This is a genomic window from Pantoea sp. XAF26B01_ASV70 (genome assembly GCF_054512635.1).
In genome coordinates this window covers 113,574-171,244 of the sequence record NZ_JBTNCJ010000003.1, presented here as the reverse complement: position 1 = coordinate 171,244, position 57,671 = coordinate 113,574, and the positions used below count along the sequence as shown (strand labels likewise).

The 57,671-nt window shown below is 51.4% G+C and carries 34 protein-coding genes and 5 pseudogenes (1 of these 39 only partly in view); 27 read left to right on the top strand and 12 right to left on the bottom strand.

Going from position 1 to position 57,671, the window contains the following annotated elements; translation table 11 throughout:
* Window positions 1-1,069 carry the 5' portion of an MFS transporter gene (locus tag ACX8ZY_RS23070; protein ID WP_346530186.1) on the bottom strand. It extends 455 nt beyond the left edge of the window, so 1,069 of the gene's 1,524 nt are visible here — the first part of the coding sequence; the start codon lies at window positions 1,067-1,069; the stop codon falls past the left edge of the window.
* Between the two features lie 164 nt (window positions 1,070-1,233).
* Between ACX8ZY_RS23070 and ACX8ZY_RS23065 the strand changes: the two genes are divergently transcribed.
* From ACX8ZY_RS23065 to ACX8ZY_RS23020, 10 genes are all read left to right on the top strand, one after another.
* Window positions 1,234-8,694 carry an amino acid adenylation domain-containing protein gene (locus tag ACX8ZY_RS23065; RefSeq protein WP_346530189.1) on the top strand — a complete coding sequence of 2,487 codons (7,461 nt, stop codon included), beginning with the start codon at window positions 1,234-1,236 and terminating at the stop codon, window positions 8,692-8,694.
* On the top strand, window positions 8,691-9,731 hold the full coding sequence (locus tag ACX8ZY_RS23060) for a hypothetical protein (RefSeq protein ID WP_346530192.1): 1,041 nt from the start codon (window positions 8,691-8,693) through the stop codon (window positions 9,729-9,731). Before ACX8ZY_RS23065 ends, ACX8ZY_RS23060 begins: the two co-directional genes overlap by 4 nt.
* Window positions 9,728-11,950: a bifunctional Gfo/Idh/MocA family oxidoreductase/class I SAM-dependent methyltransferase gene (locus ACX8ZY_RS23055; RefSeq protein ID WP_346530194.1), complete on the top strand. Its 2,223-nt coding sequence runs from the start codon at window positions 9,728-9,730 to the stop codon at window positions 11,948-11,950. Before ACX8ZY_RS23060 ends, ACX8ZY_RS23055 begins: the two co-directional genes overlap by 4 nt.
* Window positions 11,943-12,653, top strand: coding sequence for a VOC family protein (locus ACX8ZY_RS23050; protein WP_346530197.1), 711 nt, complete (start codon window positions 11,943-11,945; stop codon window positions 12,651-12,653). Before ACX8ZY_RS23055 ends, ACX8ZY_RS23050 begins: the two co-directional genes overlap by 8 nt.
* On the top strand, window positions 12,653-14,053 hold the full coding sequence (locus tag ACX8ZY_RS23045; RefSeq protein WP_346530199.1) for an FAD-binding oxidoreductase: 1,401 nt from the start codon (window positions 12,653-12,655) through the stop codon (window positions 14,051-14,053). The genes ACX8ZY_RS23050 and ACX8ZY_RS23045 overlap by 1 nt, the downstream gene beginning before the upstream one ends.
* Complete coding sequence (locus ACX8ZY_RS23040) at window positions 14,050-19,458, top strand: amino acid adenylation domain-containing protein (protein WP_459261390.1); 5,409 nt, start codon at window positions 14,050-14,052, stop codon at window positions 19,456-19,458. The genes ACX8ZY_RS23045 and ACX8ZY_RS23040 overlap by 4 nt, the downstream gene beginning before the upstream one ends.
* The gene (locus ACX8ZY_RS23035) at window positions 19,455-21,221 is read left to right on the top strand and encodes an ABC transporter ATP-binding protein (RefSeq protein ID WP_346530203.1); all 1,767 of its coding nucleotides are present in this window, start codon (window positions 19,455-19,457) and stop codon (window positions 21,219-21,221) included. The genes ACX8ZY_RS23040 and ACX8ZY_RS23035 overlap by 4 nt, the downstream gene beginning before the upstream one ends.
* Window positions 21,221-22,948: an ABC transporter ATP-binding protein gene (locus ACX8ZY_RS23030; protein WP_346530205.1), complete on the top strand. Its 1,728-nt coding sequence runs from the start codon at window positions 21,221-21,223 to the stop codon at window positions 22,946-22,948. The genes ACX8ZY_RS23035 and ACX8ZY_RS23030 overlap by 1 nt, the downstream gene beginning before the upstream one ends.
* Window positions 22,949-23,051: 103 nt before the next feature.
* Window positions 23,052-25,208 (top strand): TonB-dependent siderophore receptor, encoded by a 2,157-nt coding sequence (locus ACX8ZY_RS23025; protein ID WP_346530207.1) that lies wholly within the window; start codon window positions 23,052-23,054, stop codon window positions 25,206-25,208.
* Between the two features lie 551 nt (window positions 25,209-25,759).
* Window positions 25,760-26,680, top strand: coding sequence for an Rpn family recombination-promoting nuclease/putative transposase (locus tag ACX8ZY_RS23020; protein ID WP_346529443.1), 921 nt, complete (start codon window positions 25,760-25,762; stop codon window positions 26,678-26,680).
* Between the two features lie 58 nt (window positions 26,681-26,738).
* On the opposite strand, the gene ACX8ZY_RS23015 is transcribed toward ACX8ZY_RS23020, so the two are convergent.
* Window positions 26,739-27,341, bottom strand: coding sequence for a DUF2913 family protein (locus tag ACX8ZY_RS23015; RefSeq protein WP_459261386.1), 603 nt, complete (start codon window positions 27,339-27,341; stop codon window positions 26,739-26,741).
* 714 nt (window positions 27,342-28,055) lie between these two features.
* Between ACX8ZY_RS23015 and ACX8ZY_RS23010 the strand changes: the two genes are divergently transcribed.
* Complete coding sequence (locus tag ACX8ZY_RS23010; protein ID WP_346530529.1) at window positions 28,056-28,793, top strand: metallophosphoesterase; 738 nt, start codon at window positions 28,056-28,058, stop codon at window positions 28,791-28,793.
* A gap of 109 nt (window positions 28,794-28,902) precedes the next feature.
* Here the strand turns inward: ACX8ZY_RS23010 and ACX8ZY_RS23005 are convergent, their stop codons facing one another.
* The 4 genes from ACX8ZY_RS23005 to repA form a co-directional block, all read right to left on the bottom strand.
* Window positions 28,903-30,030 (bottom strand): MFS transporter, encoded by a 1,128-nt coding sequence (locus tag ACX8ZY_RS23005; protein WP_071998016.1) that lies wholly within the window; start codon window positions 30,028-30,030, stop codon window positions 28,903-28,905.
* A 100-nt stretch (window positions 30,031-30,130) separates the two neighbouring features.
* Complete coding sequence (locus ACX8ZY_RS23000) at window positions 30,131-31,111, bottom strand: asparagine synthetase A (RefSeq protein ID WP_072124020.1); 981 nt, start codon at window positions 31,109-31,111, stop codon at window positions 30,131-30,133.
* A 21-nt stretch (window positions 31,112-31,132) separates the two neighbouring features.
* Window positions 31,133-31,726, bottom strand: coding sequence for a GNAT family N-acetyltransferase (locus ACX8ZY_RS22995; protein ID WP_459261384.1), 594 nt, complete (start codon window positions 31,724-31,726; stop codon window positions 31,133-31,135).
* A 995-nt stretch (window positions 31,727-32,721) separates the two neighbouring features.
* Complete coding sequence (repA, locus tag ACX8ZY_RS22990) at window positions 32,722-33,657, bottom strand: plasmid replication initiator RepA (protein ID WP_346529494.1); 936 nt, start codon at window positions 33,655-33,657, stop codon at window positions 32,722-32,724.
* 656 nt (window positions 33,658-34,313) lie between these two features.
* On the opposite strand from repA, the gene ACX8ZY_RS22985 reads away from it, so the two are divergent.
* Window positions 34,314-35,975 carry a methyl-accepting chemotaxis protein gene (locus ACX8ZY_RS22985; protein ID WP_459261382.1) on the top strand — a complete coding sequence of 554 codons (1,662 nt, stop codon included), beginning with the start codon at window positions 34,314-34,316 and terminating at the stop codon, window positions 35,973-35,975.
* Between the two features lie 725 nt (window positions 35,976-36,700).
* On the opposite strand, the pseudogene ACX8ZY_RS22980 reads toward ACX8ZY_RS22985, so the two are convergent.
* Window positions 36,701-38,575: pseudogene (locus ACX8ZY_RS22980) on the bottom strand (methyl-accepting chemotaxis protein).
* 491 nt (window positions 38,576-39,066) lie between these two features.
* On the opposite strand from ACX8ZY_RS22980, the gene ACX8ZY_RS22975 reads away from it, so the two are divergent.
* From ACX8ZY_RS22975 to ACX8ZY_RS22960, 4 genes and pseudogenes are all read left to right on the top strand, one after another.
* Entirely contained in the window at window positions 39,067-39,537 is a 471-nt protein-coding gene (locus ACX8ZY_RS22975) for an OsmC family protein (protein WP_346529487.1), read from the top strand.
* Between the two features lie 294 nt (window positions 39,538-39,831).
* Window positions 39,832-40,000 (top strand): annotated as a pseudogene (locus ACX8ZY_RS22970) (DUF1281 domain-containing protein); the annotation flags it as partial.
* Between the two features lie 646 nt (window positions 40,001-40,646).
* Window positions 40,647-40,925 (top strand): hypothetical protein, encoded by a 279-nt coding sequence (locus ACX8ZY_RS22965; protein WP_346529485.1) that lies wholly within the window; start codon window positions 40,647-40,649, stop codon window positions 40,923-40,925.
* A 376-nt stretch (window positions 40,926-41,301) separates the two neighbouring features.
* A pseudogene (locus tag ACX8ZY_RS22960) lies at window positions 41,302-41,894 on the top strand (tyrosine-type recombinase/integrase).
* 188 nt (window positions 41,895-42,082) lie between these two features.
* Here the strand turns inward: ACX8ZY_RS22960 and ACX8ZY_RS22955 are convergent.
* From ACX8ZY_RS22955 to ACX8ZY_RS22940, 4 genes are read right to left on the bottom strand one after another with little or no spacing between them, the layout of a single operon-like run.
* The gene (locus ACX8ZY_RS22955; RefSeq protein ID WP_337011021.1) at window positions 42,083-42,325 is read right to left on the bottom strand and encodes a DUF1289 domain-containing protein; all 243 of its coding nucleotides are present in this window, start codon (window positions 42,323-42,325) and stop codon (window positions 42,083-42,085) included.
* Between the two features lie 35 nt (window positions 42,326-42,360).
* On the bottom strand, window positions 42,361-43,116 hold the full coding sequence (locus ACX8ZY_RS22950) for an ABC transporter ATP-binding protein (RefSeq protein ID WP_346529483.1): 756 nt from the start codon (window positions 43,114-43,116) through the stop codon (window positions 42,361-42,363).
* 2 nt (window positions 43,117-43,118) lie between these two features.
* Entirely contained in the window at window positions 43,119-44,147 is a 1,029-nt protein-coding gene (locus tag ACX8ZY_RS22945) for a FecCD family ABC transporter permease (RefSeq protein WP_337011019.1), read from the bottom strand.
* A complete protein-coding gene (locus ACX8ZY_RS22940) occupies window positions 44,144-45,136 on the bottom strand; it encodes an ABC transporter substrate-binding protein (protein WP_346529885.1) in 993 nt (330 codons plus the stop codon). Before ACX8ZY_RS22940 ends, ACX8ZY_RS22945 begins: the two co-directional genes overlap by 4 nt.
* 382 nt (window positions 45,137-45,518) lie before the next feature.
* Here ACX8ZY_RS22940 and ACX8ZY_RS22935 point away from each other — a divergent pair.
* The 11 genes and pseudogenes from ACX8ZY_RS22935 to ACX8ZY_RS22885 all read left to right on the top strand — a co-directional run.
* Window positions 45,519-45,776, top strand: a pseudogene (locus ACX8ZY_RS22935) (integrase core domain-containing protein); the annotation flags it as partial.
* A gap of 198 nt (window positions 45,777-45,974) precedes the next feature.
* On the top strand, window positions 45,975-46,850 hold the full coding sequence (hchA, locus tag ACX8ZY_RS22930) for a glyoxalase III HchA (RefSeq protein ID WP_337011017.1): 876 nt from the start codon (window positions 45,975-45,977) through the stop codon (window positions 46,848-46,850).
* Complete coding sequence (locus ACX8ZY_RS22925) at window positions 46,847-47,206, top strand: hypothetical protein (RefSeq protein WP_346529480.1); 360 nt, start codon at window positions 46,847-46,849, stop codon at window positions 47,204-47,206. The genes hchA and ACX8ZY_RS22925 overlap by 4 nt, the downstream gene beginning before the upstream one ends.
* A 1,636-nt stretch (window positions 47,207-48,842) precedes the next feature.
* Window positions 48,843-49,373, top strand: a complete 531-nt coding sequence (gene fimA / locus ACX8ZY_RS22920; protein WP_346529883.1) for a type 1 fimbrial major subunit FimA — start codon at window positions 48,843-48,845, stop codon at window positions 49,371-49,373.
* A 51-nt stretch (window positions 49,374-49,424) separates the two neighbouring features.
* Window positions 49,425-49,592: a hypothetical protein gene (locus tag ACX8ZY_RS22915; RefSeq protein ID WP_346529477.1), complete on the top strand. Its 168-nt coding sequence runs from the start codon at window positions 49,425-49,427 to the stop codon at window positions 49,590-49,592.
* 471 nt (window positions 49,593-50,063) lie between these two features.
* Window positions 50,064-50,756 (top strand): fimbria/pilus periplasmic chaperone, encoded by a 693-nt coding sequence (locus tag ACX8ZY_RS22910; RefSeq protein WP_459261377.1) that lies wholly within the window; start codon window positions 50,064-50,066, stop codon window positions 50,754-50,756.
* Window positions 50,757-50,853: 97 nt separating this feature from the next.
* Window positions 50,854-53,445, top strand: a complete 2,592-nt coding sequence (locus tag ACX8ZY_RS22905) for a fimbrial biogenesis usher protein (RefSeq protein WP_346529474.1) — start codon at window positions 50,854-50,856, stop codon at window positions 53,443-53,445.
* 21 nt (window positions 53,446-53,466) lie between these two features.
* Window positions 53,467-53,991, top strand: coding sequence for a type 1 fimbrial adaptor subunit FimF (gene fimF, locus ACX8ZY_RS22900; protein WP_337011008.1), 525 nt, complete (start codon window positions 53,467-53,469; stop codon window positions 53,989-53,991).
* A 12-nt stretch (window positions 53,992-54,003) separates the two neighbouring features.
* Window positions 54,004-54,507 (top strand): type 1 fimbrial minor subunit FimG, encoded by a 504-nt coding sequence (gene fimG, locus ACX8ZY_RS22895; RefSeq protein ID WP_337011006.1) that lies wholly within the window; start codon window positions 54,004-54,006, stop codon window positions 54,505-54,507.
* Between the two features lie 17 nt (window positions 54,508-54,524).
* Entirely contained in the window at window positions 54,525-55,472 is a 948-nt protein-coding gene (locus ACX8ZY_RS22890) for a fimbrial protein (RefSeq protein WP_428984794.1), read from the top strand.
* A 512-nt stretch (window positions 55,473-55,984) separates the two neighbouring features.
* A pseudogene (locus ACX8ZY_RS22885) lies at window positions 55,985-56,381 on the top strand (VOC family protein).
* Between the two features lie 194 nt (window positions 56,382-56,575).
* Here ACX8ZY_RS22885 and ACX8ZY_RS22880 read toward each other — a convergent pair.
* A complete protein-coding gene (locus ACX8ZY_RS22880; RefSeq protein WP_337011004.1) occupies window positions 56,576-57,049 on the bottom strand; it encodes a hypothetical protein in 474 nt (157 codons plus the stop codon).
* Window positions 57,050-57,671: the final 622 nt, after the last annotated feature.

Below are 57,671 nucleotides of genomic sequence, written 5' to 3'. Positions count from 1 at the left end.
CATGGCTGCTAATCATAAGACCAGCCGCCACAATAAACATGCCTGCCGCCAGCAAGATACGCACCGGGATCACCCTAGCCAGTGAGCCACTGACGCCGGCGGCGACCACCATTGTCAACGACTGTGCCAGTAAAATCAGACCAATATGCCAGGCGGAATAGTGCAACATCCCGCTCAGCCACAAGGTGATAAACGGTAATAAACCAAAGCTGAAAATCCGACCGGCGAAACTTAACAAAATGGCACCGATAAATGTCGGAAGGGCAAACAGGTTCAGATTCAATAATGCTCGCTTACCGCGTCGTTTCTCAGTCCAGAAAAACAGCAGTGCTGTGACCCCACCCACCACCAGCGCATGAAGCGCATCCTGACCGTCATCGGTTAAATTCAGCGCCCCATAGTTAAGACTAAACAGGCTCACTGTGATCAGCACTGCCCCGAGAATATCCAACGGGAACGCGGGTTTTGCAAACGGTTTTTCAATAACATGGCGTAACGTAAAGAAAATAATCAGTAAGCCAACAGGAACATTAATGGCAAACAACCACGGCCAGCTTGCCCACTGAATAAACAGCCCACCGATTAACGGGCCGGTTGCTGCGGATATTGCGCCGCCTGCGGCAAACAGACCAACCGCGCTGGCACGCACTTGAGGCGACTCACCTTCGCAGGCACTGGCAATCAGCGCCAGCGCCGTACCCAGCACCATCGCCCCTCCAATCCCCTGGATTACACGCGCTACAATCAACACATCAACCGAAGGGGCCAGAGCACAGGCCAAGGAGGCCAGTACAAACAGCCCATTGCCACAAAGGAAAATAGTGCGTCTGCCAAGCCGGTCTGAAATCGCACCTGCCAGCAGAAGTAAGGCGGCAAAGCTCAAGGTATAGCCATTAATTACCCATTGCAGATGCGCAAGGTCAGTGCGCAAATCCATCCCTATCTGCGGCAAGGCAATATTCACCGCCGTGATATCCAACGTCATAATGGCTGCACTGAGTGCCGCAACCCATGTGGTCCACTGGCGATTTTTACTGCTTACCGTATCCGAAAGTATACTTTGTTTCATTAACCTGTGTCCTCATTTCTCCGTTCCATGTGACTAACAATTGATAATGTTTATCATTAACCTTTAACTATTGTTATGTTATAACATATTAAAATCAACCATATTCATTTCAATCAGCGCGTCACTGCCGTTGAAGTGAGGCTTTTTAATACGGGGATACAGAAATGATGTCAGGCGACCTCCACCAGAAAATCTGTGCCGATATTGCACCCTTTATCACTGGCGGAATGCCGGAACCTCTTCCTGATAATGTTGATCTGATTGGTTTGGGGCTTGATTCACTGGCGATAATGAAACTGGCGGCGATGTGGCGACGTCAGGGCTACGATGTCTCTTTCGCCCGTCTTATCGCCCAGCCGCGTTTTGATGCCTGGCTGTCGTTATTCTCTGGACCGACGACAGCGACAGACAAGGATAAAACCCTCTCGGTCAATGCTGAGCAAGAGTCGGAACCCTTTCCACTGGCGCTGATGCAACACGCCTATTGGGTGGGACGTGACAGCAGCCAGCACCTCGGGGGGGTAGCTGCTCATTTCTATCATGAGTTTGATGTCGCACACATCGACAGCGCGCGCCTTGAAAAAGCGGTACGGCAGCTTATTGCGCGTCACGGCATGTTGCGTGTGGCCGTCCTGGATGAAGGACAGCAACAGATCCTGCCGCACTCGGGCTGGAATGGTTTGAAAGAGTATGATCTGCGCCATGAAAAGGCCGAAACCGCCACGCTGCGCCTTGAGGCCATCCGTGCGGCATTGTCACACCGCCAGCTTAACATTCAGCAGGGCGAGGTCTTTGATGTGCGTATGACGCATAAACCCGACGCACTCGGCGGTGGCGCACGTCTGCACATTAATCTCGATATGATCGCCGCGGACGCTATGAGTCTGCGTATATTGTTAGACGATCTCGCCTCTTTCTATCTTGAACCTCAGCAGCCACTGTCGCCTCCTGGCCTCTCCTGGCGACACTATCAACAACTGCGCAATGTGTGGCTTCAGGAACCCACACAGCAGCAACGCTATGAAACGGACAAGCAGTGGTGGCTGGCACGACTAGATGATCTCCCCGGCGCACCGGTTCTGCCCGCGGTGGGGCTGAATGAAGAGACAGCAAAACAGAAGGTGGTACGCCGCCATCGCTGGTTTGATGCCGAAGCACGAATGCAACTTGGAGCGAAAGCCCGTCAGTATCATCTGACGCTGCCGATGATGATTGCAGCCGTATTTGCTGAAGTGCTGAGCCAGTTCAGCGATGAAGAAGATTTTATTCTCAACCTGCCTCTGTTTAACCGTGAACCCTTGCATCCGGATGTCTCGTCGCTGGTGGGGGACTTTACCTCTTCAGTGCTGCTGGCCTGGCATGGCACACAGGGCGGCACCTTCCTGGCGCGTGCGCAACGTCTGCAACAGCAGTTTCGTCAGGATGCGGCGCATGCTCATTTTTCTGGCGTTGAAGTGTTACGTGAAGCATCGCGTTTACGCGGTCAGGCGCAGTTCGCACCGGTCGTCTTTACCAGCGCAATTGGTCTGGGAGAGTTATTTAGCGACCGCGTGCAACAGGCACTGGGACAACCCGGCTGGATTGTTTCCCAGGGGCCGCAAGTCTGGCTGGACGCTCAGATCACCGAGTTAAACCATGGCCTTCTGGTTAACTGGGATGCACGAGAAGCCACTTTTCCGGCTGGCATTCTTGATTTGATGTTCGGTCAGTTTATCAACCTGCTGGATGCGCTGATGGAAAAGGACGAAGTCTGGCAGCAACCCATTGATACCGTGTTACCACCATTGCAACAGACAGTGCGTCAGCAGGCCAATGCCACTGAAGCACCGCTGCCGCAGGAATGTCTGCACAGCGCCTTTTTCCGTATGGCAAAACAGCAGCCGACGGCTCTTGCGCTGGCAAGTGGACAGAAAACGCTCAGCTACGGTGACGTTTCCCGCTATGCGCGTGCGCTGGCAGCCCACCTTTCTGCTCAGGGGGTAAAAACGGGCGATCTGGTCGCTATTGCCTTGCCGAAAGGGCCAGAACAAATCATTGCGGTACTGGGGGTGCTTGCCTGTGGGGCGGCTTGGTTGCCGCTTAATCATCAACAACCAGAAAACCGAATCAAAACAATCTTAAGCACTGCCAGCGTCAAACACGTTATCGACCATCTTCCTGAGCCTGACCAGTTGCCACCACCCGCCACGGTGGTGCAGGGCAATAATCAGCAACTGGCTTATGTGATCTACACCTCTGGCTCGACCGGGACGCCAAAAGGGGTTGAAATCAGCCACCTTGCGGCGAAAAACACCATAGATGATCTCAACCGGCGTTATCCGCTGGGAAACCGGTTGCGCACGCTGGCGGTGTCGGCGCTGAGTTTCGACCTGGCGGTGTACGATATTTTCGCACCGCTGACGGTGGGCGGCGCGGTGATCTGCATTGACGATGAGAGCAGGCGCGATGCACAACGCTGGGTAGCGCTAATACGCCAGCATCAGGTTACCGTGTTGAATGCCGTACCGGCCATTGCCGAAATGATATTTACCAGCGCCGCAGCCGACAGCCTGGTGCTGCCGCTGGAGCTAGTGTTGCTGGGCGGCGACTGGGTGCCGCTCGATCTGCCGCGAAAGCTCCACCGGGTCGCGCCTTTATGTCGCTGTATTGCGCTCGGCGGCACCACCGAAACGGCAATTCACTCGACGGTTCAGGAAATCACGCAGGTGCCCGCCGCGTGGCGTTCGGTGCCTTATGGCTATCCGCTGGGTAATGTGCGCTGCCGCGTGGTAGATAGCCTGGGCCGCGACCGCAGTGACTGGGTGAGCGGCGAACTGTGGATTGGCGGCGCAGGGGTTGCGCTGGGCTATCGCCATGATGCCGAACGCACCGCCGATCGTTTTATTGTGCAACAGGGTGAACGCTGGTATCGCACCGGCGATTTAGCGCGTTACCACCCCGATGGTTCGCTTGAGTTTCTCGGACGACGAGACCATCAGGTGAAAATTCGCGGCTATCGCATCGAATTGGGGGAGATCGAATCCGCCCTGACTGCCCACCCTGATGTGGTACGCGGCGTGGTATTGCTTGACGACGATCGCCGTTTGGCGGCGGTGTTCACGACTCAAAATGGCGCGCTAGAGACTGCATCGCTACGTCAGCATCTGCAACGCTATTTGCCTCAGGAGATGGTGCCTGAACGGCTGGTGGCGCTGCCTGAACTTCCGCTGAGCAGCAACGGCAAGATTGATCGTAACGCGTTGCAGCAATTAGTTGCGGCTCAGTTGCCCCAGCCTGAATCGTCAGAAGGCATTCAGCTTACTGGCGTGGAACGCCAGGTTGCGGCGGTGTGGCAGACGATGTTGGGCAAAGCTGTGCGTCGGCACGACAATTTCTTTACCGTCGGTGGCGATTCATTGCTGGCGACCCGCGCAATAGCAGAATTACGCCGTCAGGGATTCAGCGATGTCACCCTGTCGCAACTCTTTACCCATCCGGAGCTCAGCGCCTTCTGTCAGACCTTGCACAGCAGAAAAGAGGTGAGCGAACCTCAGCTGCTCATCCATGATGCCGCAGGCCGTTACGCTAGCTTCCCGCTCAGCGATGTTCAACAGGCCTACCTGTTTGGTCGTGAGAGTGAATTTGCCCTCGGCGGCATCGGCTGCACCTTCTATCGGGAATTCGAGGTTGAGACTCTGGATGTGGCGAAGCTTGAAAACGCCGTTAATCAACTTGTCGCCCGCCATGACATGTTACGTGCCCGTTTTGTTGATGGGATGCAGCAGGTACAAAAACAGGTGCCGTACTATCATTTGCCATTATTCGCCGATCGAGCCGCAGACAATGTGGCATTACAGCGTGAAGCCTTCGCCTCTTACAGCTTCGATCCGCAACGCTGGCCTCTGTTCAGCGTTAGCATGGCGCAACATTCTGAGGGCAACCGCGTTGCTATCGCGATTGATAACCTGATTCTGGATGCGTTAAGCATTCTGCTCTTTTATCAGGAGCTGGATGCGCTTTATCAGCAGCAAAATTTACCTCATCCCCCAGCAATTCAGTTCCGCGATGCGTTGCTGGCGCGTCAGCCACAAGCGGAAGAACAGAACGAGGCCAGGTCATGGTGGCAGGCGCGACTCGCGCAACTGCCCCTGGCACCGCAGTTACCGCTGGCCTGCTCGCCTGAATCAGTGGGTCGGCCACGCTTTACCCGCCGCGAATACTGGCTGGATGCAGAGCGCTGGCAGCAACTCCAGCAAAAAGCTCGTCAGCAAGGCGTCACTCCCTCAGCAGTGATGCTCAACGCCTTCGCCACGGTTCTACGCCGCTGGAGCCATCAACCCGACTTCACACTGAATTTGACCCTGTTTGATCGCCCGGAAGGCGTCGCCGACATTGCGCGGGTTATGGGGGACTTCACTTCGCTTGTATTGGTGCCGTGTCGCCACAGCGCAGGTGGCTGGCTGGAGGAGGTTCGCCATGTGCAGGCTGATATGTGGGGTGCATTAGATCATCGATCCCTCTCGGCAGTCGAAGTATTACGCGATCTGGCGCGTCTGCATCAGGAACCCGAACTGATCATGCCGGTGGTCTTCACCAGTGCTCTGGGATTAACACAGCAGCATGAGACGGGGCTCTTTGGTCAGGCGGTCTACGGTCTGTCTCAGACGCCGCAGGTCTGGCTGGATCATCAGGTCACAGAGCAGGAAGGCGGCATTTCGCTGGTTTGGGATGCGGTAGAAGCCTTGTTCCCGACGGGGTTACTGGATGCGATGTTCAGCGCCTATCAGCAATTGCTGGATCACCTCTGCCGCCAAAACTGGCAACAGGCGCTTCCCGATCTTTTACCTCCCACGCAACAGCAAGTACGCGAGTCAATCACCCGCGTCGCGCATCAACCTGTGCCCCCGGAGACCTTGCATCACGCCTTTTTCCGCCTGGCAAAACAGTCACCGCAGCGGCTTGCGCTGATCGGAGAGCAGAACGCACAGCCTTACCAATTCACTTACGGAGAGCTAGCGGAGGAAGCGCTGAAACTGGCGCGCTGGCTGCACCTGCAGGGAACGAAGCCAGGCGACCGTATTGCGATATCGCTGCCGAAAGGGCCGCAACAGGTGGTTGCGGTACTGGCTACGCTGGCATGCGGAGCCAGTTGGGTGCCGATTGGCATTGATCAGCCCCCGGCGCGTAAAGCAGCGATTTTGCGGCGCGCCAAGGTGCGGCTGATGCTCGATCAGCCGCACACCCTGTACGGGCCAGAGGCGGTGCAGAAGACACTCGCGGCGTTACCCAATCCCGCAGAGGTTAATGCCCAACAGTTGGCCTATACCATTTTCACCTCTGGCTCCACGGGTGAACCGAAAGGGGTGGAGATGACGCACGCCGCTACTCACAACACCCTGTTGGATATCATACAGCGCCTTGCGTTACAGCCCGACGATCGTGTTCTGGCGCTCTCCGCGTTGGACTTTGATCTCTCGGTCTTCGACCTGTTTGCGCCGCTCAGTTGTGGTGCCGCGCTGGTAATGGTTGATGAAGTTTACCGCCGCGATGCGGCGCACTGGCTGAGCCTGATGCAACAACACCGCGTAACAGTCTGGAACGCCGTACCGGCTCTGCTGGAAATGCTCCTTACCGCTACGCGCGACGTCACGCTGCCTTCGTTGCGTGCGGCACTGGTTTCCGGCGACTGGATCCCGCTATCCCTGCCTGAGCGGTTGCAGCGCAGCGCGCCGGGCTGCCAATTTCTGGCCCTCGGCGGTGCGACTGAAGCGGCAATCTGGTCAAACATTTTTCCGGTCTCGACCGTTGATCCCGAATGGCGCTCAATTCCCTATGGCTACCCACTAAATAATCAATGCTGGCGCGTTGTCAACGCAGCCGATCAGGATTGTCCGGACTGGGTAGAAGGCGAACTGCTTATTGGTGGTGCCGGGCTGGCGCGCGGCTATCTCGGCGATGACGCCATGACCGAAGCCCGTTTTCCGTGGTTTGAGGGAGCGCGCTGGTATCGCACTGGTGATCGGGGACGCTACTGGCCGGACGGTACACTGGAATTTCTGGGGCGACTCGACAGCCAGATGAAACTGCGCGGACACCGCATTGAAGCAGGAGAAGTTGAGCAGGCATTGCAATCGTTAAGCGGTGTCGATAAGGCCGTGGTTTCTCTATGGCATGACGGGATTACACAGCACTTAATGGCCGCGGTTGCGCCACTAACACCGGCGGATGTGAAGCAATCTCAGGCATTCCAGGCCGATGCAGCCGGACGCGCGGCGCTTGAGTACGAATCCGCGATTACAGAACACATTTTCATTGAACTCCTGCAATTGCCCGCTGAAGCAGAAGCCGTCTGGCAGCCTGAGGCAATGCAACCTGATGAAACCGGCAGGCGTATCCTCAAACTGTGGCTGGCATGGCTCAACCAGCGAGGATGGCTGCGACAGGAAAATGCAGCCTGGCTCACGACAGAAAAACTGGCCTCCGCTCGGCATCGTCTGGTATCTGCCACGCCGACGGTGCAGGAAGCAAGAACGCGTTACAACGACTGGCGAGCTATGTTGCGCGGAGAACAGGATAGCACCGCCTTGTTGAATGACCCGTTGTTCAGCCCGGCTAGTTTATCTGCCGCTGACGAAGAGACGCGACGCTGGCTGTCAACTCTGGCGCTGCACATCCAGAATCTTTATCAGCAGCGGGGCCACCCGATACGCATCGTGGAGATGAACGCCGCTGGAGGACAACACAGTGCTGCATTGCTGGCGCGACTACCTCAGGGAAGCGTGCATTACACCTTGCTGGAGCCCTCGCCGCTGGCGCTGGACCAGGCGCGTCGTACGCTGGAGGACAGTGGTCAGCAGGTCGATTTCATGTTCCTCAATGAACTTGCTCTGCCGCAAGCCTTACCCGGCTGTGCGGATATCGTACTGGCCGCTAACGCGCTGCACCGTTTCGTCGACCCACTACATGGCCTGATCGCCGCACGCCAGTTACTGCATTCACAGGGTGAGCTATGGATGATGGAACGTCAGTGCCTGACGCCGCTGGCGATGCTCAGTGCCGGGCTACTGGCTGGGGGCTATGGTGATAGCGGTGTTGCACCACTGTGTACCGGCGAGGTGTGGCAACAGCGCGCACTGAACTGCGGGTTCAAGCTGGTTAAGCGCGAAGGAGGACTGGCCGCCATCCTGACGCTCAAGAGTGAATCAACCTTATCGATGCCTGTAGACTGGTCAGACAAGCTGGCGGAACAACTGCCGAAAGCCATGCTGCCAGAACGTTTGTTGTTACTGACGCATCTGCCGCTGACCGCGAATGGCAAAGTGGATCGCAAGTGTTTGCAGGCCCTATATGACAATCTGCCAAAACAGGCGCAACAACAAGAGACGTTGACAGAAACCGAAGCCCGTCTGGCACAGTTGTGGCGCGCGTTGCTCGGAAGCTCTTCTGCACCAGGGCGTCAGCAGAGCTTCTTTGCGCTGGGAGGAGATAGCCTGTTAGCCACGCGCTTAATTAATGCGATACGCGATGAATTCGCTGTTGAGATGGCACTTCGCAAAATCTTTAACGCGCCCGAACTTGAAACGATGGCGAGCGCGATTGAGACGCTACAGAGTGAATCTGCCGTCATGGAAGGAGGTGCGCTGTGATTGGCATTCTCGGTGGATTTGGTGCAACAGGCCGTGAAGTCACGCGCCTTCTCTGGCTGGCAGGGGAAAGATTAATACGTGCGGGTAGCCGCAATCCGCAACCTTCGCCCTGGGCGCAAAGCTGCTTTGTGGATGTCAACGACCCACATAGTCTGATGAACTTTGCCCGCGGCTGTCGCCTGATCGTCAATTGCGCGGCACCTTCGGTTCGGTTATCGCAACAGGTCGCAAACCGGCTGTATTTGGCCGGAATTCAGTTGGTGGACGCGGGCGGTATTGACTGCCCGGCGCAACTGCCGCAACCAGCGGGGAAACCTGCAAGCAGTGCGTTATTTGCTGCGGGAGCCCTGCCAGGCTTGTCGGGCATTCTGCCTGCCTGGCTGGCGGGAAAAGTCGAACAGGTTTCCTCATTACAGTGCTGGTTTGGCGTGTTTGACCGCTTTACCCCAGGCGGAGCAGAAGACTATCTGGATGGCGTGTTGCGTGCCTCTGACGCAACGGCAACGTTCCAGCGGCGTCAGTCTGACGTCACACTGCCGTTCTTCCCGCGACTGTTACAACTACAGCCCTATGAGGACGAGGAATCGCGCCTTGTTCAGATGCGAACCGGCGTACAGCAGAGCCGCTGCTGCCTGGCGCTGGATGGTAAGCACCTGGCCCGCGCGCTAGAGTCAGCGCGCGCTCTGCCTCAAACGGATGCAATAAACAGCGTCGTGCAGGGCTCTGCGCTGGACGTCGCAGGCCGTCAGCCCTGGGTCACGTTTTTAATCCAGGCCGACGGGATCAGCAACGGAAACCGAATTAGCCAGACACTGCTGCTGAAAGCCGAAAACATTGCCCAGCTGACGGCCGCCTGTGCCGCAACCAGCGCCAGATGGCTACTGCAACAGTCTGCACCGGTGGTCGGGCTGGCAGCGGAATGTATCGACAGTACCACCTTCATGCCACTTTTCACGCGTGAACAGACCGGCATTGATATTGAGCTGTTTGACGTTGGCGTTGAACAACTGCGTGAAATGAGTGGAGGTGCGCTATGAGTCAGATGCCGTTAAAGGTGCTGGTCTGTGGCTCCACCTTCGGCCAGTTCTGGTTGGCTGCGCTAAAACGTTATCCACAGCGATTTACTGTGGTTGGACTTCTGGCAAGCGGCAGCCCCCGCAGCCGGGATTGCGCACAACGCAATAACATTCCGTTATTCACCGATCCTGCTCAACTCCCTGACAATATTGATCTCGCCTGTGTGGTGCTGCGTGCGACGGTGATGGGCGGTATGGGCAGTGAGCTGGCGCATTTTCTGATGGCGAAGGGAATCCACGTCATTCAGGAGCAGCCAATGCATCATGATGAAGTGGTGGCTAACCTGCGCATTGCGAGACAACACGGGGTGCATTATCGGATAGGCAATCTCTATCCCCATCTGCCAGCGGTACAGCAGTTCAGCCAAGCTGCTCAGCACCTGTTACGTCGCCAGACACCGCAGTTTATCGATGCGGCCTGCGCCAGTCAGGTCGCGTTTCCACTGATTTCTATGCTGACAGCGGCGTTGGGCGCGCCACGACCCTGGCATTTTACGGCACAGCCGCTATTGCCGGATGCACCGTTCCAGCTTGTAACAGGTGTAATTGCCGGTATTCCTTTAACGCTGAAAGTGCATAATGAGGTCGATCCCCAAGACCCGGATAACCACTTCCAACTACTGCATCAAATATGCCTTGGCTTTCCCGCAGGTCGTTTGTCGCTGACGGACACCCACGGCCCTGTGATGTGGCAGCCACGTCTGCATATTCCGGATGCGGTAAAACGCGATCATGATTTCAGCAGCCCGCAGTCGGCACATTTGATGGAAGAAACCAGCGCGATACTGGGCGATGTGCAGAGCGAAAGTTGGCGCACGACGCTGGCGGATCGCTGGCCCTGCGCCATTGCTCAAGATCTCCTGGCGATAGCAGAGAGTATCCAGCAGCCAGAAACCGCGCGCTGGAGTCCGCAGTTACTGTTAACCCAGTGCCAGATGTGGCAGGCCCTGACCAAACAGCTGGGCTATCCGCGGTTGAAACCCGATCAACAGTTTCAGCCACTGGCGCGGACGTTATTGCCTGCTACCGTCGGGCAAAGCCGCATTGCCCCCCAGACACAGGCATTTATGCAACGCGCAGAGGCGTTGCTGCACGAAATTAGCGCCAGTGAGGTGAATGACTTCGTTACGCGTATGGATGAGGCCTGTCTGAATGCGATGCTTTACAGCCTGCAACAAGGTGGTGTGCTGCTTCAGTCTGAGCAGGGCAGCGATCTATCCGCGCTTCTGCAACGGTTGCAGGTAGCTGATGCACATCATGCCTTGATTGAGCGTTGGCTTACCCTGTTGGCAGATGCCGGCTGGATCGATAAGCGCGGGGTGCACTATTTTACCCGCCGGGTAATCAGCCAGCCCACGCTGCAACAGAGTTGGCAGGCCGTCCATGCGGTCTGGGATGACCAACTGGGTTCGCCGACCTTTATCGATTATTTGTGGCACAACGCGGAAAAACTGGGAGAGCTGATGCGTGGTGAGCAGCAGGCTTCATTGTTGCTGTTCCCGGAGGGGCGCAACGACATCGCTGATGCGGTTTACCGCCACACGATTACCGCGCGTTACCTGAATACGCTGATTGCCGACTGGATACTCAATCAACTGCGCACGCAGCAAAATCAGCTCAACGTGCTGGAGATTGGTGCTGGCACAGGCGCGACTACCGAGAGAGTCCGCGAATTACTGCATGACGTTTACGGTGACGCGGTTCCGTTAAAGTGGCTGTTTAGCGATCTCTCCCGCTTCTTTCTCGTCAATGCCCAACAGCGCTATGGCCATCTGCCCTGGCTTTCAACCACATTGATTGATATTGACCATCCTATTACGCAACAAGGCGTCGAGAAAGATTCACAAGATCTGCTGGTGATGGCGGGCGTTCTCAACAATGCCCGCAACAGCGAGCAGACGATTCGCTGGCTGGCGCAGGTGCTGCGACCCGGCGGCGTAATGCTGATTACTGAACCCACGCGTGAGCATCTGGAAATCCTCACTTCCCAGGCATTTATGATGCCGCCGCCGCAGGATGATCGGCAGCGCAGCGAACAACGTTTTCTTTCACCTGCGCAGTGGCAGGATCTGTTTCAGCGTGCAGGATTGCACTGTGAATTCTGCCTGCCAGCAGAAGATCATCTGCTGGCACCGCTCGGACAGCGCCTGTTTATCGTGCGGAGGCCCGTTGATGCTTAATTGCAGCCATATTCTCTGCAAAGTCGATAACCTGCGTGACGCGGTGGCACTTCTTGAGCAGGCGGGTTTTAGCGTGCAGTGGGGCGGCAAGCCGGAAAAAGCGCACAATGCGCTGGTGTGGTTTGAACAGGGGCCGTTTCTGGAGTTTTTTGAACTGCCGCGCGCCTTCCGCTGGCTGAGTTATCCTTTTGGCTGGCGCTTTGGTCGCGCCGCTGGAGAGCGCCTGAGGCACTGGGCGCTCGCCCCATCGGGCTGGTGCGATGTGGCGCTGGAGCCGCAACAGTATCAGCCTGCCGATCCGCTCAATCTGGATCGGGTCAGTGAGCATCTCAGGCAGCACACACTTGCCGGTTCGCGCCTTGTGAAAGGTCGCCGTATTTCCGCGAATGGAGAGCAAGTTCATTATCGCTTTATGGCACTGGCCGACCGGCATTTGCCTTTCATCGTATCGCACTACCATCCGCTGCAACGCCCGGCGCAGATCAACCATGCTAACGGTGCGCGGGGCGTAGCATGCGTTAACTTCCTTCTTCCTGCTGAGAGCCATACCTCGCTGCTACGGCTGCTGCCTACAGATGGCTGGCTCAATGCGCTAAGCAGCGATCGGCGTCAGGTCAGTAGCGTTACCCTCACGGGCTGGCAGGCGCTGCCGCAGACTTCTGATTTTATCCACTCCTTATTTACCGTGCCTCAGGAGGCGTGATGAGTGACATCTTTACCGCCTTACAGCAGTCGCTGCAGGGTGAACTTCTGCTGCCGCATCACGCGGAATACGAAAGCGCACGGCGGGTGCGCAATGCCCGCATCAATCACCGACCCGCAGCCATTGTGCGCTGCATGAATGTGCAGGATATCCAACGGGCACTACAGCTAGCTGCACAACAGAATCTGCCCGTGGCGCTGCGCGGCGGCGGGGCGCACGTGGCCGGATACGGCACTTGCCAGGATGGGTTGGTGCTCGACCTGTCGTTAATGAAACAGATTACGGTTGATCCGCTAACACGCCTCGCTCAGGTGGAGCCCGGCGTTACTTGGGGAGAGCTGGACGCGGCGACACAAACTCATGGGCTGGCGGTGCCAGGGCCACGTAATCCCACCATCGGCATCGCCGGCCATACTCTCGGCGGCGGCGTGGGCGATCTGTCGCGTCAGTTCGGGCTGACCAGCGATAACCTGCTGAGTTGCGAACTGGTGAATGTTGCAGGCGACGTGTTTGAGGTTGATGCCACCCGCGATCCTGAGTTGTTCTGGGGTATACGCGGTGGGGGCGGCAATTTTGGCGTGGTATCGCGCTTTACCTTTCAGCTTCATCCGGTGGATAGCGTGGTAGCGGGCGCACTAGCCTGGCCTGCGGGTGATATCCCGCAAGTATTACGGCGGGCGCGAAGCTGGCTGGCACAGGCACCGGATCAGGCCTCCTTGATTGCGCTGGTCTGGACGGCTCCGCCGCTGCCATTCCTGCCGGAATCGCTCCATTTTGAGCGTAGCATCATGCTGATTCCCACCTGGTTTGGCGCGCCGGAAGCAGCAGCGTCGGTGCTTGCGCCGCTCAAAGCAGGTGCGTTGTGCGACACAGTGCAACCGATGTGCTATGTCGATTATCAGCGTTTGCTCCCTTCAGCTCCCAACTACCAGCAACAGCACGTCTACAACCGGGGCGAAATGCTGCGCGAACTGGATGATGCCACGCTGGATGAGCTGCTGGCGTTGTTCGGGCGCTCAGGGCCGAATTTTTCCCTGGTATTTGGCGCACTGGGCGGCGCGATTGCACGCGCCCCCGGCGGGGAAACGGCTTTCGCTCATCGTGATGCCAACTGGTTTGTTGAGGTCTGCGCCCAATGGTATGGCGACGCAGACAACCCCGGCATGCTGGCACCCGCGATTGAAGCCTGGCAGCGGTTACAGGGGGTGAGCAGTGGCCCCTACGTCAATTTATTACCCGATGCAGAACCGCAGTGGGCGCAGGCCGCCTACGGTCGTAACTGGCAACGCCTCAGGGCGCTGAAGCAGCGGCTCGACCCGAAAAACCGTCTTTGTTTTAACGTCAATATTTCGCCTGCGTCGCACGATGCGACGACGCATGGCCCGGAGGATTTCGCATGACCGACCACGCTAACGCTTCTGAACTGATTCAACGCCTGCGCAGCCGTGGCGCGCAACTATGGGAAGAGCAGGGCAAGCTGAACTATCGCGCACCGCAAGGCGTGGTAACACCCGCCGATTTAGCCCTACTCAAGGTACAGAAAGCGCAGGTATTAGCGTTGTTGGCCGCCGAGCAGCAACAGCGCACACTAACCGCGGATGTAGCGTCACTCTATGAGCCTTTTCCGCTCAGTCAGGTGCAGGCGGCCTATCTGGTGGGGCGTAATCACGCCTTTGGTTACGGCGGTGTAGCCTGCCATGTCTACCTTGAGGTCAACTATCCGCCACTGGAACATGAGCGGGTGTGCGCAATCTGGAATGAACTGGTGGCACGCCACGATATGCTGCGCGCGGTATTCGACCAAAGCGGCAGCCAGCGCATTCTCCCCGAGGTGCCTGAGCTGACGATCCCCAAACGTGTCGGTGACGCTGATGGTGCAGAGAGATTGCTGGATGATGTCAAACTGCAGATGGGGCATCGTCAGTATCAGCCCGAAAACTGGCCGCTGTTCAGCCTGAACCTGTCGCAACTGCCTGAGCGCAGCGTGCTGCATCTTTCTATGGATTTTCTGATTGCCGATTGGGCAAGCATCTGGTTGCTGCTGGGTGAGTTTGAAGCGCGTTATCAGCAACCGGACCAGCCGCTGCCCACACTTAACATCACCTTCCGCGATTATCTGCTGGCGGAGCGGGGACAAGAGGAGTCCGCCGCCGCCAGGCGCGACCGTGAATGGTGGCAGGCGCGTATTCCACAGTTACCCGCCGCGCCGCAACTGCCGGTGCTGGATGCGCAGGATGAACCCGCTCACTTCACCCGACGTTTTCTGCAACTTGCGCCGGCACGCTGGCGTGCACTTAAACACCAGGCGGCACAGTGCGGCATCACGCCAACCGCGGCAGTATTAACCGCCTACGCCAGCGTGCTGCAACGCTGGTCAGCCAGCGATCATTTCTGCCTTAACTTGACGGTGCTTAATCGTCAACCGTTGCATGAGCAGGTTGATCGTCTGGTGGGCGACTTCACCTCTGTCAGTCTGTTGGAGATCGACCAACGCCAGCCTGGCCGCTGGGCCGAACGTGCCACGGCCATCAGTCAGCAACTGTATGATGACCTGGACCATCGTCTCTGTTCCGGCGTCGAGGTGATGCGTGATCTGTCGCGTGCGAAAGGGCGCGATTACGCGTTAATGCCGTATGTATTTACCAGCGCCATCGGGCTGGTGCCAGCGGAGTCGGAAAAGGCGGCCATGGGCAAACTGGATGGACGCGGCATCACTCAGACGCCACAAGTCTTTATTGACTGCCAGGCGATGGACAGCGCAGCCGGACTCCAGGTCAACTGGGATGTGCGCGAGGGTGTTTTCCCATCGGGCATGATCGACGATCTTTTCATCTGCTTCGAAAGCCTGCTAACGGAGATGGCAGAAGCCCCTGAGCTATGGCAGCAACCCGCGCAACTTGCCCTGCCACAGTGGCAGCGTGAACAGCGAGATCGAATTAATCATACCGACGCGCCTCTGCCGGAAGGAGGACTTCATCTGCCATTTTTTGCTCAGGTGCAGAAAACGCCTGATGCGCTGGCCGTGGCAGATACGGAACAGCAGCTCACTTATAGACAACTGGCTGATGCTGCATTAAAGATTGCCGGGCATCTGCAACAGTGCGGTGTAATACCCGGTGAGCGCGTTGCGATAACGCTGGAAAAAGGGGTGATGCAGGCGCAGGCGGTATTAGGCGCGATGGCGGCGGGAGCCGTCTGGATACCCCTTGATGTGACGCAACCGGTAGCGCGTCGTCAGCAGATTTTGAACGATGCGGCTGTCCGCTGGGTGCTTACCTCGGAGCGAGTGACAGAAACGGGCGTCTGTGACGAGCAGCGCATTAATATTGATGCACTTAAGCACAGTGAACCACTCGCCATTCCGCACCAGCCTCAGAATTCGGCGGCTGCCTATATTATTTATACCTCAGGATCCACCGGACAACCGAAAGGCGTTGTGATGGGGCACCAGGCGGCGCGAAATACCATTGAAGATACCAACCGTCGCTTTAGCGTCGGCGAAAACGACCGTGTTCTGGCATTGGCACAACTTGGTTTCGACTTAGCCATTTATGACCTGTTTGGCTTATTGAGTGCTGGCGGGGCAATTATCTATCCCGACGCAACGCGCGCCACCGATCCTTCACACTGGATCGATCGTATCGAAACCCAGCGCGTTACCTTGTGGAACAGCGTCCCGGCGCTGATGCAGATGCTGGAGAGCGCATTAACGCACCAACCCTTATCCCATTTAAGACTAGCTCTGCTTTCGGGTGATTGGATCCCACTTTCACTGCCAGAAACGCTGGCGCAGCGTTTGCCGCAGTTGCAACTTATTGCGCTCGGTGGCGCGACCGAAGCCGCTATCTGGTCTGTCTTCCATCGCTGGCAGGGGCGTGACGCCAGTTGGCGTAGCGTGCCTTACGGTTTGCCTCTGGCAAATCAGGGTTTTCGCGTACTGGATGAGAAGAGTGTCGACTGTCCGGTATGGGTGCCGGGTGATCTTTATATCAGCGGCGTGGGGCTGGCACAGGGTTACCTCAACGATGCGCAGAAAACAGCGCAGCATTTTATTACCCATCCGGCGGATGCTGAACGGCTTTACCGCACAGGTGACCGTGCCTGCTATTTGCCCAATGGAGAACTGGAGTTTCTCGGACGAGCGGACCATCAGCTAAAAATCAATGGTCACCGTATTGAGCCTGGTGAGATTGAAACGGCATTGAGCATGCAGTCTGGCGTGGATCAGGCCTGTGTTGTTCCGCACGGCGAGGGTAATCAGCGTCAGTTACTGGCGGTGGTGACCGCAAAACAGCAGCCCGTTATTGACGCCGATTATGGCCGTATCAACGATGATATTGACACGGCTACTGCTGCTCTTACTGCCTCGGTCAGCCAGCCGCAGGTTGAACGTGCGATGGCAGCGCTCGACAGCGCTGTTATTCATCGCCTGCACACAATCCTGCAACACTATGGCCTTTCCGGCGAACTGAACGAAGCAACGTTAAACCGCACCGCTATTCACCCCCGTTTCTTCTGGCTGGTTCGTCGCTGGCAAGCCTTGACGGCAAATGTGGAAAGCCTACCTGAGGTCAACTGGCAGCAGGTAGAAGCGTTGTGGCAGCCGCTACTGGATAGCCGCACCTTCCTTAACTATATCCACACGCATCTTGATAACCTCAGCGGGCTACTGGAAGGGCAAATCGACGCACAAAGCCTGTTGTTTCCGCAGGGAGAGCTGACCAACGTTCAGGCACTGTACCGCGAAAATGTGATGGCGAAGTATCTCAATAAGGCCGTCAGTACACTTATCGGTCAGATTGTGCAACAAAACCAAGGCAACACCCCGTTGCGGATTCTTGAAGTGGGTGCAGGTACAGGCGGCACCACAGAAGATGTGCTGGCAATGCTTGCGGACCGCGACATTAACTATCACTTCACCGATGTAGCGGCATTCTTTTTGCCAGAAGCCAAAGCACGTTTTGGCGACCGGGCGGGAATGCACTTTGGTCTGCTGAATATTGACGATGCGCCGCGTGCGCAAGGCTATCAGCCGGAAAGTTTCGATATCGTGCTGGCGGCGGGTGTGCTGGAAAATGCCCGTGACCAGAAGCTGGCTCTGGAACATATTCGCTTGCTTACGGCACCGCAGGGCTGGGTCATTCTGACTGAGCCGACGCGGGAGTGTCCGTGGATCATGGCAACACAAGCTTTTATGATGACGCCGCCAGAAGACGCCGGACGTCAGCAGACGAGTTATCTTGATGAGCAGGATTGGCAAACGTTGATGCAGTCAGTGAACTGCGATCCTGTTCTTTGCCTGCCGCAACAGGGGCACGTACTGGCACATCAGGGCTTTCATCTATTGGCACAGCAGATCAAACGCGACCGGTATCTGATTCGCCCAGAACAATTACATGACACCCTGAGTCAGACATTGCCGCGCTATATGCTGCCTGCGCAGATTCAGTGCGTGCCGACACTGCCTCTTACAGCAAACGGTAAAACCGATCGTAAGGCTGTCGCTAGTTGGTGGGTTGACACGACAGAAGGCGACAATCGTGTAACCGATCAGCAGGTGCAAGGGGATGCACTGGAGCAGTTGCTCAGCCAGCACTGGGCGGAAGCGCTCGGCGTCAGTCAGGTCGGGCTGGATCAGGATGTTTACAATCTTGGGGCGGACTCGCTGATCATGGCTCGTATGGCGGGCAAGCTGCGTAATGTGCTGGCCGAAGCACCGTGGGAAAAAGGGGATATTCCCTTTGATGCGCTGCTACGTCATATGCTGAACGGCCCGACAGTGCGCGCCTTAGCTCAGGCGATTCGCACTCAGCACACAGCGGTTCAAACTGAGCCAGTGGCAGACGACGTGAGCACACCTGCGCCAGAACAGGGCAGCTCCCCTGACAGTAACGGCATTCTTTTACCGGCTGGCGGCGGTACGCATGGGTCATTACGTGTAGTGTTCCATGCGGGTCTTGGCACCATGGACTGTTTTCGTCCGATGCTGGCCGAACTGGATAATGATCCGCTTGGCCCGGTGGTCGGGATTGTGATTGCCGACACGGCGCAATATTGCGCACTCCCGCCTGAGGAAGCCGTTGAGCGCATGGCAGATGATTATGCCCGCCGCCTGCTTGCCACCGGTCACAATCGCTTTCAGTTGATAGGCTACTGCCTGGGCGGATTGTTTGCCGTGGAAGTGGCGCGCCGTCTGAGTGAGAAGGGGGCAGAGATCGCCGACCTGGTGCTGATCAGCAGTCACCCGGTGCTGTTTAAGGTGGAAGATGATCTGATGATCGAATCCTTATTCATTCCGAATCTTCATATTTCACTGGCCGAGGCCGGATTTGGTGAGATAGAGGGTGACGCGCTGGTGGAAGGCTTTATGCAGGTCATCAGCGCACATCAGGGACGTATTCCTGCCGGCGCGCTGGCACAGCTACCCGGCATCCCAGGTCAGTTTTTCCAGATGCTACAAGCGTTGCCGATTGAAGAACGCTTCGCCCGCTATGTAGCAGGCGTTGAACGGGTGACGGGACAATCGATGCCGGTAGAGATGGCGCTAGGGCTGTTCCGGGTGTTTCGCCAGAGTTTCCATGCGGCGCATTTTACGCCAGATGTTTATGTCGGCGACATCCGCTTCCTGTTACCCAGTCAGGGATCAGGCTTTGCGCCTGGCATGGATGAAAATACCCTGAACTTCTGGCGTGAGGTCTGCCTGGGTGAGTTACAGGTAACGGCAATCAACGGCAATCACTTTAGCTGCATTGAGGCCTCAAACGCGCAGGATGTGGCGCGTCTTGTCAATGAGGGGCTGCAATGAAGCTTCTGGGTGAGTCCGGTAAATTAGTCGCGGACGTACCTGTTGTGGCGCGTGGTCTTAATCAGGCGCTGGTTTGCAGTAGCGTGGCAGGTCTGCTGAATGTCAGCGGGCTTGCCCTTCTGGCTTTGGCCGTTGCGCCGCTCCTGCACACACCTCGCTTACAGGAAATTACGCTACTGGCCCTTGCGGGCAGTGCTGTCGCCCTGCTGCTGGCGTTTATTTTTCGATTACAGGCCGAAACCCGTGCCCATGAAGCCAGTTACCAGCTTGAGGAGACGCTGCGGGGACGCTTGGTTGATCACTTGGGTCGCCTGCCGCTCGGTGCCGTTCAGGGATGGGGCAGCGGACGGCTGCGTAAAATTATTCAGGATGATGTGAAAGCTCTGCATGTTGCGGTCGCAGATGCGGTGCCTTTTATCGGCAGCAGCATGAGCCAACCGGTGGTAGCGCTACTTATTCTGGCGGTGGTGCAGTGGCGACTGGCGTTGGTTTCCTTAATGCTGTTACCGGCCAGCCTTCTCTGTATGAGGTTGATGGCGCGAGTAAATCCAGAACAACAGGCTAACTATAACCAGGCAAGCGAGGCGCTAAATGCGGGTGTAATTGAACTGGTGCAGGGCATGGCCGTGATGCGAACTTTCGATAACGGCAACGCAGGCTGGCAGCGGTTTAATACCCGGCTTAATCAGTTCACTCTGGCGGTCGGAGCCTGGATGGCCATCAGCAAAATGCCCTGGAAACTGAATCGACTGGTGGGCGGCGCATTGCCAACCGCCGCGCTACTGATGATCGCCGGTTATGTTCTCTATCAGGCCGATCAGGTCACGCTGACGCAATGGTTGCTGGCGCTGATGATCGGTACGCTGCCGGTAAAAGCACTGGATCCGTTGGCTTATCTGGCAAATTACCTGAATGATGCGACTGCGGCATCCGGGCGTATCTCCGAGATTCTGGCACAGCCGGTGCTGGCGGAGCCACAGCAGCCACGGCTTCCTCAGGGGCATGCTTTGAGCCTGAACCGGATCAGTTTCCGTTATCCCGGAACGGAGCGGTTCGCGCTACAGGATGTTTCACTGAGGCTGGAACCCGGCACGCACTGCGCCATAGTAGGTGCGTCAGGTTCGGGAAAGTCCACCCTCGCACGCCTGATTCCGCGTTTTTACGATGTCACCGAAGGCACAATAACCTTGGGCGAATGCGATATTCGCCAGATGCGCAGTGACGTGCTGCTGCAACAGATGGCGTTAGTGCTGCAGGAGCCTTTTTTAATCAGCGGTACGCTTGAGGACAATCTGCGTCTGGCGGCACCTGAAGCCAGTGCAGAGACACTGCAACGTGTGATGGAGGCGACGGGAGTAACAGAGATTGTTTCACTGTTACCGCAAGGATTGCAAACGCCTGTCAGCGAGCGCGGTAGCTCACTTTCCGGCGGTCAGCGACAACGTGTCACCCTGGCAAGGGCACTGCTGGCGGACGCACCTGTTGTGGTGATGGATGAAGCCACCTCTTATCTCGATGCACATAATGAGCAGCGTATCCAGCAGACGCTGGCGCAACTGGCACCAGACCGCATTGTGATTACGATTGCGCACCGCTTAAACACTGTGGTGGGTGCCAATGTGATCGTCATGATGCATGAAGGGCGGATTGTCGGCCAGGGACGCCACGACGATTTACTCAGCCACAGCCCTCACTATGCGCGCCTGTGGCAACATCACCAGCAGGCCAGCCAGTGGACGTTACAGCGCGAGGCTACTGCATAATGCGTATTTATCACATGATGATGGCGGTAGCGGGCGACTATGCCACGCCATTTCGTCGCACGCTGCGCTGTGCGTTTTTGGCGGCATTGCTTCAGGCGATGGGCTGGATAATCACGCTGCCATTATTTTCGCTGCTTTTAACTCCTGGCTCGTCACTGATGGGTAAGGCCAGTCACTGGCTGCTGCTGCTCTCCATTCTATTGGTGCTGGAAGGGGTGATTCGCTGGCGTGAAATGGCCTTTGCTTATGATTACTGGCACCGCGTGACGGAAGCACTGCGGATGAAGCTGGCTCAGCGTCTGCGTGCGATACCACTTGAGCAGTTGGCGCGGCGCAAAAGCGGCGATCTCGCCACTATTCTGGGCAACAATGTCGCCTTTGCAGCGACCGTGCTCTCGTCTCTGGCTACTCTGGCGATTCAGCTTGTGGTCGCTCCCTCTATCCTGTTGCTGCTTATTTTTACGCTTGACTGGCGTCTGGGCGCGGTGATGCTGATTGGTTGCCTGTTTGTCGCACCATTAATTATTCGGGTTCGGCTTAACGCCAGTCAGGAATTTCAGCATATAGACGAGGCGGATGCCGCTGCCAGCGCCGCCATTGTGGAGTATATCCAGGGGCAGGCGATGTTACGGGCCAGCGGCCGAACGGGGGAGCAGGCACCCGGTTTACGTGACGCTTTCGCCCGGCAGCACCAGGCACAGCATCAGACCGCCAGTACCGCCGGGCTGGTGGCGCAAGCTCAACTGCGGATTCAGCTCACGCTGGTGGCAAGCGTGGCGCTCGGCATCTGGCTAAGTGCCACTCAGCAATTGCCGCTCGCTTCTCTTTTCTGCTTAGTGATCCTGGCAGCACAGATGCTGGAACCACTGACGCTGGGGCTGTCGATGGTGCGGTTGTTTGAACTGGCTGATGCGGCCATGCAGCGTATCAACGCACTCCTGAACGAACCGCAGCAGGTAACACTGAACCCGCAACAGCAGCCGCAGCATTTTGCAATTGAACTGCAAGATGTCTCCTTTCACTACCAGCAACAGCAGACGCCAGCCGTAAAAAATCTTTCGCTGCATGTCCCGGAAAAATCTCTTACCGCCTTGGTGGGGCCTTCGGGTGGCGGAAAAACTACGCTTACGCGATTGATGAGTCGCTTTGCCGATCCCCAACAGGGCAGCATCACGATTGGGGGCGCGGAGTTACGCCATATCGCACCTGAACAGTTACTGAACCTGATTTCTGTGGTGTTTCAGGATGTCTGGCTGATGGACGATTCCCTGGCGAACAATATCGCGCTGGGCAAACCGGACGCATCGCGCGATGAGATCATCAGTGCCGCACGTAAGGCACATATCCACCATGTCATTGAGCGGTTACCTCTCGGCTACGAAACCCAGGTTGGAGAGGCGGGAAGTGCGCTTTCGGGTGGGGAGCGCCAACGCGTCGCTATTGCGCGCGCCATCCTAAAAGATGCGCCGGTCATCCTGTTGGATGAGCCAACCTCATCGCTGGACAGCGAATCGGAATATCAGGTTCAACGCGCGATTGATGTGTTGATCGCTGACAAGACGGTGGTAATTGTCGCCCATCGCTTATCCACCATTCGGGCTGCCGATCAGATTGCGGTTATCGAGGCCGGACGCTGCGTCGAGCGTGGCGATCATGCCGCCCTGATGGCACTTGAACAGGGACGCTATCGGGCAATGGTCGACGCGCAGCCACATATCGCTGGATGAAACGGTCGCAGGAGCCGTTACATGGATAGTGATTTCAAGGCCCTAATTGATATGTTATAACGTCACATAATAATATTTACACACAAAGGGAGTCGGCAAGGACATGAAAACAAGAGTATTTACGTTACGACCGCTTAAAACGCTGAGCCTGGCAATAATGGCTATTTTGGTCAGTACGCACGCCAGTGCAGAAGAGACACTGAATGTAACTGCGGATAATTCTGATACAAGCGGACTGGTGGCTACCAGCAGCAAGAGTGTGACAAAAATGAATACGCCGCTGGTGGAAACCCCACAGTCTGTCACGGTGATCACCCGTGAACAGATGGACTTGCAAAACGTGCGTTCACTGAATGAAGCCCTGCGTTATACGCCAGGTGTGGCGGCAGAACAGTGGGGCGGCGTAAGCGCGTTTGATCAGTTTTCGATTCGAGGATTCAACTACGGTTCGACCGGGTTTAACGATCAGTTCCTCGACGGATTGCGCATGAACAACGGGATTGTTTATGGCTTTCAACAGGTCGACCCCTTCCTGCTGGAAGACATTACTGTGGTACGCGGTCCGGCATCCGTGCTTTATGGACTGGCAAGCCCCGGCGGTATTGTTGGCATGAACAGCAAATTGCCTACCGCTCAGACCATAAGGCATGTGGAACTTGAAGGCGGTAATCACCAGTATCAGCGTGGATCATTTGATTTTGGCGGAAAAGCCAATGACGACGGTACGATTCTTTACCGTCTGGTCGGAACGGCAACCACGAAAGAAGGTCAGGAAAGGGGCACAGAAATGCGTCGCTGGGCGTTAGCGCCATCAATCACTTTCCAGCCTGATTATTACAACAAACTGACGTTGTATGCGCGGGCACAAAACGATCCAAAAATGGGCGCGCAGACCTCAATACCAGTAGCCGGTACGGCGAAATATAATCCTAATGGCAAATTACCGACGGATGCGTATCCCGGAGAACCGGATCATAACACCTTCTCCCGTAAACAAGCCGCTGTGGGTTACAGCGCAGAGCACTACTTTAATGATGACTGGGGCGTGACTCTCACCGGTCGCTACAACGAGATGACATCAAAGTATGATGCGGTGATCTTCGACGGATTGCAGGATGATATGCGAACTATCAACCGCTCACGCGTTGCGTCTGATGAGCATTTCAACACCATCAATCTCGACAATCAGTTACATGGTCATTTCACTACAGCAGATGTTGATCATCAAATTCTGCTTGGCATGAGCTGGGATCGCTTCACCGGGCATGGCAACTACGCCGCTTCGTATGATGTTCCTACGCTGGATATTTACAACCCGGTCTATGGACAGGGTACCTATGGCACGCCTGTGAATTATCAGGATACGCGTCAGATGAATACCCAGACCGGTTTGTATGCCCAAGATCAATTGAGCTATGGAAAATGGCGCACCACGGTGGGCGTTAGACATGACTGGTCGAGCGTGCGAACCACGGATCTGATGGGTTACAGCGCCGATACCAAACAGCGTGATGAAGCCACCACCTGGCGTGCTGGCGTCAACTATCTGTTTGATAATGGTATTGCACCGTATTTTACCTACGCACAATCATTCCAGCCGACCAACTCGGTTGATGCTAACGGTAAGGCATTTGATCCTTCACGTGGCGGGTTATACGAAGCCGGGGTGAAGTATCAACCCAAAACGCTACCAGCGCTCTTTTCCATTGCGGCGTTTAACCTGACGCAAGATAAAGTGCTGACCACCGATCCCAACAACATCAACTACTCGGTTCAGGGCGGTAAGGTTCGTTCCCGTGGAATCGAGTTGGAAGCGCGCGGCAAGCTGACTGACCAGTTCAGTGTTATTGGCTCCATGACCTGGCAGGATGTGGAATATACCCAAGACAGCAATCGTAATGTGGTAGGCCGAACCCCGCTGCGTATTCCTACCCGCTTCGGTTCACTGTGGGTCAACTGGGAAGCGCCTGAATCCAGCTTTGCTTCTGGCTTTGGTGCAGGGGTAGGTGGGCGCTTCAGCAACGGTACTAAGGGCGGCACGATGGAGAACCAGTTCAGCACTGCGGGCTATGGCGTGATGGATGCTGAAGTGCATTACGATCTTGAACATATTACACCCAGCCTCAAAGGTGGAAAAGTTCAGGTTACCGCACAAAATCTTACTGATCGTCAGTATGTCACCAGCTGCTTTACCGACTCTCAGGGCTGTTTCTACGGCGCAGAGCGTGCGGTCATTGCGAAGCTGAGCTGGGATTTTTAAGTCCTGTTACGCTCACGAGCACCTGTCACTGATGGCAGGTGCTTTTTCCAGAAGGGGAAATACCCACTGAGTAGCGTTCAATTGAGGTAAAGATGTTTACAGATCAAATGGTTTACAATGCATTGCAAACGTGGTGCGATAATGCTTTCGCAGCAGGGAAAACTTAACGTGAAGGAAATGATGTACGGGCTTTTACAGGCAAGGTATTAAGCGAAAACTACGACAATGACAACGGTCAAATGACATTATCAAATGGGATTCTCAAATTTAATGCACATAATGTAATTTATGTTAAATTGTAGCTGATATAGTCACATCTCCCAGCCGTATTGACGCTGTTTTATGATTCCATCACTCATCTGGCTGTGCGAACTGCGACGAAGAATGATTATGCTTCGATTATTAGAGATTGTACGATGAAGCAGTGTATCCGAAAAAATTAAAAATAATCCGAACGGCTACCTGCAGGCATTGCAGAACTCTTCGCCATCAATACAGACGGTTTTCTGCCTGTGGTAACATACAGCGGTTATTTTTCAGAGCCGGGACTGATGAAGAAGAAGAAAAACCGCACACCAACTCCTCACGATGCCACGTTCCGGCAGTTTCTGACCCACCCGGATGTCGCCCGTGATTTCATGGAACTCCACTTGCCCGCAGAGCTGCGTGCTATCTGTGACCTCCGTACGCTAAAGCTGGAATCCGGCTCGTTCGTCGAGGATGACCTGAGGCAGTACTTTAGCGACGTGCTCTATAGTCTGAAAACCACAGCCGGTGAGGGTTATGTCCACGTGCTCATCGAGCACCAGTCTTCACCCGATAAACACATGGCTTTTCGCCTGATGCGTTATGCGGTGGCTGCCATGCAGCGCCACCTTGAGGCGGGCCATAAGAAGTTGCCACTGGTGATACCCGTGCTGTTCTATACGGGTAAACGCAGCCCGTATCCTTACTCCACCCGGTGGCTGAATGAGTTTGAAGATCCGGCGCTGGCAGGCAAACTCTACAGCAGCGCTTTCCCGCTGGTTGACGTTACCGTCATTCCTGATGATGAAATCGCCGGCCATCGCAGCATGGCCGCCCTGACCCTGCTGCAGAAACATATTCATCAGCGGGACCTGGCAGAACTGACTGACCGGCTGGCGCCCATTCTGCTGGCCGGCTATCTGTCTTCATCACAGGTGATATCGCTGGTACACTATATTGTACAGGCAGGCGAAACAGCCGACGCCGAAGGTTTTGTACGCGAACTGGCACAGCGTGTGCCGCAACACGGAGACGCACTTATGACCATCGCACAACAGCTCGAACAGAAAGGCATCCAGAAAGGTATCCAGCTAGGCAGGCAGGAAGGCCGAAATGAAGGCAAGCTGGAAGTTGCCCGTACAATGCTGCAGAACGGTCTTGACCGTAATACCGTCATGAAAATGACCGGACTGACTGAAGACGACCTGGCGCAGATCCGCCACTGACTTATTTAGCGGCCTCTCCGGCCGCACCGCTGATCCGCCAAGTACAAACGCCCAGGGCTCACGGCCCCATCGTTAGTTCATATTTTTCTGCCGTCAGCACATAAAGCCCGGAATGCCCATCAATAGCCATCTGCCATCCGCAGCGATTAAGAAGCGTTTCCAGCCCCTGCACGGATCCGGTTAGTCGCGCCATCACCGGTGCGACCTGCTGGCCGTCATCGTCAAATGCAGCATCCAGGCTGCTTCGGGACAGATAAATTCCGTTTACGCCAGTGTTCAGGACCGCGGCATACCTTCCCGACCACTCCCTGTCGCTGAACAGCCGGTAAGCCCAGCACATATCTTTCGCCATCTCCAGGGCATATGTCAGACGGAACAGGTCATTCTGCTGAGATAGCTCGCCAGTACAGGAGCGCCAGAGATAGTCGAGCTTGCCGGCAAGCTTTGCGGCAACGCCATACTGGCGCCCCTGCGTTAGCAGCCACTCAATGTCGGGAGCCACCTCACGGGAAAAGCGACGCTGCTTCAGGGCGGTTGCCAGCCAGCGTGTCAGAAAGAGATTTTCCTGAGCAGCAGAGCAAACGGTACCGTCCTGACGTGCTAATGCAAGGGCTGCCAGAGCGCACCAGGCCAGATGACCAGATTTATGTGTCAGCGTCACTGTAGTCTGTCCTCCTAATAAATCATGTACGGAAAATTTACTTAATAATTGGTAAAACAATAAATATTGTGCTCTGTATGCCGCTTAGTGGCATGGAGGCGCCAGATGATGTCAGAGCAGGACATTGGTCATACGGCGCCGTACGCCCGGCGTAGCTGGTTACGGACTGATACGTAGCGCGACCAAACCTCATTCTTGTATCTAACATTATGTGGTGATTAGCTACCATCACACGAAGCAGAGTGAGCCAGTCCCCTCCCTGCGGACGATTTAATTATCGATCCCGTCTGACAGCTTATGCCCCCCTTTTTCACTTTTCACGCCAGCACATTTTGTTGAACGGTTACTGGGTGCCCGACTCCGTATATACAAGGCTAACAGGCGTGACGGCCATTGTGAGAGGAGAATTGCGATGTTTCCTGTAGGCATAGACGTAAGTAAAGACACTCCTGATCTCTGCATACTGTATTACGTCATAAAAGAACACATACGGGGAAAAAGGTAAAAAATGACCGCAGCGCGGTAGCCAGTATATTCCGCTGGCTGCTCCTGCAGCACAGCGGACACGGTGACTTTGACCTGGTTATGGAGGCGACGGGTGTTTACCACGAACGCCTTGCTTTGTCGCTGCATGAGGCCGGGTCATACGTTTCGCTGGCCAACCCAGGTCTGATTCTGAAATGACTGCTGGCATCGGCTCTTCGTGAGGTATTCATGCTGATAGCACAGATAACAGATATCCACGCCGCTCCCGATAATGATCATCTTCAGCGCTTCGGGCAGGCGCTGTCGTGGCTTGAACAGGTGGGGCCGGACATAATGGTTCTGAGTGGTGACCTGACGGACGGGGGCTGGAATGAGGGATACGAACAGATAGCTGCGCAGCTGGAAAAACAGGCTTACCCCTCCCTGCTGCTGCCCGGTAATTCAGACGATCGAAGCTATATGCGACAAACGTGGGGTAATGAACGCTGGTTGCCTGACTCACCGGGAGAGTTGCTGCACTTCAGTTATAACGCGGGCCTAATAAGCCTGGCGGGCGTGGACTCAACCGTCAGCGGACAGAGCTATGGATCACTTTCGGGACGTATGAGATGGCTGGAAAAGCAACTTGGCGAGGCTGATGGTGCTCCGGTTCTGCTGTTTCTTCACCATCACATTTTCCCTTCCGGCATACCCACTCTTGATGAAACGATGTGCAGGGGACTGAGTGAGTTTGAAGACCTGATAAGAAGATATCCTGACAGGATACTGGCTGTTTCTTCAGGACATGTCCACCGACCTGTTGCTGGCAACTTTGCGGGGATCCCGGCAAATATCTGTGGTTCGGTCTGTCCAGCCAATCCATTATGGTTCGGTTCAGCAAATGTTCCGCCAGTCAGAGAAAACCCCATGCTGATGACTCACCGGTATGATCAGGGGAAAATCAGCAGTCACCATGTCTGTACCTGATTATTTATCCTCTGAAATAAGAAAGCGTTTTGCCTGACGCTTTCATCTTTGTCTTTATGTTCTTCTGTCTAAAGGGCAGGGAAAAAATTAATTAGGATCTACATAAATCTCACCTGCCACTTCTAAAATATAAGAAAAACAGAGGGGTGATTATTAAAAAAGCAGGGATTATGAATAACCAATCGTACGTTTGTAGTAACAAACCAAAAGGTGCAATCATGACAAACATCACTATCTTATTTACTGTAGCAATAGTAGACAATGTGACAGATCGCAGACTGCTTTCAGTATGTGACACCATCCTGGCATAAGAAATAATTTGAACAAAATTGATATAAAAGAAGATAATACAGAGGAAAAACGCTGACATGTAGATATTGTTAAAATAAAGAGAAGACACTGATGAAATTATAACCAAAAGGAAAAATATAAAATGAAATCTAGCATTAGAAGATGAAGGTAGAGTCTCTGTCACAAAGCCCGTTGCGGACTGTGCAAGCATAATTAAAAAGAAAACGATACCGAGAATTATAGCCTGACCATCTTCCGGTAGATCTTGTCCTGCTATAACCTGCCAGTATTGAATGAGAGACTGGAGGAAGAATGAAGATATAATGACGGTTAATAACGTTAACAATCCTGTACGACCTGCGAAAACCTGCCGGATACTATTACATAGCATGGTGAAGGAAAAAAACTTTGATTTTTCCTCACTTTTAAATTGACGATCGGAAGGTAAGAAGGCTGACATTAAAAAAATCATAAACATTAATAAAGCTGATATAAATATAGAAGACTTCCCTATATAAAAATAAGCAGTCGCTCCTATAAGAGATGTCACTCCCATAAACATAAACTGATATTTATAATATAAGGAAAATATTTTTTGGGAAGAGATATTATTGTTCTCATTTTTACTATGATCATAAAGATAACTATCAAATGTACCACTCATCATTCCCAAAGATAAGGCGTTGAAGAGTTCGGCCAGCATGAAAAACCAAAAATTATCTGCCACTGCCATAGTAAGCAGCCATGCAGAAGAGAAAAGTATACTGACGCTGATTGAAAACTTTCTGCTATAGCGGTCAGAAAAATAAGAAAGGGGTATATCCAAAAAGACGATAATGATTCCCTGAAATGTCTTTAGCAGGCCTACCTGGCTAACGGAAAGACCATTCTGGAGCATATATATAACAGAATATGCACCAATCAACATCCTTACACCGGAGTACATTATGCCAGTGAATCTGACGGCTGCACTGCTTTTAAGCACAATTATTCTCCCTACATAATCAGAAAAACTAACGCTACCATCCGGTAGCGTTATCGTTCATTCAAGGTACAATATTTTCACCATTAACGCGTGGAAGCAACTGGAAATCCTGAATATCATTTTCTCTTGTTACCCACATTAAAAATCTTTCAATCCCCATCCCAAAGCCTGCGGTTCTTACTGGATATTCCTCTTTCATTCTGATGTACCACTCATAATCATCAGGTGCAACCTGATGTTCTTCGAGTGCTTTTCTCACCCCGGCGCCATCACTATGACGTTCACCTGCTCCCACCACCTCGCCAATACCAAATAATAAATCTGCATTCAGTGCAGAATGTGGTTTGTTGGGATCCCTGCATTGATAGAATGGAACACTCAGAATGTCATAGTTAGTTACCCATACAAACCCACCAAAATGTTCTATGAGACGCCGTTCTCCCGCATGAGTTAAATTCCTGAATTCACCTACGTCTTCAATGTAGCTAGTGTAATTATCAGGGGATAGCTGTTTAAGTAGGTCATCAGCTTCATCTAATGTTATTTTTATGAAAGGAGTATTCTTCTCCGCAAGAGAAATTAAATGAGAAATGTCACCTAACTTTTCATTCAATAAGTCACCATGTCGAAGCAATATATGTCTTGCGAGATGAACAAGATAATCTTCAACAAGTACTATCACATCATTTATCGTACCCGGTATTTCAGCTTCACTATGGTAAAACTGAGAGAGGTGGCGTTTATCGTTATCTTCACCACGGAAAGATGGCATAATGTACCATGCACCATTTCCGAATAATCTTGTACCGTATTCAAGCATAAACTGCATTGAGTCGGCGAGATAAACATCCTGCTCAAACATTTTTACTTTAACCGGAAGCGAGTCACTGCCTTTACCCATCGGGCTGGAAATAGATCCAGTTGTAATAGGCAGATGAAGTGTTTTTATTTTTCGCAGATTGTAAAAATCAAAAGTAGCAAAAGATAGTGTATTCTGAAGTTCCGCCAACAATTGATACCATGGCTTACCCAGCACTTTCAGATAATGGTTGCGCGTATCTTTTCAGGTTTGATCTGTTCTGAAACGGCTCGTTTCTTTTACCTTTGGCTCTTTTAGCAATCCATACTGTACTACATCAGTTAGTTCACCATCTTTGTTTTTTGTATAACTACGTGCAACACCTTTAAGTTTGAAACCGAGTTTAGTGAGCAGTTTTTCAGATGCGTGATTATCTGGCTGATGATTCGCAGAGATGCGTTTGAAATTAAGCACATTAAAAGCATGACTTATGACAAGTCCGGCCGCCCGCGTTCCTACTCCAGTTCTCCATACCTTCTGTGACAAAGCGATGCCGAGTTCGGCGCTTTCTCTGAAATTATCGACATGACTTAGGGTCACAGAGCCCACAACCTCTCCTGAATTGCGAAGTTCTAATGCCCAGAGATAGAATTCTTTATTACTGCAATTCTCAACCCATCCACTTACTATTGCATTAGTTTCATTAATATCTTTATGTGCTTTCCAGGTAAGATACTTCGCTACTTCAGGATCAGACGCCCAATTCTCGTAGACCTTGGCTGAATCATTTTTTGTAAACGGTCTTAAGATAATGTCTTTAGAATCAATTAATAAAGTACCTTTGTGGTTGATTCCCATGTAATGACTCCTTCCGTAATCACTCAGTGAGCCTCCGTTATACCAATTATGACATTTTTGCTAAAAGCAGAATAACTGTTAAGAATATGAGATATTTTCAAATACTGGTGTTTGATGATAATCCAATTCAGCTTCTTTTTTTAAAGGCCAGCGAGCAGTGCGCAGCTGGCCTTATGAATGACGCGCTAGCGTCATGGAGGCGCCAGATGATGTCAGAGCAGGGTACAGTGGTCAGACGGCGCCGTACGCCCGGCGCAGCCGGTTACGGGCTGATATATTGCGCTACCCAACCCCTTCCTGCAAAGCCAGACGGCCTTACAGCGATGATATCGTTAATTTAATCCCAAAGCCCCGGTGAGCGGGCTGTACGGCGCAGAGCGACGTACAGCGCGTGATTTCCGGGGTCTTGGTTTTACTGTTCACTATGAACAGTAAAACTTAGAGGATTAGTTACACCATCCATTACAGCCACTCCTGTTCCGGCCCTCTGGGCCGGGGCGGGGCGGCCTGTTAATGGGCACTCGGAGTTTCAGGTCTGCTCCGGTTCTGGCTGAGAGGGGCTGGAAGGTTCAGGCCGGCTCAGATGTGGTTTTATATCGTTAATATGAGTGTTGTAACTAATTGCTTTACCCTGCCCGCCACCGGCGGGAGCTACTTCAGATTCTGAGCGGCGCGGACGCCTGCGGCCGCTGCGAGCGAAGGCCTCATTAATCCACAGCATGGCCGGACTGAAAACCTTATTTTCTTTTTGATTATTTCTTTACTGACCAGAGGTCAGGAATGTCTTGCGGGTAACGTCAGACTCGCTTGCAGCTAAGCCTGACTTTCCGATTGCGGGTAAATGTGGATAAAAAAAATCAGCACATAAAAGTGCTGAGTTCAGGCAGGTCAGAGTGCCGGAAGTTCATGCCCGCAGGCGAAAAACCAGGGTGTTCTGCAGACGACGCAAACGACTTTACCGCCAGTCAAGGCGGTTAAAATCAGGCGGAGAGACGTCAGTGAACGACGTCGGGAGGCGCAGGCTCGTAGCCGAGTCCCAGCTCCAGCTGGTTAAGATGCTGCCACACAAGGCGATCAAAACTGTCGGCATCGAGATTAATCAGTTCGTGGTTCGGCCGCGTGCGGATGAGCCAGCTGGCCATCGTGCTGCGCCGTTCGTCGAGAGGGAGTCTGCCCAGCTTATTACGACGCTTCTCGCGCACTGCTTTCTCACGCCGGCTGAGCAATGTCGCTATGCGCGCTTTTTCATACCAGCGCCGGCGCGCAGCACGAACGGAATCACGCGTGCCAGGTTCGAGAATGCCCTCTTCTTCAGCTTCGATGCGCAGGTTTCGCTGCAGCAGCAGCTTATCCATATTGACACCGCACAGCTGCCAGAAACGTTCCGTAAGAATAATATGACGGGGCATCCAGTACTGTTCGATCGGGTCCCATTCCAGGTCGGGCATTTCAATCAGGCCAAACCGTGCCAGCTCCGGGAACAGACGCGACAGCCGGCAGGGTTCTACCCGGGTTTCAGGGATGACATGGCCATCACTGTCTTTCGGGCTGAGTTCACTGGCCAGCCGGCTGACATTAACAGTCACAACCCAGGTGGCCATGTCGGCTCGCTGAACAAGCAAAGGGAATATTGCATCAATAAGCGCACGCCGTTCCGGCCGGAAGTGACGATCGCGACCTGCAGCTTTACGGTACTGGGTGAAGTAAGGATGGAGCGACGGCCGGAAACGCAGTTTCCATTTACCGCTGGCTTTCTCTTTGACGACCAGACGGCGCATGGCATGGCCAAACTCACCCGGGAGCGGGCGATAGCCGTCAGGTGCGAACCACTGCGGATCAGGACATTTGCAGGTGACATCGTGATCGCCGCGGCGACGTCTGTCATTTTCTGAGGTCGGGCGGTTTAACCCGATTAAAATCTGGTCATTCACCCTGTCCCGTACTTATGGCGGACAGGGGTTGTCTTATGAATAGCATGCGTTATAATCCTTCACAGGCGCAGCGCCTGCTTTTGGACCCCCTGATTTCTGAACCTTCCGCCAAGTTGAGACAGAATTCAGGGGGTTTTTGCATTCAGAGCCCGATGAAACGCGGACTCCATACCCTGGACGTTTTTGCGGATACGTCCTATCCGGTTAGTTCATTCCCGCGCCGCGCATGATCGGCCACAGGTTTACTGCAAACCCTCATCGTCAACCACCACAGTATTCGATAAGGATCTAAAAAGGATCGCCGCCCGGCGAATTCTGAAAAGGATACCCACCTCACCCGCTTAAATCCAGCAAAGTTTGCGCATAATACGAATCGTATAGATAAAAAATAATGACCCTAAGTTCACAGATTGACGGTCTGCTATGTGCCAGAAACGGACATTGCAAACATATGAGCATACTCATAAACAAGCGGCTTGAACCAGAGTAAATACACAAAGTTATCATCTCAGTGAAAATTAAATCATGGTTTTCTCATACACAGTGACAACAGAAATTGCTAACTGTTTTTCACCTGATGCCGATAAGTACTCGCAGTACCGCATTTTCGTACAAGCGGTTCTTTGAGTTTTTCAAAAGATTAGGTGGAAAAAAATATGACGATTACACAGCGGCTGCTTACATTATTTTCTTTACTGGCCGTCTCGCTTATCACTCTGGTGATCGTGGCAGTGCTGGTGCTGACGGGTTTTCAGTCACGCTTCCAGTATATACAAAGTAACGCAACCCCCTCCATTATTGACCTCGGAAAACTGGTGGACGGTAGTAACCAGCTGATTATCTGGATGTACCGTCATCAAAGCGCAACTGACCCGGCCAGGCAGGCCGAATTCGAGAAACAGCTCGAGGACAAGGTAAGTCAGCTGGAGTCCCTCAATCATTATTATCTCGAAAATGATATTTCCAGTGAAGAAGACAGGGAAATGACTGAGGCAGCATTTACCACTATTAACGATTTCCGCAGTAGGCTCCCTGCTTTCCTTCAGGCCTCTCGCTCGCAGAATGACGCCGTAGCGCTTGCGCAAATCCAGGGACAAAACGGCATTGGTTCAGCGGCCCGTGCCCTGATTGCCGGCTATCAGAAACAGCTTAAGCTGAACGTTGATATCGGTGAATCGCTCAACATTCAGAATACCCAAATCTATCAGAATTCTTTGTGGGGTATGATCGGTGGCTCAGCGGTCGTTATTTTTGTGCTGGCCTTTTTCGCCGTCAGAACAATAACCGGCATCCGGGGAAACCTTAATGCCATGCGTTTCACCATGCAACAGGCCAGTTCACGCCTTGACCTTACTCTCCGGGTGGACGACTCGCGTAAGGATGAAATTGGCCTGACGGCAAGGGCATATAACGAGCTGGCAGATAACGTTGCTGCTTCACTAATGTCCGTGAGTACCTCATCTCAGTCCGTGAGCACGGCCTCTGCGCAGATATCTGCCGGAAATGAGGACCTGTCAGCCCGAACCGAGGAGCAGGCGGCCTCACTTGAACAGACGGCGGCCAGCATGTCGGAGCTAAGCGAAACGGTCCGTCAGACTGCAGAAAATACCGGCACAGCAAGCAAGCTCTCGCAGAACGCCCGCAGTCTTTCAGAAGACAGCGCGCAGAAGGTGACCACGATGCTCCGAACCATGTCCGATATCAGAGGCAGCTCGGCAAAAATCACCGATATTATTTCCGTCATCGAGGGCATTGCGTTTCAGACCAATATTCTGGCACTTAATGCAGCGGTTGAAGCAGCGCGGGCCGGCGAGCAGGGCCGCGGATTTGCCGTTGTGGCAGGTGAGGTACGCAATCTTGCCCAGCGTTCATCGTCTTCAGCACGTGAAATAAAAGCTCTCATCGAGTCATCAATGCATTTCGTGGAAGCGGGCGCACAACAGGCGGAAGAGGTCGGAAATAACATGTGGAGCCTGAAGGACGCCATCGGGCAGGTTACAGACCTCGTCAATGAAATAGCGGCCGCCGCTCATGAGCAAATGCTGGGCATCGGTCAGGTGCACCAGGCAGTCAATCAGATGGACGACGTGACACAGCAGAATGCGGCACTAGTTGAAGAAGCTTCAGCAGCCTCAAACTCACTGATGGAGCAGGCCTCCGTCCTGAACCAGCTGGTAGCGGCCTTTGTCGTGGGTTCCAGCCCGGTACCGGCTCTGGAACCGGCGACCGCCAGTACAGCTTTTAAGTCGTCTTTACCCGACGGGCGTGTTGGCAGCAGCAATGCGGAGTCGGAGGAAGAAAACTGGCATAGTTTCTGATGCTGGAAAAATTGCATATACGGCTACAGTCAGAAGGATAGGCATCCTCCACTTCCGCGAACACTATACTCGAATCCGATGCATCCCCCCGCCACCTGACATTAAAAGCAGGTGGCGGCGAACGAATCAAACTTCATACGCAGCCTGATCAGATACCGTCTACCTGCCGGTTCCGTTATAACGCACTTTTTTCACTCGACCTGTCATTGAAAAATCATGGAATATAAAACCCTGGTTTCTCTCTCGCGGACTGAAAGCAATATTATTTCAGCTTTAACACTCTTCGATTTATTCCCCAATCTAACGTCCGATTTTTGCTCAAAGCAGACCTTGCGATCAAGTCAGTCCGCTTTGCGCCAAGAGTATAGGTCGTTAATTTAAAACTGTTTTCATAATTGAGCAGGTCATCAGGCGGCATGTGCAACTGCTTTTCGTATTATTATACTAGGCTCAACGCCACGCGATCGTTTGCCTTAATTAATGGTTCAATTTCAGCTTCTCGCATCTCATCCCCCTTACCCCGGCATTTCTGTTTTGGTCGCTTGTGAATAACAGTTAACATTGCCAATATCCCCGTTACTAGCGTCAACGTGGGCATTGAAGTCGGAGCAGATGCCTGACTGTTGAGCTAACAAATCATTCCTGCATTGCATTTAACTAACAAGTGAGGCATCTGCCGCAGCCTGCTATGATTTCATCTCAAGCATATTAAAGTCCATGTAACGTCAAAATGACTGCCAGTTTTCCACTGAAGAATGCGAGGTAGCTGCAACCGGTTTTTGCAGTTTTCTTATGACCGCCGTTGGCACAGATGACACCAGAACAGATTCTGTTTTGAAGAAAGCCACCGCCTGCTCCAGACGCCCAGCTTCTTCCTGAAGAGATCCGGCCGCTGCAGCTGACTGCTCTACTAGTGCGGCATTTTGTTGAGTGGTGCTGTCCATTTCAGTCATCGCCTGACTGACCTGACTGATCCCGCGGTTTTGCTCATCTGCAGCGGTAGCTATTTCTTTCATAACCTCATTCACCTGAGCCACAGCTTCAATAATGGACTGCATTGTTTTACCTGCATTTTCAACCTGTGCAGCGCCGGTATTAACCTGGCCGACAGACTCCTGAATAAGTCCTTCTATTTCCTTTGCAGCTGTTGCACTGCGCTGTGCCAGATTTCTTACTTCCCCGGCGACGACTGCAAAACCTCTTCCATCTTCGCCTGCCCTAGCTGCTTCAACGGCGGCATTCAGAGCCAGAATATTTGTCTGAAAAGCGATGCCATTTATTACCTGGGTTATTTCAGAAATGCGTGAGGAGCTTTTTCTGATTTGTTCCATAGTATTAACCACCCCACTGACAACCTGACCTCCCAGGGTGGCCTGCGATGACGCTTCCCCGGCAAGCTTGCTGGCACAAATCGCATTCTCGCTGTTAAGTTTTACCGTTGATGTCAGTTGCTCAATACTGGCCGCTGTCTGAACAACTGCGGCAGCCTGCTGTTCTGTACGCGACGATAAATCTTCATTTCTTATCGCTATTTCTGTGGCCGCGCTGTTTACGTTCGATACGCCGTTACGGACGTTGTTGATTATTTCTTCAAGCTTAATCCGCATATTATCAAAAGCCTGCATTAACAGCCCCAGCTCATCTTTGCGATAGCTTACGGTAGTCGGAGTCAAGTCACCCTCAGAGATCCTGCGTGCCATACTAAGTGTTTGCGCCAACGGCCGCTTAATACTCAGGGTTATGCGCTAGGCAAATAAAATGCTTATTATCACGGCCAGTAACGACAAAAATACAATTTTAATCTGCGCTATTTTAATAAAATCAGAAGATATTTTCTTTTGATAATCAAACATTCTTGCCAGGGAGGCGTCAAAATTCTCACCTCTGCCTACCAGCGCTTTTGCCGCCGCATGATGCGCAGACCAGAGCGTTTCAAAGGGAGTGACTGAAGAAGAGACCTTATCAATAAGGTTAAGGACTGATGAGGTGACTTCAGACAACGCAGGGTTTTTAGCCTCTTCAAGCATAACCGCCGTTTTTCTGGCATCGCCAAGGGCAATGTTCAGCGCTGCTCTGCTGCTATTTTCCGGTACTTTGATAAAAGTCAAAAGCTGCAAGTTGACTTCTTTAAGCTGTGACGACAACCGCTCCAGTAAAGAAGAAGTATCAGAGGCCAGCGTTCCGCCTTCAGCAAGATAATCCATGCTTTTTGCAAGACTGAGATACGGAAGTTGCTGCAAAGAAGCAGCCATTCCCATCATGCGCTGCATATAATCAACTAAAATGTTTCTTTGCGTTCCATAACTGTTCATGGCTTCTTCAATACCATTAAGAAACGTTTTCCCCCCTGAATCCCAGTTAAATTGCGCCAGCTTATTGTACTGGTTTTTCAGCTGTTTAAGCGCCTCTGCATTTTTATCAGCATACTGCTGCTCATTGGTGTACTGATACAGAGTGCGATTAAGGCGGGCCGTGCCGAATGTGCTGTTCATCTCGATGGTCAGACTTCGTCTTAACGAGTTATCCTGAATGGTGTCAAGACAGCCAGATGCAACCAGTGCCGTAATGATAAGGGCACCAATTACCACAAAAAAACCCATACCGAGTTTAGTTCCCACCTTCAAATTCATGAAATAACTGTTGAGTCTCAGACGATTCATTTTTTTTATAACCCTATTATTTTAAAACATTTAAATTCTCTGCTGAAGATTTTATCGACTTCTCGCTCATAGTGGTTATCAGCATTAACTGGAAAACATTAAAATAATTTACAAATAACGGGCGGTTTTATTTAGCGGTAGGTTAGTGGGCTCTGGGTTTTTATCAGGGAACATCTGCAGCAGGCGCTGCCTGAGCTTTTGATCGGGATGTCATATTAGGCGCAGTGGGGGTAAGTCAAACGTTTCCTTTTCGCTCGTAGCGGACCTTACCACTCGTGCATGTCTGCTCTGTGCCAGAAGCGGACATGCGCCAGGTTCGATTGTGCTGATTTTTATAAGCCAATATATTGTGGTTTAGTGAACAGCAGAAGCGACCCATACCTCTCATTTTGGGAGAACCAGTTTTTATCATCAATAAGAGAGTCAGGAACATGGAACATCAATATACATCACGCATATTCTGGACCGGTAATCTGGGCACGGGCACATCGGGCTATAAAGCATATGCGAGGACATGGGACATCGCTATAACCGGCAAAAAAATCATCCACTGCTCCAATGATCCGTTACTGGGTGGCGACGCCAGTAAAATGAATCCTGAAGACCTCCTGATATCATCTCTTTCTGCCTGCCACATGCTCTGGTATCTGCATCTGGCCTCAGATGCCGGGATCACTGTTCTGGAATATGAAGATTCACCGATAGCTACAGGTGAAATTTTAAAAGGCGGCGCGGGTCGCTTTGTTTCGGCTGTACTGAGACCTAAAATTACTGTAGCGGATGGTGCTGATCTTGACTCAGCAATAGCTATTCATCATGAAATTCATAAAGTCTGTTTTATTGCAAGATCGGTGAATTTCCCTGTCTTTTATGAGCCTGAATTTGTAATCAGCCATCTGTAAGAAATCAGTTGGCTTCTTTGCACCACAGCATTCAGAGGGGCCGTCAGCAGCAATGTCCGCTTCTCGCTCAAAGCGTACTTTCATCACTAGCAACCACTGCGCTTCTTTTGAAAAAAACGCCCAGGTTGACATCAAACATAACTGCTCACCCGTTCCCCGCCCTACGCGGGACATTCAGTCCGCTCCGGCGGGTGCGACTTCCGGTGTCGCCCGTGCCTGCACTGCTTTACGCCCGGCTATTGTGGCGGCACGGCACAGATGAGGCCGTGCAACCCATTGACTGAGGAGCAAATCATGCCGAATTGGTGTGCGAACAGGCTGCGTGTGACCGGCCTGGCGGAGAACGTGAGTAATGTGCGGGCGCTGATACGGGGCGAGGTACGTCCTGCTTACGCGCGGGCGGAAGGGCATCAAGCTTTTTCTCGCGGGCTGCGCCGGGCTGCTGCGTCCGGTAACCGACGACATTAACGACCTGGAGGAATCGCTTTATGAGTTTCACCTTCGGTTACGGGACATGACAAAACGCCATCTTTACCGCGGCGCGGCGCCGGCGCAGAAAATGGCCGGGATGCTGATCGAGCAGATAGATACAGAACTGTTGTCACTGTACCGGCGCGCAGCTGAGATGCGCGGTTACCTGAAGTAGCAGACGGATTGGTCATTTTATGACCGCCTGCTGTCTGTGCGCTGATACTGCCGCCGCTGCGCTTTTGTCTGCAGGGTCTCTGACCGGATAGGCAGTTCGCTCCAAGCTGGACTGTATGCACGTCCTCCCGTTCAGTCCGACCGCGGCGCCCTTTCCGGTAACTATCATCTTGAGTTCAATCCGGACGGACACGCAAAAACGCCACTGGCAGAAGCCATTGGTAACTGGATTAGCAGAGCGAGATGTGTAGACGATGCTACAGAGTTCTTGAAGTGGTGGCCCAACTGACTTAACTTTCGATCAAACCACCTAGCCATGGGGTTTTTTCGTTTACAAGGCATGAAATTACGCATAGACAAGAGCAATCTCAAGTAAATCATTGCAGTAGTAGGTTCATTTGAAAACACATTTAGATTAAAATACCAGCTGTCGCTAAAAAGCCAATGACAGGTACAGGACTCTTATGAATAGGAAAAACGTCATCCTTGTAGCAACTTGCTTATTTTTCTCACTCCCTGTTTTAGCAAATCTTCCTCTCTCATCTAAATTTTCTTTTGTTGCCCCAGAATTAGCGACTAAAGAATCATCAAAACCAGATTTTGATGGCTCACCACTAAGTAAAACAAGAAAAAAAGGCCAGCCAGAATGGAGAGAAGAACCAAAATATCGCCAATACTCAAAAGTAAAGAAAGACCCCATGACTGGAGAAGTAACCAATGAAACATATGGGGTTGAGTTTTAGTCTTTACCATAACACCTCTTGGCCGCTCCCCCGGAGCGGCCCTCAGCTCTATCATGACGTAAGTGGGGCGTTTCCGGCACCTTTTCTCCGCCCGCGTCGTGAAAAAACGCGCATGATGATTTCTGCTCGTATGCATGACTATGCACGTGGGTGAATAGCGCGGATTTTAGCCTTATTATCCGGCGGAATGCCCAAAAGCATCATTGAACATCGCAAATAACCGTGAACGGATGCGCAGTTTACTGTGCTGACCTGTTCCCGGTTGACTAATACACCGCGATGTTAGCAACATCCATGGCGACCCAATTTCGAACGTCTGCTGATCGCGTATATGGGACATCCATAATTATATCTCCTGATCGAATGGAGATTGAAAATGACAATATCCCCCTGGAACAAAAGCCGTATCAATGGTCAGAAGCGACCTCTTCAGATATCTCATATCTTGGGTATTCGCATCCGACTCAAGCTGGAAGGAAAAGTACGCGACCTGGCTTTGTTTAACATGGCTCTGGACAGTAAACTTCGGGGCTGTGATCTGGTGAAGCTGAAGGTTTCTGATGTAGTCTACGGGCAATCTGTTTCGGACAGAGCGACAGTATTACAGCTAACAACAGGGATCCTGTTCAGTTTGAATTGACTAAAGGAACCAGAGAGGCACTAGCTTCATGGATTAAAATGGCTCAACTACGCAGTGGTGACTATCTTTTCCAGTCCCGCGTCGGCTCTTCACGGCACATCTCAACCAGGCAATATAAACGTATTTTTATGGCTGGATTGACAAGTCAGGGCTCGAGGATTCGCTTTACAGTACGCATTCTATGCGCAGAACTAAACCATATCTGATCTACAAAAAATCTAAGGGTGCTCCAGCTACTGTTGGGTCATAAAAAACGCGAAAGCACAGTTCGTTACCCTGGTATTGAAGTCAATGATGTTTTGGAGATTTCTGAGTCGACTGAAGTCTAACTTGCGAGGGCTACAATAGCAGCCCTGTGCCAGAAGCGAACACTCACGGATTATTATTTCATTGAAAAGTTAATTTTTGAAACCTGTTCTGTCATAAGAACGGCTGCAAGGAACCTACCCTGGCAAAGCGGCCTCATTTATTCGCACACAGAGCGTGCCAGGAAAAGCAGATGAATTTTTAATCCGCTTCAGGCCTTGTGGTAAGGATTTTTAGCCATAAAGGCAGCTCCGTTCCGATGAAAAGAAGATAGTTTTCGCCATTCAAACGATTCCTGCAATGTACGACCACAGCCCTCGCACCAGCCTTTTGTTTTACTGAAGAAACAAATACCAGTACAGGGTGGATTTTGCTGGCATGATTCTTCCTCAGATAAAACTTGATATACAGAACGAGTCTGTCGCTTTCTGACCCTCTGGAATTTTGAAGGCACTCCTTGCCCATTAGTTAAAAGGTTTCGGCTGTTTTTCAGGTATACTGGATATTCATTGTTCCCTGTCGGGTATTATTGATGACAGCATCAACCTGCCATGTAGACTGAATAAGCGACGGAGTCAGCACGTCGGCAGGCTCACCGGCGGCAACAATCTGTCCTTTTTTTAATACCACCAGATACTGACAATATCTCGCCGCCAAATTGAGATCATGTAATGCCACAATCACGGTTACTGGCAGCGCGGTGATGAGTCGCATAAGCTCCAGTTGAAACTGTATATCCAGATGATTTATTGGTTCGTCCAGCAGCAGAATATCCGGTTGTTGAGTAAGCGCACGGGCTATCTGACAGCGCTGACGTTCTCCGCCCGAAAGTCGATGCCAAGGCCTGTGCGCCAGCACATTGAGTTTCATCATCGAGAGCGACTGCTCAACTGCATCCTCATCCGCCTGATGCCATGGCGAGAAGGCACTGCGGTGCGGCGTACGGCCAAGTCGCACAATATCAATCACGCTCATTTCTGCCTCTGACTCTGCATGTTGTGCTACAAAAGCAAGCGAGCGGGAAAGCTGACGCCGACTCAGATTTCGTGTCTGTATCCCGCCAATTTTAACTCCCTCATAAGCGCAAGACTGAACGCCAGCCATAGCCCGAATCAGCGTGGACTTACCTGATCCATTCGGACCCAACAACCCCACTGTTTGCGCACGCTTTGCACTAAAACTGATGTCAGATAAAATGTTACGTGCCTGGAGTGTCACACTCAGCTTTTCAACCACGACATGCATAATCATTTCTCCCGGTTTCGGTACAGAATCAGAACAAAAACAGGTGCGCCGACCAGGGCCGTTACCACACCAATGGGTAAAACCTGATGGCTGATCAGAGTGCGTGATATTAGGTCTGCCAGAATCATGAAATGACCTCCGGCTAGAAACGCGACAGGTATTGTGATGAGGTGCCGGTGACCAGCTATAATGCGAGTGATATGCGGTATAACCAGACCGACAAAGCCCACAGCGCCAATGGCGCTGACAATAACGGCAGTTATTAAAGCCGTAGTCAGCAGTAAGATAGTGCGTACCAGCATTACACGGGTGCCAAGTGTTGCAGAGACGTCAGTACCCACGTTGAACGTATCCAGTGAACGGGCATAGCAGATCACTATCAATAACCCTACTGCCACTACGACAAGGGACAGCATTGCGTCAGTCCAGCGTACACCGCTAAGGCTGCCCAACAACCAGAACATGACGCCGCGTGACTGTTCAGCATTTGCCGCCGTACTGACAATGTATGAGGTCAGTGCATTGAACAGTTGCGTACCGGCAATGCCCGCCAGGATGATGCGTGAGGCGTTTTCGCGCATGCCGCCCGATAGCACTACAATCAGCGAAAAAGCGACACAGGCGCCAGTAAACGCTCCGGCTCCTGTCGTAATCGCGCCGCTTCCAATACCTAGCAGCATGACACAGACGGCTCCGGTTGAGGCACCGGCAGAGATGCCCAGTAAATAAGGATCGGCAAGTGGATTGCGCAACAATGACTGTAAAACCAGCCCGCATAGTGCAAGCCCTCCTCCGCTGCAGGCTGCCATCACCGCACGGCTCATACGGTACTGCCAGATAATTCCGGCCTCTACAGCAGGCACATCAATGCAGGTTATACCTAAACCATTCGTTATTGCTTGAGCCGTAGTGGCAAAACTTACCGGCATATCGCCGACAGACGCAGCCAGCACGATCATGACAGGCAGACTCAGTACGCCAGCAAAAATGATCAGGCCGTTTCGCCAGTAAAGAGCAGCATGCTTTTTCATCTGGCTTGGTCGAACGCATGAATCTGCTGACTAATCAGCTCTGCCGCTTCTACGTTACGTAAGGACGGATTAAGCGACATCGCAGGAACCACTGCAATATGACCCTGTCTGACCGCCGGTATTTCACGGGTGACAGGATCTGTCTCCAGAAACCTTTTTTTGGTTTCCACGTCATCGGCTGGGTAAAGCCGTCTGTCCATGTCAGCAATGACGATAATATCTGGCTGAGCCCTGACGATGTATTCCCATGTCACTGAAGGCCACTCTTCATCTGAATCGATGATGTTAGACAGACCGAGGGTCTGACTGATCCAGCCCGGTGCACCTTTATTGCCAGCTACCCATGGATCTCCTTTGAGGCGGGCGCTTGAAAACCAGTAAACAACTTTAAGCGGTGATGAGCCCTTTATACGATCACGCTTTTGAACGGCTTCGATGCGTTCAGACAGCTTGTGCTTCAGCGCTTCGCCACGTTCAGCAACATCGAAAATACGCGCCATTGCGGTAATCTCATCAAATATACTATCAATGGAGTAAGGTTCGGAACGTGCGCCATCACCGTTCGAAGTCGCAGTGACTGTTTTTGCTTTACAGTCAGCAGGCGATATCCAGGTTTTGATACCGAGCTGTTCAAACTGCTGCCGGGTGCCGACTTCGCCCTGTGGCCCAACGTGCCAGCTATACTGGGCCAGCACCAGCTCAGGGCGCTGAGCCGCAACAGCTTCGAATCCAGGCGCATTTTCAGCCAGACGTTTAAGACTTTTACCCTGCTGTTTTAGCTCTTCAGGCAGAGCACCAAACCAGACGGCTGTCCCTGTAATTTTCTTGTCCAGTCCCAGCACCAGCATAAGTTCTGTTTCATGCTGACCAATGGTTACAACGCGTGAAGGTGCATGACTAAACGTCTCTTTAACTCCACAGTTTTCAACGGTGAATGGATAGTCAGTGGCAGCCAGGCTGACAGGAGGGAATAAAAATATTGTGGACATTAGAAGAAAAGAAGCAGATTTCACAATGGCATCTCACTGATATGTTATAACATAACAATATGCATAATAATAAGGCGTCTGTCAATGTCGAAGGACAGCACAGTATAGGCCGGAACCTGAAAGTTTTTTACATCCGTATTCTCAGCTGCAATTCGCAAAAAAACGTCTGAAAAGTCCGCCCTCAATCATCCCTCAACGGTCTGCAGTTAGGGATTTCCACTACTTTCAAACCTGATGCGGACCGAATCAAAAAAGCTGGTAAGCCATTTATGTATTACTTATGGCTGCTCTGTGCCGGTAGCTGATGTTAGGATTTCGGGCTTATCAATGCGGCAGGTAGCGTTCGATTCCGTTAAAAGTTGTTCTAAAACTTTACTGGCCAGACCCGTGGGCCTTTAAGCATGGCGTCGAGCTTCGGCTTATTCAGCCAGGCAAGCCGATAAAGAACGGGTTTATCGAAAACTTTAATGGTCGATTTCGAGATGAGTGTCTGAATGAGCACTGATTAGTGATATTGTTCACGTGAGAACAATCATTAACAGCTGGCGGCAGGACTATAACGAGTGTCAGCCTCATTCCTCACTGAATTATCTGACGCCAGGGGGAGTTTGCAGCGGGCTGGGGAAATGAGAAAAATTAAGGTAAACAAACCGACATTACTAACTGACTATTGTGCTTAATACTGGGGGCAAATCAGCAGGATTCGATACTTAACATGCTGCGATCGTACTTAAAGAAATCCGCGTGTATGTTCAATTTAATTAATCATGGCGAAAGCTGCAATGATTAATTAAGCTAAAGAAGCAGTGTAAATAGTAAATCAAATAAGAGGGTCATCATGACTAACTTAGTATCTGAAAATCGTAATCCTGTTCCTGATATTGCTGAAGATAATGCGTTCTTTCCATCGCCTTACTCCCTAAGTAAATACACGTCGGCAAAGACGGATTTTAGCGGTGCCTACTATCCCGCTCCCTATAAGGGGGGGAAATGGAAGATATTGATGATTGCGTCTCAAGAGCGCTATCTCATGATGCAAAACGGAAAGTTTTTCTCTACCGGAAACCATCCTGTGGAGATGTTATTACCCATGCATCACATGGATCTTGCCGGATTCGAAATCGACGTTGCAACTCCATCAGGCGATCCGGTAAAACTTGAAATGTGGGCATTCCCGTCTGAAGATGAGGCAGTCAAGGCCACATATAAGAAATATCGCCTTCAACTCAAACAACCTAAAAAACTGACTGACGTTGTACAGAATTTAGATGCGGGCAATTATATTGGCATTTTTATCCCAGGTGGTCATGGAGCACTCAACGATATTCCCTTCAGCGAAGACGTAAAAAAGGCGCTGTTCTGGGCGCATGAAAACGACCGCTATGTAATATCACTATGTCATGGGCCTGCCGGGTTACTTGCTGCAAGCTTGGGTGAGGATAAGGAAAACTTCTTGTATCGCGGTTATAAAATCTGCGTTTTCCCTGACGCACTTGATACCGGCGCAAATATCGATATCGGATATATTCCGGGCCCAATGCCTTGGTTGGTCGGCGAACGCCTTAGCGAGCTAGGCGTCACAATCATCAATAGTGACATAACAGGCAAGGTCCATAAAGATCGTCGTTTATTGACCGGCGACAGTCCTTTGGCTTCCAATAACCTCGGCAAGTTAGCTGCAGAGACATTGCTGGCCCACGTTACCGCTCGGTGAATAGCGCCATCGTCCACGAGGCCTTTTTAGCCGCTCTCGCCATTGGGGAGAGCGGCTCACTATCAGCTATCCGGGATAGGGTTCGCAACTTTGCCAAACCGTACGGTTTTGACCGTTTTGTCCTGTTCTCTGCCTCCGCACCGGCAGAAGAGCCGGTCAAACATATTTATTGGGTAGAAGGCGTCTGGTTCGGTAACGGAGAAAGCGTGGATACCCTAACTTACGTGCGCCGCTGCCCGGTGACCCGGCATATACTCCTGGTCGGTGCTCCCTTTTTCTGGCGCAAAATCAGTTCTGATAAAGGGGAGCTGTATAACGTGGTCCGTATCCCATGCGGGCCGGAAATTTCTGCATGAAACACCCTTTTGCAGGCCCCGGAAATAAAAATATTTTACACGCAGCTGCGGTAACAGCGAAAATTTACCACGTCACTTCTGACCTACCGCCAACACGCATATTATCACCAAAAATATTTTTTTCATGAAACTCCTTACTTTCAATTTTGCCTGGTGTACAACATCAAGATGTTGAATGATAAACAAAATAATGTTATTAACTTAAACATATATATTTCCATATAGAACAATTCAGAAGTTTATCTGACCCAGAAAAAGGTAAGAACTATTCTTTAAAGAAGAGAATCCCCCCAAGCCATAAACCAATGACAGCGCCGAGATCGGTTACATCGAAACTTTTTTCTGTGCTTCGGGGGGTATAGGCAGACAACATTTTCCTGAGTTATATTTTCCGTAACGTCCTTCTTTCCTGCTACAACCATTATGCTCTCGGTTGTTGTTGCAAGACTCTCTCGGTTGTTTTTTCTAAATACATCAGGAATATTTTGAGTCATCAACATATCAGTAGAATGCTCTTTATTCTCCGGCTCTGTTAAGCCAAATTTTACCTCACATTCCACACCCAAAATGTCATTAAGGGCCCTGTAATTCATTATAAGTTTCCTTCTTAAATGAGATTGCTAGAAACTTTTATAATCGATAGTTTGCAAATGCAAAACCAGCCTGTCAAGTGATAATGATAATCAATTGCATTATCATCGAGGCTGATGCATCTCTGGCTAAGTGTGCTGCGGGGAAGTTGCTATTTTTTGGTGGTTTCACCCGACCCTGTCTCTGGGCCGAAAGCTTTCTGCTGTTTGGTTTGCATTATCGTATTGATAGCGCTCGTACAGATGCCTGCCACCGGTGGTGGCAGGCATCTGTACGAAGCTAAACAAGCTCCCGGAAAGAATGGCTGACGCGCTATTATGCTGACCATTCGACCTCTCACCTGCCGGTTAGTCCTGCAGGCGAACCATCAAGATAACGCTTTTCGCCGGCGTCAACGTCCCATGTTGCGTGGGTGGTAAAGGCAAGCAACAATAGCGCAACATTTTTTTGATTTGCCCCCGTTAACACTACAATAAATTCACGTTTTGCCTTTCACCAGACGTCGTAATTACGATATCTCATAGGAGATTCACAGCCATTTCGAACTCAATTTGTTTATTTTTAATTTACAGAATCGATCAACTTTGTAAAAAAAATACGCAATACGCGTTAAAAACCATGAATTGAAATAAAATCCGTTCCAGACTCTCCTCGCTTACAAAATCATTACACTTGTTAATGACAACCAAAATAATATTCTTAAATTATAGATCTCAACAATAAATAAACGATCTTTCATGATTTCAACCAACTCTTGAATAGTCTTTTATGCTGTTTTTATTAGATTTACGATCTTATGTTTTGAATAATACAAAATTGATAGTATATTGATCTGCCACAGGGTCGGGGCAAGATTGATGGCGTTTTTGATCAATTTTGTTATGGTCATTTTTTGAATGTAAAAGGAATGATGTGCAAAATAAAACGGATCACACTGCCAGAAATTTTTTCCCGTCACTCGTGCTTAAAACGTTAACATTTAACATTAGGCGATTTTTAATTACCTTTAACAAACGGAGCGGTTAACATGCGTAATCATCAATTCATTAAAATAATTACACTATGCTCACTTCTTATTACAGGTATTACTTATGCAGCAACGACGACTGTCAATGGTGGTACGATTCATTTTAGGGGCGAGGTTGTTAACGCAGCCTGTTCTGTCGATGCAGCTTCAGTTGATCAGACCGTTCAACTGGGGCAAGTAAAAACGGTCATTCTGAACGAAGCAGGTAAAACCAGCCCTGCTGTGGGCTTCAACATTCAGCTGAATGACTGTGACACATCTGTAGCGTCTAAAGCTGCCATTGCATTCTCAGGCGTGACACTCGGCGCTGATAATCCAACTGCCCTGGCACTGGAAAACTCGGCCTCCGGCGGTGCAAGTAATGTTGGCATACAGGTTCTGGACAGTGCAGGCAAGGCGCAATCTTTTGATGGTGCATCATTCAGCACCCCAGCGACTCTGACCGATGGTACCAACGTACTCCCCTTCCAGGCGCGTTACATTGCCACTGGAACGGCTACCCCAGGTATTGCAAACGCGAACGCCAACTTTAAAGTTCAGTATCAGTGATGCATACCCTACAGGGATGTTTAATCCGTCGCAGGCCTGCTGATATCAGTAATGAATGAGGAAAAAGCGATGCTAAAAATCAAAGAAGGAGCCTTCCCATTTCACATCGATCGTCCGTCCATGCCGGTTAAGTGGAATGTCACCCCGCACGGCGTTCAAATGCGCTTTCAGGGTAAATTGGTTGTCTGTGCCTGCTCAACTGAGGTGGACGACAGGTAAACGAATCCATATTGCTAAATATGTAGTAATCTATTCAGGTTATTAAGTAATGATGCCGATCCCGTTCCATTTTCCTTACCTCTGTATGATTTCAATTCAAACGTCATATATTGCTTAACGGTGTGGCAGATGGCAAAAAACCTGATGTTTTGTCCGTCGGTGAAGGTGAAGGAGTTACGTTCGGGGTCGGGATCATCCTGTACAAAGGATAGGGGAAATCATCCCTGTTAATTCCTACACTCAGTTACGAAAAACACTGACCTGATAAACGCGTCTTCTTAAGCTTTTGGCTAAATATCGCTCTGCCGGGAATAAGGTAATGGGTGGAGCAGCGAATGCATAGCACTGGTTCTCTTTGAGATGTCAGTAAAACTCTTACTTTTAAAGATAAAGCGTCTCTCTCAGATGAGACGGATATGTTAGAGACAATAAAACACCTGTTTTATACTTAAAGAGATTAACGAGATTAAAATGAAGACAATCGGTAACTCCATGGTAAAAACACTGGCTATGGCAGTGATTTTATTTAATGTGCGTGCTGAAGCGGGCGTGGCTCTTGGTGCAACACGCATTGTTTACCCAGCAGAACAGAAACAAGTCACTCTTGGGGTAAGTAACAGTAACGATAAAGACACCTTTCTAATTCATTCCTGGGTCGAGAATGAAGATGGTAAAAAAGAAAGCCTGTTTGTTATTACTCCGCCATTGCTTATCATGCAGGGTAAAAAAGAAAATACGCTGCGCATTATCGATGCCACAAATAAGTCATTGCCCGAGGATAAAGAGAGTATTTTCTGGGTTAACGTCAAAGCCATTCCCTCTCTGGATAAAGAAAAAAAGAAAGAAAACACGCTTCAACTCTCGATAACAAGCCGGATAAAGTTGTTTTATCGCCCCCAAAAACTGAGTATGCCTCCCGATCAAGCTCCGGATAAACTGACATTCACACGCCATGCACATTCACTGGTTATTAATAATCCAACACCCTACTTTTTGACGATTGCAGAACTGAATGCCGGCACACATGCATTAGCTAACGTCATGGTTCCACCACTGGGATATGCGACAGTTAAATTACCTGAGGATGCAGGCAGGAGAATCTCTTATCGAACTATTAATGATTACGGTGCGCTGACCCCATTTATGAAAAAAAACCTGCAATAGTAAATTCAAACTTAATCAAACAATGTGTTTCCACCATGAAATACCGCGTATTTGAGAGGGTGAGTCGTAACTGAATTATGGGGCAGCTACGGATAACATGAAAAATCACCGCATCCGGGGGTGGATTCTGAACCAGACTACGTTTACATCGCTTGTATTTATTCTGGTGTCTTCGACATTTTCCGCGCACTCAGAAAATTACTTCAATCCCAGATTCCTGGCGGATGACCCGATATCAATTGCTGACCTGTCTGGTTTTGAAAAAGGACTTGATGCACCACCGGGAACCTATCGCGTGGACATCTATATGAACGACAGTTACGTGACAACGCGAGATATCACCTTTGATAAAAGCGACGACGGTACCAGGCTGGAACCGTGTCTCACGCGCTCCCAGCTGACTTCACTTGGCGTCAATACCCTGAAAATTCCGGATATTGCCGTAATGAAGAGTGCTGCGTGTGTGCCCTTTACACGGCTTATCACCGATGCCGTAAGCGCATTCGATGTTGGTCGCCAGCGTCTTTCCATCAGCATTCCTCAGGCTTTTATGGGGAACCATGCGAGGGGCTACATCGCCCCTGAGCTTTGGGACAACGGCATCACTGCCGGTTTACTTAATTACAATTATACCGGCAGTGAAATGCGGACTCGTGACGGGGGAACCCGCAATTATTCCTATCTCAATCTGCATGCGGGTCTCAATCTGGGGGCGTGGCGCCTGCGGGATAACACCACCTGGGCATACAGCAGTGGCAGGGGATATAACAAAAATCGCTGGCAACATGTCAACACCTGGCTTGAGCGTGACATTGTTCCCTGGCAAGGAAGGCTGACGATTGGTGACGGGTTTACGACAGGTGACATCTTTGAAAGTATCAACTTTCGCGGCGTGCAGGTTGGCACAGACGATAATATGTTGCCCGATAGTCAACGCGGCTTTGCGCCCATTGTCCGCGGAATAGCACGTGGCACAGCACGCGTATCGGTCAGGCAGAACGGATATGAGATTTATCAAACCACGGTGTCCGCTGGCGCATTTACCATCCGTGACCTTTATGCAGCAGGAAACAGTGGTGATCTTCAGGTTACGGTGAAAGAGGCGGATGGCTCCGTTCAGGTCTTTACCATCCCGTTTTCTTCCGTCCCGCTATTACAGCGTGAAGACCAAGTGAAATACGCGGTGACGGCAGGGAAATTTCGCAGTGGCAATGAACAACAAGACAAGCCCGGTTTTTTCCAGGGAACGGTACTTTGGGGATTACCCGAAGGCTGGACAGTCTATGGCGGAACCCGTGCATCAAACGATTATCGTGCCTTTAACGTCGGGGCAGGCAAAAACTTGGGTTACCTCGGGGCGGTATCTGCAGATATCACGCAGGCGAATGCGGTCCTGCCTGACAGCAGTAAACATCAGGGACAATCTCTGCGCTTTCTCTACAACAAATCGATCAATGAGCTGGGGACCAATTTCCAGCTGGTGGGATACCGTTATTCTACCTGGGGCTCCTATTCTCTGGCTGATACCGCACGGCGAAGAATGAGAGGCTATACCGTAATTAGTGAAGAGGGGACCGTGAATATCAGGCCAAAGCTGACAGATTATTACAATCTGAACTATAGCAAACGCGCCCGCCTTCAGGCGATGGTGTCGCAACAGGTTGGACGAACATCAACAATATATTTAACCGGCAGTCACCAAAGCTACTGGAATACAAGCCGTTCCGAAGAACAACTCCAGATTGGTTATAACAGAACCATTCAGGATATCAGTTGGGGGCTGAGTTACAGCCTGGCCAAAAATGCCTGGTCAGACGAGAAAGACCAGCTGCTTGCTTTCAACATTAATATCCCGTTCAGCCACTGGATGCGCTCAGATACCCGTTCAGTGTTCCGAAATTCCAATGCCAGTTACAACACGTCAACAGACTTCAGGGGACATACGACCAATACGGCCGGCGTTTACGGTACGCTTCTGGAGGAAAACAACCTGAGTTATAGCGTGCAATCGGGCTATACCCGCGGCGGTAATGGCCACGCCCGCGCAACGGGCAACACCGCACTGAATTTCCGTGGCGCTTACGGAAACGCCAACGTCGGTTACAGCCACAGCGGTGACGCTAAGCAGGTCTACTACGGTGTCAGTGGTGGCGTGCTTGCGCATGAAAATGGTGTCACCTTCAGCCAGCCGCTCAATGACACCATGGTGCTTATCAGGGCGCCGGGGGCGAAAAACGTTTCTGTCGAGAATCAGACAGGCGTACGTACGGACTGGCGCGGTTATGCCGTTCTACCCTATGCGATGGATTACCGCGAGAACCGTATATCTCTGGATACCAACTCACTGGCAAATAACGTCGAGCTGGAAGAGCCGATATTGAGTGTGGTTCCGACACGGGGTGCCGTCGTGCGTGCAGACTTCAAGGCCAAAGTAGGGCTGAAGGTTCTTATGACAATGACGAAGAACGGCATGCCTGTCCCGTTTGGCTCTGTAGCCTCTTACGGGGATGGAAAATCAGGCGGCATCGTGGCAGACCGCGGGCTGGTTTACCTTACGGGTCTTGCGCCAAAAGGAAGCATCAACGTGAAGTGGGGCAACGATAAGAATGAGCGCTGCACAGCGACTTACAGTTTGCCGACTGACAGCCAAAACCAGGCTTTAAGCTACGCCTCTGTCATTTGCCGGTAATAAGCAGGAGATGATGACGCAATGAGAAAATACCTTTCAATCATGTCTGCCCTGCCCTTGGTTATGGGGTATGCCCATGCGGTGGACAGTACGATCTCCATCACAGGCTACCTCAAAGACAATACCTGCTCGGTTTCCGTTGATTCTCAGGATTTTACCGTAGATTTGCTGAGCAATGCTGCGACACAATTTTACCGGGTGGGGGCTGTTACGCCCGCCGTACCTTTCAGGATTGTCTTCAATAAATGTGGCAATTCCGTGACGGCGGTGCGAGTGAGATATACAGGGACCTCTGACAGCGACAACGCCACCCTGTTGAAGATAGATGTGGGAACAAATGCGGCAAGTGGCATAGGTGTACAGATTTTAGATCATGACAAGACTTCCATTTCGCTAAATGCCGCTCAGGACTCCCAGAAGTGGATGCCCCTGACCGCGGGCCAGTCCAACACGCTGGGTTTTTATGCACGCCTGATGTCAACGCGCGCGCCTGTGAAGGCAGGGACAGTGACAGCAACGGCAAATTTCACCCTGGAGTTTCAGTAAGGAAGCCTGGAAATGACCAATATCAAAAGATTTTTGCTGACGGGAATGGTGCTTTTTACGACGACCCTCTCCGTGCATGCAACGGATGTGACCATTACGGTCAACGGACGCGTAGTAGCCAAGCCCTGCACCGTATCAACGCCATCGGCGATGGTTGATCTGGGTGATTTGTTTTCGTTCAATTTTGCACAGGCCGGCTCGGGCTCGGCCTGGTATCCCGTTACGCTGAAATTGACCCACTGCCCAACAGGCACCTCAAGGGTTAGGGCAACGTTTACGGGTACAACGGACAGCACGGGATATTACAAAAACCAGGGCGGAGCAACCAATCTTCAATTGGAACTGCAGGACACCAGTGGCAATAACCTTAATAACGGCAAAACCAAAGCGGTTCAGGTTGATGACTCAACACAGTCAGCGAGTCTGCCATTACAGGTCCGCGCCTTATCTGTCAATGGCAACGCCAAACAAGGCAGCATTCAGGCCGTGATTAATGTCACATACACTTACGCCTAATCTGAAGGAGTCACTAAATGACACGGGTTTCAAAACTAAAAATAACGCTGAAGAAAAAGGGAGGGATTGTGCTCCTTGCTTCTGTATACCTGATGACATATTCATCCGGAGCTAACGCATTTACCTGCAAAGTTAGTGCAACCGGACAAACGGTTAGCTCAGGAACAGCTAACGTTTACGTTAATCTGACGCCATCTATTGGCGTGGGGCAAAACCTCATTGTAGACTTATCAAGTAAAATAGAATGCAAGAACGACTCGACATCATCTAATATAGATACCGACTATATAAAACTAACGAATGGTTCAGCATATGGGGGGGCTCTTGATAATTTTAGAGGTACAGTTTATTGGAATGGCAAAACATACGCGATGCCTTTAAATACAAACACAGGAGATGTTGTAATAAATAAAACGCATTACCAAGGATTGCCTTTTAAATTATATCTGACTGCTTTAGGCGCGGCAGGAGGAACGGCTGTAAAATCAGGTGAGCTAATAGCGGTAATGAGAATGTATAAGATAGCGACTTTCGGTGGAGGGTATCCCAGAAACTTCACCTGGAATATTTATGCCAATAACAATGTTATAGTTCCTACAGGAGGTTGCGACGTGTCGTCGCGTAATGTGACAGTGACTCTTCCTGATTACCCCGGCACGGCTACTGTTCCGCTTACTGTGCATTGTGGACAGAACCAACAACTGGCTTATTACCTGACAGGCACGACGGCAGATATGGCAAGCACCATATTTACCAACACGTCATCATCCAATGCTGCAACCGGTATTGGTGTCAAGCTGTCTAACCATAACGGGCCGATTGCCACTCACAAAAATGTTTCTCTCGGAACGATAGGAACAAGTCCTGTTAGCCTTGGACTTTCGGCATCCTATGCTCGCACCAACGGGCATGTAGTTGCAGGAAATGTTCAGTCAATTATTGGCGTGACCTTCGTCTACGAGTGAAATACACAGGAATTTTATGTTACTACAATTAGCAGTGTAATTTTCAATAGAATAAAGTCGCTTAAAATATCATCGCGACGCTTTAATTTAAAAATTAAAATAAATTTAGTCACACTCTTACGCTTCCTGAAGGTGAATAAATGAGGTTTTTATTATTTGTGCTGATTATATCTTTGTCTTCATGCGTATCCTACTCTTCCCCGGAAGAGGTTGAACGCCAGGCAAGAGACTACGAAAAATATCAAAAATCTCAGTCTATTTTAAACAGACGTATAGATTCCCACTGCCCGGGTTTCGGCGTTTGCTCTCGTGATAATGAAAACCCTATATGACTTGTACGCACATATGCGGGGAAGAACACCCGTTTTATTCCCATAAATTTTTTGAGGATTCCTGTTGTAAAAGCTGTTTTCCCAAATAGCGTCCACGTGACAGATACCCTTAAGGTACGTCCGGCTTTAACGGACTTCAAAACAGCAATGTTCGGGTATTCAGTCAATCGGGTTTTACCTATGGAGATCTGTAAGCACATGAAGATAGCCAGACCTGTCAGTGCACTCAGCAAAAGCTGTAAAATGTACTGTAACGGGCTTGGGTTAGAAAAAATCGGTGGTTTTACTGACCACGATGGATTCAGCGGATAGATGTTAGGACTGAACGGCTTATCCTGACACCTTGAGTTTACCCAGTACCATGATCATCCGGTGATACTTTCGCCCTCACATGAAAATCTCCTGGTTCTGTACATTCCTGAAAAAGATAGCTGGCGAATTACCTGTGAAAAGATGGATGATGCTGGCTTTACCAGAGTTAAATCATCCTCCAGACTGGGACCGCAATGGCGTTACCTTCGATGACATAGATGGATACGGGGTTGTTATTCAAAACATGCACTGGGGCGAGCGCTGAGATTATTTTGCGGCCGAGTTGTTATGTTTAAAGTGGCAGAACTACCCTGTCATAATGATTTTGACGTCCGCTTTTCGCTGTGAGTTAAACCGCTCAAAGCGGACTTTGCCTGATGCACATATCCGCTTTGTGCAATAAGCCGTCACCGACCCACTAATGGCTCGCCGAGAACATCCTTTGAAGACTATGTACGTTTAATTACGATTTGAGCGTGTTGCGAAGAAGACAACCGCTGCTCCGATAGCGACGATTAACGTATCTTCAATCATGCCACTCCTGGTCTGCCCCATTCCTGCCATGGCTTTTTTGCGTGCCGCAAGCGTGACATAGGCAAGTGGCACAGCGGCAGAGATCGCAATCGCTGCCCCGGTTTTTTCTTCTCCGCTGGGTGCCAACGCAGCGCCCGCAATTCCTGCACTGGCCACACGTGCTGACAAGCCCAAAAACACGGTACGGTCTGGCGCTGATTTCATCTTGTCGCCAAACAGCTCACCCACCCCCATCGCTAACGCACCGTATTTGAAAAGCGGACGGTCCAGTAGCAGGAGTTTGCCCGATGTGTCGCGTCTGGCAAGGCGTGCTGCAGCGAGGGCCGCCATCGGCGTCATAGAACGGCAGCTGGCGACAAAGCCAATTAAGGCAGAATAAACAAACTCAGTTATTTTCATTAGTTATCTCCCGGATAAATCGAAGTTTATTATTTTTTAAGCTTTATTGGGGTGTAAGCCAGGAACATTCTGTTTAATTAACGCATTTACACGGTCACGTTATTTAAACGCTTTTCCTTTGAGCGCTGGGTTGCATCTTGCAATGCCATAAGGATTTTGCAACCGATGCACGTCTTACTTTGCCAGCAGAATGAAAATGTTGACTGCGGCGCGGCCTCCTGTGCAAATGACCACTGCAATACTCAGTATAGATGAACGGTTTGAGACAGCAGAAATGAGGGAAGCGGGAGACTCAAGAATGCGGACCGCACTTAATTGCCGAACAAAATCTCAGCGATACCCCTCTGGGATTATGGCCGTCAGGACGAGCGGCTACGTGCTTGCTGCATTAAATGGCATGACTGTTCACCAGGAAGAAATCATGCCGAACGTCCACTCTTTGCTCATAGCGAGCATTAGCGTGATGTCAGTCCACTTTGTGCTGTAGGTTCAACGGGTCGACGCAACGCTATCCTTAAAGAAGGGAGGATATTGCCATGAAACAAAGAATGCGCATTGACTACACTCCAGAACAGAAAACGACTATCTGGGCAGTAAAGAGGTGTAATGACTGCAAAATGTG

Coding starts and splice junctions, on each gene's coding strand:
- ACX8ZY_RS22880 (WP_337011004.1), bottom strand. CDS start 57,049: ATGAAAATAACTGAGTTTGTTTATTCTGCCTTAATTGGCTTTGTCGCC.
- ACX8ZY_RS23010 (WP_346530529.1), top strand. CDS start 28,056: ATGCTGATAGCACAGATAACAGATATCCACGCCGCTCCCGATAATGAT.
- ACX8ZY_RS22910 (WP_459261377.1), top strand. CDS start 50,064: ATGAAGACAATCGGTAACTCCATGGTAAAAACACTGGCTATGGCAGTG.
- ACX8ZY_RS22915 (WP_346529477.1), top strand. CDS start 49,425: ATGAATGAGGAAAAAGCGATGCTAAAAATCAAAGAAGGAGCCTTCCCA.
- ACX8ZY_RS23055 (WP_346530194.1), top strand. CDS start 9,728: ATGAGTCAGATGCCGTTAAAGGTGCTGGTCTGTGGCTCCACCTTCGGC.
- ACX8ZY_RS23030 (WP_346530205.1), top strand. CDS start 21,221: ATGCGTATTTATCACATGATGATGGCGGTAGCGGGCGACTATGCCACG.
- ACX8ZY_RS23035 (WP_346530203.1), top strand. CDS start 19,455: ATGAAGCTTCTGGGTGAGTCCGGTAAATTAGTCGCGGACGTACCTGTT.
- ACX8ZY_RS23050 (WP_346530197.1), top strand. CDS start 11,943: ATGCTTAATTGCAGCCATATTCTCTGCAAAGTCGATAACCTGCGTGAC.
- ACX8ZY_RS22965 (WP_346529485.1), top strand. CDS start 40,647: ATGAATAGGAAAAACGTCATCCTTGTAGCAACTTGCTTATTTTTCTCA.
- ACX8ZY_RS22985 (WP_459261382.1), top strand. CDS start 34,314: ATGACGATTACACAGCGGCTGCTTACATTATTTTCTTTACTGGCCGTC.
- ACX8ZY_RS23040 (WP_459261390.1), top strand. CDS start 14,050: ATGACCGACCACGCTAACGCTTCTGAACTGATTCAACGCCTGCGCAGC.
- fimF (WP_337011008.1), top strand. CDS start 53,467: ATGAGAAAATACCTTTCAATCATGTCTGCCCTGCCCTTGGTTATGGGG.
- ACX8ZY_RS23045 (WP_346530199.1), top strand. CDS start 12,653: ATGAGTGACATCTTTACCGCCTTACAGCAGTCGCTGCAGGGTGAACTT.
- ACX8ZY_RS22975 (WP_346529487.1), top strand. CDS start 39,067: ATGGAACATCAATATACATCACGCATATTCTGGACCGGTAATCTGGGC.
- ACX8ZY_RS23025 (WP_346530207.1), top strand. CDS start 23,052: ATGAAAACAAGAGTATTTACGTTACGACCGCTTAAAACGCTGAGCCTG.
- ACX8ZY_RS22945 (WP_337011019.1), bottom strand. CDS start 44,147: ATGAAAAAGCATGCTGCTCTTTACTGGCGAAACGGCCTGATCATTTTT.
- fimG (WP_337011006.1), top strand. CDS start 54,004: ATGACCAATATCAAAAGATTTTTGCTGACGGGAATGGTGCTTTTTACG.
- ACX8ZY_RS23005 (WP_071998016.1), bottom strand. CDS start 30,030: ATGTACTCCGGTGTAAGGATGTTGATTGGTGCATATTCTGTTATATAT.
- ACX8ZY_RS22905 (WP_346529474.1), top strand. CDS start 50,854: ATGAAAAATCACCGCATCCGGGGGTGGATTCTGAACCAGACTACGTTT.
- ACX8ZY_RS22890 (WP_428984794.1), top strand. CDS start 54,525: ATGACACGGGTTTCAAAACTAAAAATAACGCTGAAGAAAAAGGGAGGG.
- ACX8ZY_RS23065 (WP_346530189.1), top strand. CDS start 1,234: ATGATGTCAGGCGACCTCCACCAGAAAATCTGTGCCGATATTGCACCC.
- ACX8ZY_RS23020 (WP_346529443.1), top strand. CDS start 25,760: ATGAAGAAGAAGAAAAACCGCACACCAACTCCTCACGATGCCACGTTC.
- ACX8ZY_RS22995 (WP_459261384.1), bottom strand. CDS start 31,726: ATGGGAATCAACCACAAAGGTACTTTATTAATTGATTCTAAAGACATT.
- ACX8ZY_RS22940 (WP_346529885.1), bottom strand. CDS start 45,136: ATGTCCACAATATTTTTATTCCCTCCTGTCAGCCTGGCTGCCACTGAC.
- hchA (WP_337011017.1), top strand. CDS start 45,975: ATGACTAACTTAGTATCTGAAAATCGTAATCCTGTTCCTGATATTGCT.
- ACX8ZY_RS22950 (WP_346529483.1), bottom strand. CDS start 43,116: ATGCATGTCGTGGTTGAAAAGCTGAGTGTGACACTCCAGGCACGTAAC.